The 57,521-nt window shown below is 58.1% G+C and carries 50 protein-coding genes and 3 pseudogenes (2 of these 53 cut by a window edge); 33 read left to right on the top strand and 20 right to left on the bottom strand.

Going from position 1 to position 57,521, the window contains the following annotated elements; translation table 11 throughout:
- Together ACI3K0_RS13695 and ACI3K0_RS13690 are read right to left on the bottom strand one after the other, a co-directional pair.
- A protein-coding gene (locus ACI3K0_RS13695) for a 3-methyl-2-oxobutanoate dehydrogenase (2-methylpropanoyl-transferring) subunit alpha (RefSeq protein ID WP_206827873.1) crosses the window boundary here: on the bottom strand, positions 1-477 show its beginning. 756 nt of this gene lie to the left of the window's left edge; only the first 477 of its 1,233 coding nucleotides appear in the window; the start codon lies at positions 475-477; its stop codon lies off the left edge, out of view.
- Between the two features lie 130 nt (positions 478-607).
- Positions 608-1,609, bottom strand: coding sequence for an AraC family transcriptional regulator (locus ACI3K0_RS13690; protein ID WP_404945447.1), 1,002 nt, complete (start codon positions 1,607-1,609; stop codon positions 608-610).
- Positions 1,610-1,738: 129 nt separating this feature from the next.
- Between ACI3K0_RS13690 and ACI3K0_RS13685 the strand changes: the two genes are divergently transcribed.
- Genes ACI3K0_RS13685 through ACI3K0_RS13675 form a run of 3 tightly spaced genes read left to right on the top strand, consistent with a single transcriptional unit; the run spans position 1,739 to position 4,857 of the window.
- Complete coding sequence (locus ACI3K0_RS13685) at positions 1,739-2,506, top strand: SDR family NAD(P)-dependent oxidoreductase (protein ID WP_404945446.1); 768 nt, start codon at positions 1,739-1,741, stop codon at positions 2,504-2,506.
- Between the two features lie 21 nt (positions 2,507-2,527).
- Positions 2,528-3,715 carry an acetyl-CoA C-acyltransferase gene (locus ACI3K0_RS13680; protein WP_206827868.1) on the top strand — a complete coding sequence of 396 codons (1,188 nt, stop codon included), beginning with the start codon at positions 2,528-2,530 and terminating at the stop codon, positions 3,713-3,715.
- A 14-nt stretch (positions 3,716-3,729) separates the two neighbouring features.
- A complete protein-coding gene (locus ACI3K0_RS13675; protein ID WP_404945445.1) occupies positions 3,730-4,857 on the top strand; it encodes an acyl-CoA dehydrogenase family protein in 1,128 nt (375 codons plus the stop codon).
- An 86-nt stretch (positions 4,858-4,943) separates the two neighbouring features.
- On the opposite strand, the gene ACI3K0_RS13670 is transcribed toward ACI3K0_RS13675, so the two are convergent.
- Together ACI3K0_RS13670 and ACI3K0_RS13665 are read right to left on the bottom strand one after the other, a co-directional pair.
- Positions 4,944-5,780 (bottom strand): fumarylacetoacetate hydrolase family protein, encoded by an 837-nt coding sequence (locus ACI3K0_RS13670; protein ID WP_404945444.1) that lies wholly within the window; start codon positions 5,778-5,780, stop codon positions 4,944-4,946.
- 306 nt (positions 5,781-6,086) lie between these two features.
- Positions 6,087-6,233: pseudogene (locus tag ACI3K0_RS13665) on the bottom strand (SDR family oxidoreductase); the annotation flags it as partial.
- Between the two features lie 84 nt (positions 6,234-6,317).
- Between ACI3K0_RS13665 and ACI3K0_RS13660 the strand changes: the two are divergent.
- Positions 6,318-6,638: pseudogene (locus ACI3K0_RS13660) on the top strand (winged helix-turn-helix transcriptional regulator); the annotation flags it as partial.
- 134 nt (positions 6,639-6,772) lie between these two features.
- On the opposite strand, the gene ACI3K0_RS13655 reads toward ACI3K0_RS13660, so the two are convergent.
- Positions 6,773-7,156 carry a glycine zipper domain-containing protein gene (locus ACI3K0_RS13655; protein ID WP_206827863.1) on the bottom strand — a complete coding sequence of 128 codons (384 nt, stop codon included), beginning with the start codon at positions 7,154-7,156 and terminating at the stop codon, positions 6,773-6,775.
- A 245-nt stretch (positions 7,157-7,401) separates the two neighbouring features.
- Here ACI3K0_RS13655 and ACI3K0_RS13650 point away from each other — a divergent pair, with 245 nt between their 5' ends.
- From ACI3K0_RS13650 to ACI3K0_RS13625, 6 genes are all read left to right on the top strand, one after another.
- Entirely contained in the window at positions 7,402-7,851 is a 450-nt protein-coding gene (locus tag ACI3K0_RS13650; protein WP_206827861.1) for a DUF892 family protein, read from the top strand.
- 150 nt (positions 7,852-8,001) lie between these two features.
- Positions 8,002-8,604, top strand: a complete 603-nt coding sequence (locus tag ACI3K0_RS13645) for an alpha/beta hydrolase (protein ID WP_404945443.1) — start codon at positions 8,002-8,004, stop codon at positions 8,602-8,604.
- Between the two features lie 145 nt (positions 8,605-8,749).
- Positions 8,750-9,259, top strand: a complete 510-nt coding sequence (locus tag ACI3K0_RS13640) for a hypothetical protein (RefSeq protein ID WP_404945442.1) — start codon at positions 8,750-8,752, stop codon at positions 9,257-9,259.
- Between the two features lie 34 nt (positions 9,260-9,293).
- A complete protein-coding gene (locus tag ACI3K0_RS13635) occupies positions 9,294-9,716 on the top strand; it encodes a GNAT family N-acetyltransferase (protein WP_404945441.1) in 423 nt (140 codons plus the stop codon).
- 79 nt (positions 9,717-9,795) lie between these two features.
- Complete coding sequence (locus ACI3K0_RS13630) at positions 9,796-10,008, top strand: DUF2945 domain-containing protein (RefSeq protein WP_404945440.1); 213 nt, start codon at positions 9,796-9,798, stop codon at positions 10,006-10,008.
- Between the two features lie 15 nt (positions 10,009-10,023).
- Positions 10,024-10,434 carry a GFA family protein gene (locus tag ACI3K0_RS13625; protein WP_404945439.1) on the top strand — a complete coding sequence of 137 codons (411 nt, stop codon included), beginning with the start codon at positions 10,024-10,026 and terminating at the stop codon, positions 10,432-10,434.
- Positions 10,435-10,737: 303 nt separating this feature from the next.
- Here ACI3K0_RS13625 and ACI3K0_RS13620 read toward each other — a convergent pair whose 3' ends face one another.
- Complete coding sequence (locus tag ACI3K0_RS13620; RefSeq protein ID WP_404945438.1) at positions 10,738-11,223, bottom strand: GFA family protein; 486 nt, start codon at positions 11,221-11,223, stop codon at positions 10,738-10,740.
- Between the two features lie 242 nt (positions 11,224-11,465).
- On the bottom strand, positions 11,466-12,509 hold the full coding sequence (locus ACI3K0_RS13615; RefSeq protein WP_206827856.1) for a class I SAM-dependent methyltransferase: 1,044 nt from the start codon (positions 12,507-12,509) through the stop codon (positions 11,466-11,468).
- Between the two features lie 254 nt (positions 12,510-12,763).
- On the opposite strand from ACI3K0_RS13615, the gene ACI3K0_RS13610 reads away from it, so the two are divergent.
- Positions 12,764-14,740 (top strand): putative bifunctional diguanylate cyclase/phosphodiesterase, encoded by a 1,977-nt coding sequence (locus ACI3K0_RS13610; protein ID WP_404945437.1) that lies wholly within the window; start codon positions 12,764-12,766, stop codon positions 14,738-14,740.
- A gap of 331 nt (positions 14,741-15,071) precedes the next feature.
- Here the strand turns inward: ACI3K0_RS13610 and ACI3K0_RS13605 are convergent, their stop codons facing one another.
- Both ACI3K0_RS13605 and ACI3K0_RS13600 read right to left on the bottom strand, forming a co-directional pair.
- Positions 15,072-16,265, bottom strand: a complete 1,194-nt coding sequence (locus tag ACI3K0_RS13605) for an enolase C-terminal domain-like protein (RefSeq protein ID WP_404945436.1) — start codon at positions 16,263-16,265, stop codon at positions 15,072-15,074.
- A gap of 3 nt (positions 16,266-16,268) precedes the next feature.
- Positions 16,269-17,579 (bottom strand): MFS transporter, encoded by a 1,311-nt coding sequence (locus tag ACI3K0_RS13600; protein ID WP_206827854.1) that lies wholly within the window; start codon positions 17,577-17,579, stop codon positions 16,269-16,271.
- A gap of 190 nt (positions 17,580-17,769) precedes the next feature.
- Here ACI3K0_RS13600 and ACI3K0_RS13595 point away from each other — a divergent pair, with 190 nt between their 5' ends.
- Positions 17,770-18,807 carry a LacI family DNA-binding transcriptional regulator gene (locus ACI3K0_RS13595; RefSeq protein WP_206827853.1) on the top strand — a complete coding sequence of 346 codons (1,038 nt, stop codon included), beginning with the start codon at positions 17,770-17,772 and terminating at the stop codon, positions 18,805-18,807.
- Between the two features lie 811 nt (positions 18,808-19,618).
- Here the strand turns inward: ACI3K0_RS13595 and ACI3K0_RS13590 are convergent.
- Positions 19,619-19,906 carry a DUF982 domain-containing protein gene (locus tag ACI3K0_RS13590; protein WP_206827852.1) on the bottom strand — a complete coding sequence of 96 codons (288 nt, stop codon included), beginning with the start codon at positions 19,904-19,906 and terminating at the stop codon, positions 19,619-19,621.
- 262 nt (positions 19,907-20,168) lie between these two features.
- Here ACI3K0_RS13590 and ACI3K0_RS13585 point away from each other — a divergent pair.
- A pseudogene (locus ACI3K0_RS13585) lies at positions 20,169-21,518 on the top strand (IS3 family transposase).
- 519 nt (positions 21,519-22,037) lie between these two features.
- On the opposite strand, the gene ACI3K0_RS13580 reads toward ACI3K0_RS13585, so the two are convergent.
- Complete coding sequence (locus ACI3K0_RS13580; protein WP_404945435.1) at positions 22,038-22,292, bottom strand: hypothetical protein; 255 nt, start codon at positions 22,290-22,292, stop codon at positions 22,038-22,040.
- A gap of 1,489 nt (positions 22,293-23,781) precedes the next feature.
- Between ACI3K0_RS13580 and ACI3K0_RS13575 the strand changes: the two genes are divergently transcribed.
- On the top strand, positions 23,782-25,332 hold the full coding sequence (locus ACI3K0_RS13575; protein ID WP_404945434.1) for a UxaA family hydrolase: 1,551 nt from the start codon (positions 23,782-23,784) through the stop codon (positions 25,330-25,332).
- Between the two features lie 25 nt (positions 25,333-25,357).
- Positions 25,358-26,320, top strand: a complete 963-nt coding sequence (locus tag ACI3K0_RS13570; protein ID WP_404945433.1) for an FCD domain-containing protein — start codon at positions 25,358-25,360, stop codon at positions 26,318-26,320.
- Between the two features lie 49 nt (positions 26,321-26,369).
- Here ACI3K0_RS13570 and putA read toward each other — a convergent pair whose 3' ends face one another.
- A complete protein-coding gene (putA, locus tag ACI3K0_RS13565) occupies positions 26,370-30,056 on the bottom strand; it encodes a trifunctional transcriptional regulator/proline dehydrogenase/L-glutamate gamma-semialdehyde dehydrogenase (protein ID WP_404945432.1) in 3,687 nt (1,228 codons plus the stop codon).
- 145 nt (positions 30,057-30,201) lie between these two features.
- Between putA and ACI3K0_RS13560 the strand changes: the two genes are divergently transcribed.
- The 10 genes from ACI3K0_RS13560 (at position 30,202) to glpK (ending at position 40,797) form a co-directional block, all read left to right on the top strand.
- The gene (locus ACI3K0_RS13560) at positions 30,202-30,678 is read left to right on the top strand and encodes an Lrp/AsnC family transcriptional regulator (RefSeq protein ID WP_148144759.1); all 477 of its coding nucleotides are present in this window, start codon (positions 30,202-30,204) and stop codon (positions 30,676-30,678) included.
- Between the two features lie 104 nt (positions 30,679-30,782).
- The gene (locus ACI3K0_RS13555; protein WP_206827844.1) at positions 30,783-31,544 is read left to right on the top strand and encodes a DeoR/GlpR family DNA-binding transcription regulator; all 762 of its coding nucleotides are present in this window, start codon (positions 30,783-30,785) and stop codon (positions 31,542-31,544) included.
- A 129-nt stretch (positions 31,545-31,673) separates the two neighbouring features.
- Positions 31,674-33,185: a glycerol-3-phosphate dehydrogenase gene (locus ACI3K0_RS13550; RefSeq protein WP_206827843.1), complete on the top strand. Its 1,512-nt coding sequence runs from the start codon at positions 31,674-31,676 to the stop codon at positions 33,183-33,185.
- A 52-nt stretch (positions 33,186-33,237) separates the two neighbouring features.
- Entirely contained in the window at positions 33,238-34,320 is a 1,083-nt protein-coding gene (locus tag ACI3K0_RS13545) for an ABC transporter ATP-binding protein (protein WP_183685362.1), read from the top strand.
- Between the two features lie 10 nt (positions 34,321-34,330).
- Positions 34,331-35,401 (top strand): ABC transporter ATP-binding protein, encoded by a 1,071-nt coding sequence (locus ACI3K0_RS13540; RefSeq protein WP_148144667.1) that lies wholly within the window; start codon positions 34,331-34,333, stop codon positions 35,399-35,401.
- A 2-nt stretch (positions 35,402-35,403) separates the two neighbouring features.
- The gene (locus ACI3K0_RS13535) at positions 35,404-36,273 is read left to right on the top strand and encodes a carbohydrate ABC transporter permease (protein ID WP_148144668.1); all 870 of its coding nucleotides are present in this window, start codon (positions 35,404-35,406) and stop codon (positions 36,271-36,273) included.
- A gap of 13 nt (positions 36,274-36,286) precedes the next feature.
- Positions 36,287-37,105 (top strand): carbohydrate ABC transporter permease, encoded by an 819-nt coding sequence (locus ACI3K0_RS13530; protein ID WP_148144669.1) that lies wholly within the window; start codon positions 36,287-36,289, stop codon positions 37,103-37,105.
- Positions 37,106-37,118: 13 nt separating this feature from the next.
- Positions 37,119-37,400, top strand: coding sequence for a DUF2160 domain-containing protein (locus ACI3K0_RS13525; RefSeq protein WP_206827840.1), 282 nt, complete (start codon positions 37,119-37,121; stop codon positions 37,398-37,400).
- A gap of 83 nt (positions 37,401-37,483) precedes the next feature.
- The gene (locus ACI3K0_RS13520; RefSeq protein WP_404945431.1) at positions 37,484-39,205 is read left to right on the top strand and encodes an ABC transporter substrate-binding protein; all 1,722 of its coding nucleotides are present in this window, start codon (positions 37,484-37,486) and stop codon (positions 39,203-39,205) included.
- Between the two features lie 95 nt (positions 39,206-39,300).
- The gene (gene glpK, locus ACI3K0_RS13515; protein WP_404945430.1) at positions 39,301-40,797 is read left to right on the top strand and encodes a glycerol kinase GlpK; all 1,497 of its coding nucleotides are present in this window, start codon (positions 39,301-39,303) and stop codon (positions 40,795-40,797) included.
- Positions 40,798-40,806: 9 nt separating this feature from the next.
- Here the strand turns inward: glpK and ACI3K0_RS13510 are convergent, their stop codons facing one another.
- Positions 40,807-41,259, bottom strand: a complete 453-nt coding sequence (locus tag ACI3K0_RS13510; protein ID WP_206827837.1) for a MarR family transcriptional regulator — start codon at positions 41,257-41,259, stop codon at positions 40,807-40,809.
- Between the two features lie 318 nt (positions 41,260-41,577).
- On the opposite strand from ACI3K0_RS13510, the gene ACI3K0_RS13505 reads away from it, so the two are divergent.
- The 8 genes from ACI3K0_RS13505 (at position 41,578) to ACI3K0_RS13470 (ending at position 50,601) form a co-directional block, all read left to right on the top strand.
- Positions 41,578-42,123: a sugar dehydrogenase complex small subunit gene (locus ACI3K0_RS13505; protein ID WP_404945429.1), complete on the top strand. Its 546-nt coding sequence runs from the start codon at positions 41,578-41,580 to the stop codon at positions 42,121-42,123.
- Between the two features lie 30 nt (positions 42,124-42,153).
- A complete protein-coding gene (locus tag ACI3K0_RS13500; RefSeq protein WP_404945428.1) occupies positions 42,154-43,788 on the top strand; it encodes a GMC family oxidoreductase in 1,635 nt (544 codons plus the stop codon).
- A 2-nt stretch (positions 43,789-43,790) separates the two neighbouring features.
- Entirely contained in the window at positions 43,791-45,218 is a 1,428-nt protein-coding gene (locus ACI3K0_RS13495; protein ID WP_404945427.1) for a c-type cytochrome, read from the top strand.
- Positions 45,219-45,426: 208 nt separating this feature from the next.
- A complete protein-coding gene (mdoH, locus tag ACI3K0_RS13490) occupies positions 45,427-47,355 on the top strand; it encodes a glucans biosynthesis glucosyltransferase MdoH (RefSeq protein WP_404945426.1) in 1,929 nt (642 codons plus the stop codon).
- The gene (locus ACI3K0_RS13485) at positions 47,352-48,329 is read left to right on the top strand and encodes a zinc-binding alcohol dehydrogenase (protein WP_404945425.1); all 978 of its coding nucleotides are present in this window, start codon (positions 47,352-47,354) and stop codon (positions 48,327-48,329) included. Before mdoH ends, ACI3K0_RS13485 begins: the two co-directional genes overlap by 4 nt.
- Before the next feature lie 21 nt (positions 48,330-48,350).
- Positions 48,351-48,749: a 6-carboxytetrahydropterin synthase gene (locus ACI3K0_RS13480; RefSeq protein ID WP_183824914.1), complete on the top strand. Its 399-nt coding sequence runs from the start codon at positions 48,351-48,353 to the stop codon at positions 48,747-48,749.
- 5 nt (positions 48,750-48,754) lie between these two features.
- Positions 48,755-49,819, top strand: a complete 1,065-nt coding sequence (locus ACI3K0_RS13475) for a glycosyltransferase family 4 protein (RefSeq protein ID WP_404945524.1) — start codon at positions 48,755-48,757, stop codon at positions 49,817-49,819.
- A complete protein-coding gene (locus tag ACI3K0_RS13470) occupies positions 49,816-50,601 on the top strand; it encodes a methyltransferase type 11 (RefSeq protein ID WP_404945424.1) in 786 nt (261 codons plus the stop codon). The genes ACI3K0_RS13475 and ACI3K0_RS13470 overlap by 4 nt, the downstream gene beginning before the upstream one ends.
- Positions 50,602-50,663: 62 nt before the next feature.
- On the opposite strand, the gene pta is transcribed toward ACI3K0_RS13470, so the two are convergent.
- The 7 genes from pta to ACI3K0_RS13435 form a co-directional block, all read right to left on the bottom strand.
- Entirely contained in the window at positions 50,664-52,775 is a 2,112-nt protein-coding gene (gene pta, locus ACI3K0_RS13465; protein WP_404945423.1) for a phosphate acetyltransferase, read from the bottom strand.
- A 117-nt stretch (positions 52,776-52,892) separates the two neighbouring features.
- A complete protein-coding gene (locus ACI3K0_RS13460) occupies positions 52,893-54,095 on the bottom strand; it encodes an acetate/propionate family kinase (RefSeq protein WP_404945422.1) in 1,203 nt (400 codons plus the stop codon).
- A gap of 212 nt (positions 54,096-54,307) precedes the next feature.
- Positions 54,308-55,480: an acetyl-CoA C-acetyltransferase gene (locus ACI3K0_RS13455; RefSeq protein WP_404945421.1), complete on the bottom strand. Its 1,173-nt coding sequence runs from the start codon at positions 55,478-55,480 to the stop codon at positions 54,308-54,310.
- 171 nt (positions 55,481-55,651) lie between these two features.
- Complete coding sequence (locus tag ACI3K0_RS13450) at positions 55,652-56,308, bottom strand: 3-oxoacid CoA-transferase subunit B (protein WP_404945420.1); 657 nt, start codon at positions 56,306-56,308, stop codon at positions 55,652-55,654.
- Positions 56,305-56,964, bottom strand: coding sequence for a CoA transferase subunit A (locus ACI3K0_RS13445; protein ID WP_404945419.1), 660 nt, complete (start codon positions 56,962-56,964; stop codon positions 56,305-56,307). The genes ACI3K0_RS13450 and ACI3K0_RS13445 overlap by 4 nt, the downstream gene beginning before the upstream one ends.
- A gap of 67 nt (positions 56,965-57,031) precedes the next feature.
- Positions 57,032-57,343: a hypothetical protein gene (locus ACI3K0_RS13440; RefSeq protein WP_404945418.1), complete on the bottom strand. Its 312-nt coding sequence runs from the start codon at positions 57,341-57,343 to the stop codon at positions 57,032-57,034.
- Positions 57,344-57,347: 4 nt separating this feature from the next.
- On the bottom strand, positions 57,348-57,521 hold the final stretch of the coding sequence (locus ACI3K0_RS13435) for an acyclic terpene utilization AtuA family protein (protein ID WP_404945417.1). 1,164 nt of this gene lie beyond the right edge of the window; the window shows 174 of its 1,338 coding nt (coding positions 1,165-1,338); the start codon falls outside the window, past its right edge — the gene reads right to left on this strand; the stop codon is at positions 57,348-57,350.

Below are 57,521 nucleotides of genomic sequence, written 5' to 3'. Positions count from 1 at the left end.
GTCGCTTTCGTTGGAATAGATCTGGTTCATCATCTCGACCATCGGATAGTCGTCGGCGATGAGAAGGCCTGCCTGTCGGTAGGTGGGGAAATTCATGTCGCCCTTGTTCAAGGCTTTGCGAAAGGCACAGCTGACGGCTTCCTCGCCCAGATGCTGCATGTAAAACGACGTCTTGCCTTGCCGCTGCGCCATCAGCATGCGGGCATCGAAGGCCCGGAGCGTCATCATGTGGCGCAGGCCGGTTCTCAGGTCGTCATCGGACAAAAGTCCGGCCCAGGGGCCGACTGCCTCGCCATCCCGGTTCAGCACGCGGATGATCGAATAGGCGAGATCGCGAATGTCTTCGGCTGGCGCATCCACGTCCGGGCGCGGCACAGCGCCAGCCCTTGCGATCTTCACGTTGGAAAAATCGGGCTGCCCGCCCGGACGCACTGCAGGCTCCGGAACGTGCAGGCTCAGATGACCTGTATCAACCATATTTCCTCCCGATCGACCTGCTTCTCCTCAAAAGCGTGTCGATTGGAAAAGAATGGTATTCGCAGCGCCAATGGCAAGCCATGACAGAACTGCTGTGAATTTTCGGACAGTTTTGCCACAGATGAGCCGGCTACAGGCTCGTCTGGCTCTTTCGGAAGGCTTCTGGGCTTTGCCCCATCCATTTCTTGAATGCCCGATAGAAGGCGCTCGGTTCGGAATAGCCGAGACGGGTGGCGATCTCGCTGACGGTTTCGCCCGTATTGGTCAGCATACCGCAGGCGAGGTCGCGGCGGATCTCGTCCTTTATGCCGGCATAACTTTGGCCCTCGTCATGCAGGCGGTGGCGAAGCGTCGAAGACGACATGCGCATGTCGTTGGCGAGTGTCGCGAAGCTTGCCCAGTCGGCAGGTTCCCTCTGGGTAAGGCGACGCCTGACCGCCGCAGCCGTTCCGGCGTCATAGCGATAGCGCAACAGGATGTTTGCAGGTGCGCCGCGCAGGAACTGCCGCAATTGCTGCTCGTTGCGCGAGATCGGCAGGGTCAGCATGGCGGCGTCAAAGCCCAGCCGGCTGACGGATTGCGAAAAACGGATTGGCGCGCCGAAAAAGAGCCGGTGATCGGCGCTCTGTTCCGGCTCGGCGCAGCGGAAATCGACGAGGCGGATCGGGATGCGGCGGCCGACCAGCCAGCAGATAAGCCCATGCAGGATGATCCAGTAGCTGCGATAGGCAAAGGCGGATCGAGGCTTTCCCTGGTCGCTCAACTGCACCTCCGCAATACCGTCATGAACGATAAGCCGGCCCGTCGGCTCACCGAGAACGAGGTTGAGAAAGCGCAACGCCCGCCGCAATGCCCGCTCCAGCGTCGGGGCATGCAGCACGCAATGGCAGAGAAGGGTAAAGCTGCCGCGCTGCATCGGTCGGGTGCCGAGGCCGAAACATTCGTCGTCGAGTTCGGCGGCAATCGCCAGCCACAATTGCCCGAATGTCTGCGCCGAAACCGGCTCGGTGACGACAGGCGGCAGGCCGAGATCGCGAAGCAACGGCTCGGTCGGACGCCCGCTGCGCCTCAGGCTGTCGAGCGCTTCCCCGACAAAGCTCGGGGCGATCATATGTCGTTCGGTCTCAGCCATCACTTCAGCCCATATGGCAAAACTGGCCGAAATTATGGATCACTTCCGTCATCGCTTGCAACAGTGAAAGCTTATAAAGTGCCATCTGCCATGCGGGTTGAGGAGCCTGCCGGCGAGGGAGGGTTACGTATGCTGATCCGTGATGCCGGTTTCATCGTCTCCGGCGGCTGTTCCGGCCTCGGCGCCGCGACGGTGCGCATGCTGGCCGAGGCTGGTGGGCGCGTGATGATCGCCGACCTCGACCGTGACAAGGGTGAGGCCTTCGCCCAGGAATTCGCGGGGCGCGTGCATTTCGTCCGAACCGACGTCACCAGCGCCATGGATGGCGAAGCGGCTGTCGCTGCGGCAATGGAAGCCTTTGGTAATCTACGCGGGCTGATCAATTGTGCCGGCATCGCGCCCGCGCAGAAGGTGATCGGCCGCGACGGGCCGCATGAACTCGAAAATTTTGCCCGGACGATCAATGTCAATCTGGTCGGCTCCTTCAACCTGCTCAGGCTTGCGGCCAATGCGATAAGGGATAGCGAACCCGATGCCGAGAGCGAGCGCGGCGTGATCGTCAATACGGCCTCGATCGCGGCATTCGACGGGCAGGTCGGACAGGCGGCCTATGCGGCCTCCAAAGGCGGGATTGCGGCGATGACGCTGCCGATCGCCCGTGAACTGGCGCGTTACGGCATTCGTGTCATGACCATAGCGCCCGGCGTTTTCGAAACGCCGATGATGGCGGCCATGCCTGAGGAAGTGCGCCATGCGCTCGGTAGCAGTGTGCCATTTCCTCCACGGCTCGGGAGGCCATCCGAGTTTGCGGCGCTGGTTCGCCAAATCCTGGAAAACACCATGCTGAACGGCGAAGTCATTCGCCTCGACGGCGCAATCCGGATGGGAGCGCGCTGATTGGCGCACAGAGGAGGCAAGATGCAATTGCAGGATCCCGTCGTCATCGTTGGTTCGGCCCGCACGCCGATCGGCGGCTTTCAGGGCGAATTGAAGGACGTGACCGCAGCAGATCTCGGTGCGGTATCCATTCGCGCCGCTCTTGAGAGAAGCGGCGTGCAAGCGGATGGGGTTGACGAAGTCGTCGTCGGCTGCGTGCTTCCGGCCGGACAGGGGCAGGCGCCGGCAAGGCAGGCGGCGATCCATGCCGGGCTTCCTTTCGCCGCGGGTGCGACGACGGTCAACAAGATGTGCGGTTCCGGCATGAAGGCCGTTATGATGAGCCATGACCTGATTGCCGCCGGTAGTGCTGCAATTGCTGTTGCCGGCGGCATGGAGAGCATGACCAATGCGCCATATCTTCTGGATCGGGCGCGGGGCGGTTACAGGCTGGGGCATGGCCGCGTCCTCGACCACATGTTTCTCGACGGGCTCGAAGACGCCTATGACAAGGGGCGGTTGATGGGCACATTCGCCGAAGATTGCGCCGAGGCCTATCAGTTTACCCGTGAGGCGCAGGACGAATATGCCGTAACTTCCCTCATGCGGGCGCAGAAGGCGATCGCGGAAGGCTGGTTCGACAGCGAGATCGTTCCGGTCACGGTCAAATCTGGCAGAACCGAGCAGGTGGCGCATCGGGATGAACAGCCCGGCAAGGCCAAACCCGAAAAGATCGCGACCCTGAAACCCGCTTTTCGTGAGGGTGGTACGGTGACGGCTGCCAATTCCAGCTCGATCTCGGATGGCGCGGCGGCACTGGTGCTGATGCGGCGTTCGCAAGCCGAACGCAGGGGGCTTACGCCGCTCGCTACGATCATCGGCCATGCCACGCATTCGCAGGAGCCGGCGCTCTTTGCCACGGCACCGATCGGTGCCTTGCAAAAGCTCTCCGACCGGACGGGCCTGTCGCTTTCCGATGTCGACCTGTTCGAGATCAACGAGGCCTTCGCGGTCGTCGCCATGGCGGCGATGCGGGATCTCGACCTGCCGCATGACAAGGTCAATGTGCATGGCGGTGCCTGTGCGCTCGGTCATCCGATCGGCGCATCCGGCGCGCGTATTCTGGTGACGCTGATTGCAGCACTTGAACGCTACGACCTGAAACGCGGCATGGCGGCACTTTGCATCGGCGGTGGCGAAGCGACGGGCATTGCCATCGAACGATCCTGACGGGAGGAAGACCGATGATCCTTTCGGAAACCCAGCAGCAGATCCGCGAAATGGCCCGCAGCTTTGCCCGCGAGCGCCTGGCGTCGGGTGCTGCAAAACGGGACAGGGAACACCTTTTCCCGAGTGAAGAGTTGCAGGAAATGGGTGCGCTCGGGCTGCTCGGCATGCTGGTGCCGGAAGCTTATGGCGGATCGGATACCGGTGTGCTCGCCTATGCGGCGGCCGTCGAAGAGATCGCGGCCGGCGATGGGCCTTGCTCGACGATCATGAGTGTCCACAGTTCTGTCGGCTGCGTGCCGATCCTCAAATTCGGGACGGAGGAACAGAAGGAGCGCCTTTTGCCGCGTCTTGCGTCCGGCGAGTGGATCGGAGGTTTTGCGCTGACCGAACCGCAAGCGGGTTCTGACGCCTCGAACCTCAAGACGCGCGCCCGGCGCGATGGCGATCATTACGTGATCGACGGCGCAAAACAGTTCATCACCTCGGGCAAGAACGGCCAGATGATCATAGTTTTCGCCGTCACTGATCCCGACGCGGGCAAGAGGGGCATAACGGCCTTCATCGTTCCGACCGATACGCCCGGTTATGAGGTGATCCGCGTCGAGGAGAAACTCGGCCTTCATGCATCCGACACCTGCCAGATCGCGTTTAATGAGATGCGGATTCCAGCGGACTTGAGGCTTGGCGAAGAGGGAGAGGGTTACCGGATCGCGCTTGCCAATCTGGAGGGCGGCAGGATCGGCATTGCGGCGCAATCGGTCGGCATGGCGCAGGCGGCCTTCGAGGCGGCGCGCGATTACGCCCGCGAGAGAAAGGCTTTCGGCAAGGCAATCTTCGATCACCAGGCCGTTGCCTTCCGGCTGGCCGACATGGCAACACAGATTGAAGCGGCCCGACAACTCGTCTGGCATGCGGCTGCATTGCGGGAGGCCGAGATGCCCTGTCTTTCGGAGGCTTCGATGGCGAAGCTCTTTGCATCGGAAATCGTCGAACGCGTCTGCTCCGACGCGATCCAGATCCATGGTGGTTATGGTTATATGAGCGATTATCCGGTGGAGCGTATCTATCGGGACGCGCGCATTTGCCAGATCTATGAAGGCACGAGCGACATTCAGCGGCTGGTCATTGCGCGGAATTTGTGAATGCCCGCCTCTGAAATAGACGCGGGCAAAATCGGAATCGCATCTACGGATGTAATTCGCTGTGCTTGGCTCGATGCCTGTATGGGCTACCTGACAGTTTGGCGCTGATCTCCCAAACCGTCGATCCCAAGCGTCATCACATCGCCTCGTTTGAGATAGGTCGGCGGCTTCATGCCCATTCCGACACCGGGCGGTGTGCCTGTCGTGATGATATCACCAGGTTCCAGCCGCATGAAACGCGACAGGTAGGAGACGATATGGGCAAGCGAGAAGATCATCGAGCTTGTCGAACCGGTCTGTCGGCGCTCGCCGTTGACATCGAGCCAGAGACCGAGGTTCTGGACATCGGCAATTTCGTCACGGGTAACGAGCCCGGGGCCGATAGGACCATAGGTCGGCAGGCTCTTGCCCTTGATCCACTGGCCGCCGCACTCGATCTGATAGGAGCGTTCCAACACGTCGTTGCAGATGCAGAAACCCGCCACGTGGTCGAGAGCATCAGCCTCGGAGACGTTGAAGGCGGCAGTGCCGATCACCATCGCGATCTCCACTTCCCAATTCGATCTCTCCGATCCTTCCGGCATAACCACGTCGTCGGTTGGGCCGGAAATGGAGGAGGGCGCCTTGCTGAAGGCGACGGGCTCGCTCGGGATGGGCATGTTGGATTCATGCGCGTGATCGACATAGTTCAGGCCGATCGCGATGAAATGTCCGGGTTTTGCCACGCAGGGGCCGAGCCGCGCGCTATTTTCGGCGATCGGCAAGGTAGCTAGGTCGGCATTGCGGATCCGTTGAAGGCTTGCCGGCGACACCGCCTCGCCTGCGAAATCCGCAACAAGGCTGCTCACCTCGCGAATGCGGCCTTCGCCATCCAAAATGCCAAGGCGCTCTGCGCCCGGCCCGCCAAATCGAACCAGTTTCATAATCTCTCCTGAGATGTAGGGGATTGGGAGCAGGCCGAAGCGGCACCCGGCGTTTCGGGAGAGACTACAGCTTCGACATCCACTACGGCCACAGCCCTAACAGTGCAGTTCCTGCAAATGGCGCTGACACAGCGATGGTTGAAGCTGGGCCGGATCGCACGGATCGTGTTGAACGTTACGCGCGAGCAGGTACAGGACGCGCCGGAGTCTGAAGGTGTCGCGGCTGCTCAACAGTAAAGTCCTCAAGTGGTGCGCTCGTTTGGAATGCAAGCGCACCACATCTACGATAGCTTCATTTCCATAGGCTCAGATCTGCCGCATTCCTCCATCGACGCAAAGTTCGACACCTGCGATGTAGCTTGCCTCGTCGCTCAGCAGGAAAAGCGTAGCCGCCGCGACTTCCTCTGGACGTGCCATCCGCTTCATAGGTATAGGCGCATTCAAAGACTCGCGGACATCATCTCCTTTCACTTGACGGTCTCGAAATGATATACGCTGTAAATCTGATATCCATTACGCACCCTGAGTAGCCTAGATATGGACCAGTATATCGACTCGGAATCTCTATCCTGTCGCGCCCTTAACGAGATGACGGTCGTGCGTCCCGTGCTGGATAAGATTGCAGATAAGTGGACGATACTTATATTGACCGTGATTTGTCCGAAGCCGTCACGGGTTAACGAGATCAAGCGACGTCTCGACGCGATTACGCACAAAGCGCTTGCAGAGGCGCTGAAGAGGCTGGAACGAAATGGTTTGGTGACGAGGACTGTCTTGCCAACGCAGCCGATTGGTGTCGAATACGCAATTACCCCTTTGGGGCATTCTCTAAGACAACCATTTGAAGCGCTCTGCGCCTAGTCGCTAGAAAATGGCCCTCAGATCGAGGCGGCCGCCGCTCGCTTTGATAAGGCAGGTAAATAAGCTAGGTACTGTAAGCAAATCGGCCACCCACGTCGGCAATGGGAGGCCTTGTTGATGTTCATGTCCAGTTATCGCGTAATTCCGACGATAAAGCCGACTACGGCAGCAAGGCCGATCGCCTGCCAAGGATTTCGTTGGATCCTATTCCTCACGTTGTCGGTCGCTCGATACTGCAGGCTCTCGGCCTCGTCCCTGAGAGCAGCGAGCTGCTCGCGCGGCTCAACGTACGGGTCATTTCGATGTTCAAGGATCGATTCGAGAGCTTGGTCGACACGTGGCGCATCGGATGCTGCCCGTCGCCCAGTTCCTGAGGGTATAGAGGTCGTGGTGGCCGAAACTTGATCAGACGCCGGGAACGTTTCCTCCAAACCCTCATCTAGAAGACTGGTCGATCTTTGCCGAACCTGTTCGGCTTCGAATGCTTCAACCGCAGCTGATTTTTCATTCGCCATTTCCACCTCCTTAAAATCTTTAGCACAACTCATGATCTGTGTTTGTATCGCCGCGAGCCCCGGCTATGCATGTGCGCCACTGGAGGAATCCAGTCGATCGAGACGCGGCGGCGCTTATAGAACCCTTCTGATTGCCTTGAGTTGCTGAGACGAGCCGATCGTACGGTTCCGTACCGTCGTCCTTACGAATGGAACGTGCTCAACTGTCATGTCTTTCCCCTGCCTCATTGGAAAGGGAGAAAACAATGGTTACTATGGTTGGGAATGAGAGCGACTTTGGAAAGCTCGTGAAGGATCTGATCTACCTCGAGCACGATGCGATTGCAGCTTACGAGTCTACGATCGAGCGTCTCGATGACAAAACGCTTAGCGCAAAGGTCGACGAGTTTCGTCAAGATCATCTCCAGCATCTCTCCACCCTTAACGAAATCGCTGCAGAAGCCGGCATCGATGCTCCTGAGAAGGGTGACATGAAGCAGATGCTGACAACGGGTAGAATCGCGCTCGCCGACATTTTCGGCGACAAGACAATCCTAAAGGCAATGAAGACGAACGAAGACGACACAGTCTCTGCCTATGAGCGTGCCTCGCAGCACGAAGAGGCTCGACCGGAAACGAAAGCGTTCTTTATGAAGGCCCATCAGGACGAAGTCCGTCATCGTACTTGGTTCGAGACGACTGCTGACCGGTTCTGATCTCACAATCGAGTCAATCGTCTCGAGCTTGGCCCCGTAACTGATGACGCCGCGATGACCCTCGCGTTGCCTCGTTCCGGGTCGAAGAGGGCGTTCTCCGTAAGGGTTGAGCGCCCTCTGTTTTTGATCTCACACTGAAAGTCAGCGAGCTTGGCACTGACGACCGGACTTATCATTCTTTTCCATTGCATCGGAGCGTCAGGTGCGCAGATGATGCCACTCGCCTCGTCCTGGAAGACAAGCCTACCTGCAGCACGGTTCGCCACGCCCGACGCGCCATTTCGCAAAGTGGCTGGACCTGGTCATCTCTGGTTTCAAGTCGACGGTAATCAACTTCGGCCTGACCGCCTTGCCGAAATCCGCGACGCATTCGATCGCACGATCGATCAGATCATCAAGCGCGAGCGGTTTGAGGAAGCACTCGATCGGGTCGCCTTTGTCGGTGTGTCACAGGGCGCGATTGTTGCTCTTGACGCTGCTGCGTCTGGCAGATGGAACGTCGGCGCTCTGATTGGCTATTCCGGCCTTCTCCCGCCCGTCCCGGTTTCTTCCGCCAGCAGTGGCACACCGGTTCTTCTCATTCACGGGCAGAATGATCGGACAATCCCGCCATTCGCCTCTACCCTCGCCGCCACGCAGCTCCAGGCGGCTGGCTTCAAGGTAGATCTGAAGATCGAGTCAGGTGTTGGTCATGCAATCTCAATGACGGGCGCACGGCTCGGCCTGGAATTTCTCCGCACACACTTAGCCTGATTTTCAGAGACAGGAACTTCGAATGCTAGACTTACTACAAGCGAACGCTCCGATCGTCTCCGCTGCGGCCAGTCTTGGGACCCTTTGCATCTGGACTGTCTACCTTCAAATCTTCGTCGGAGGACATCGAAGACAGGTCAAACCTATGCTCATCATCAACCACGGCGAGGGGCGGGCACTTAACGCTCATTGTCTAGTTACAAACATGAGCAGGGAGCCCGTGCACATTCAAAGCGTCGTCGCAAAGATTATAACTAAGAACCACACCTACACCGCCTACATCACAGATGCAGAGGACATCCGCCAATCAGGCATCGATACTGGCTGGCAAAGAATGACGCGCCAGGGCCCGTTGCAGCCCGGGACAATGGCAGACATGGTGACTTTCGACTGCATCATCGAGTATGCTGAGGCCAGCGAGATCGAAGCAGGCGAACATTTCACCGGCAAACTCGATGCAGTTGCAGAAAACATCGAGATTACGATACTGGGCATTTACGGCTCGGAGGACCTACTGATCGGAGCGACGCGAAAATTTGACCTCCCGAAGTCCGACAGCGGATCGGCAGTCCGAGCATCCGAAGCGCTCACGCGCCAGATCACTCGCAGGCGGGAACGCAAGAAGTTGCTCAAGGAATTACATGAGCAGCTATAAGAGGTACCCCTAGCGTGCACATGGGAAGAAACATATGGCCAGCACAGATAAGCACTATTCTGTCGAGGAGAGAACGCCCGACTACGACGATTACATGCGTCTCCGCCAAAACGCTGGTTTAACGCCATTTTCGAGGGCAGCGGCTGAAATCGGGCTAGCGGGAACTGTCTTTGCCGTGGTCGTAGTGGTCGATGGTCAGGTGATTGGAATGGGTCGGCTGATTGGTGATGGCGGCTGCTTTTTCCAGATAACCGATATTGCAGTACAGCCAGATCACCAGGGTCGCGGGCTCGGTAAGGCGATCATGACGGCAATCATGGAATATGTGAACACGATGCTACCGAAGACAGCTTATGTGAGCTTGATTGCCGACGTACCCGCCAACAAGCTTTATGAACAATTTGGATTTAGGGAAACCGCCCCAAGATCTGTAGGTATGTCCTACATAGTGAAATAGCTTACCCAGGCGACGACAGCTTCAACGGAACCATATGATCCTCTCAGATGTTTGCTGCCGATATCATGGAGGACGCCGTATGGCAGACGATCTGAAGAAGGGCGACACTGTGGCGTGGAAAACGAGCCAAGGTGAGACGACAGGTAAGGTGATCAGCAAGCAAACCAGCCCGACGAAAATCAAGGGGCACGAGGTAAAGGCTTCCAGGGCGGATCCAGAAATCATCGTCGAGAGCTCTAAATCTGGAGCCAAGGCGGCACAAAAGCCGAGCGCCCTCAAGAAGACGTCTTAAGGCCTCTTTTCGCTAATGAGGTCCAGCATGTCACTCCGGGTAGCAAAGTGTAGGTGCGGTCAGCTACGGGCCAATTGCCATGGCGAGCCTCAAAGGGTTTCGGTCTGTCATTGCCTGGAATGCCAGCTACGAACCGGAAGTGCCTTTGCAGTCCAGGCCCGATACGCGAAGACGGATGTGGAAATCGAAGGAAATTCTCGGCTGTACGAAAGGATTGGAGATAGCGGTATGTGGGCACGCTACCATTTCTGTCCGGATTGCGGATCAACTGTCTATTACGAAAACGAGGATACGCCCGGAGTCTATGCGATTCCTGTAGGCGCATTTGCCGATCCTGCTTTTCCGGCACCCCAGTGCTCGATATATGAAATCCGCATTCATCCCTGGACTGATGTCAAAGGAGACGTGATCCATCGAGAGCGTTGACCCTGCAACTTCAATTAAACACGTACTGTAACTGGTGCGCCACTTCACACCGCGATTTAGCGGTGCTTCATATACGCAGCCGTGTTTTGGGAGGGTGTGCGTGTATTACGAGCGGAATGCGAGGAAAGCTCGCAATCTGATCGATGAGGACGACAGGGGGAATGACGTCCGTTCCCAGACCGCCGGGAACTCAGGCCACGACGCTCCTGTTGTCGGAATATCAACGGGCAAAGAAGGCACATCGAGCGTGGTCCGAGGCACGGAAGGCCCTTAGGGGCTTTCGCCTATAACGAGGTTCCGGAGTTATTGGCGGGTTTCGCACAGCGTCGTCAATCGCGTGGGCGAGGGACTGTGTTGGCGGTCATTCGAGGAAGGCCATCGTCCATATGTAGATACGGCAACTGCGATCCTTGCATACCCGTGGGCTAACGGTGGGTACTGCTCTGGATGATCCATAGCGCCAATCATGAAAAATATCTGGTCATCAATGCGTCCGTCGCAATAAGCGATTGGGGATCCGCATGTCGGGCAGAACGTTCGTTGAATAGGGTCTTTGCCGTAAGATGACCCTTCCAAGCCACTAAAAATAATGTCTTTGCAAAAGAAGCCGACAAAAGCTGCGACCGGCGCTCCGCTAGCTCTCCGGCAATCATCGCAATGATAATAGCCCGAATAGAACGGCTCGGACTTTGCTTCAAATTTGATCGCTCCGCAGCGACAGCCGCCAGTGTGTCTCACCGTTGATCTCCGAGAACAAGAAGCCTCTGATCGAGACCGACACAGGAACATGGCTCGAGAATATCATCAAGTCCGATGACAGGGGAGGCGAGCAGATGAGGCCCAAGCGGTATCCAAGGGTCGCCTTCCACGTGCCGAAGTGCCGCCTGAGGCAGAAGCTGGAGGCGGCCACGCGTTATAAACGGCCGCTGAGATCGTCGAGATCTCGAAGCGGCCGCATGATACGTCGAAACTCCGAAACAACCGGAGCCATGTTAATTTGCGGCAGAGGAAGATTATTTAGATTTGTCGGCCTAAGGTTTTCTTCGGAGGGTGCTGTAGATGATGTTCCGATTGGTACCATACCAGACTGCGGTCCCCAGAGTATCGGTCGTAGCGCTCGCGTTGGCGATCCGCCACATATCGCTTTCAGACCTCTGCAAGAGCTCCCAATTCATGTAAGATTCCATGTAGCCATCGTCAGCCATTTCGTCGGAAAAATTCGCGAACAAAAATGTACCGCCAGGCTTCAACATTTCCATGCAAACCTGTGTCAGTCGGATCGCTACCTTGTCGGTGAGATAGTCATACAGACCGGCAGCGTAGATCAAATCGAATGAGCCGACCTGGTGCTTCCTTGCAAGAAGGCCGCGTACCGACCCATCGATAGGCTCGACACGAGTTCCGCTGAATTGGGTTGCAATGGAACCGATGCTGAGAGGATCTTGATCAAGAGCAAGCCAGCGCTTGAGGCGGTTCTCATGCAATGCCTTAGATGTCTCCGCCTCACGTAGGTGACCGGCAGCAATTGCAAGGATTTCCGTATCAGGGCCGACGCGGGCCGCGGTATCATCAACGAATTTCGTCAGAATATCGCGTCGTTCTCTCACAGCGACCGGACCTGGAGCATTGATGGTGTATCCGAAGATGTCTCGGCCGAGTGGAGTGGTTTTTGCTACTTCTTCGGCTATCGCAGGATGCTGATAGATAAAGTCGATAAGGGTGGCATCTCCGGAGTAACCCCGTGGCTTCTCGAAAGACCAGCTGGTAAAAGCGCACTGGCGCAGGATCTCAGCGGAAGAATGAGACCTGATGATCGGTGCCAGCTTTTTCCACACGGCTAGCCCATATTTCAAGCGAACATCGTGAAGTCGAGCAATAAGCCACTTCACGGCATTCGCGCGGTTCTGCGTGGACGATAGCCGCTGCATCGCAACGTTGATGATTATTTCGAACTCAGCCGCTGCGGTCTGCACCAGGTCGGCTAGTTGCGCCTCGGTTTGCGGATTGAGGTGGTCGCTGACGGACTGCGGAGTGATCAAGCTTTGGCCGTCGAATGAAAATGCGGGCTTTGCCACGTGCGCCTCTTAAGTAAATGAATATCAAAAGAAATCGCTAAAATCTTCAGCATGTGTGCCGATGACAAGCACCCAAGGATCGCATGCCTTCATTAAAGCTCGTCTAACGTTCAGAGAATGTTAGCGAAGTTGGAACAATTCCGTGCGGTTTTTGCAAAGCTCCGCTGTCATTAATTGATGTGAAGTGCACGCAAGGTTATCCAACCTTAGCTAGCGGTCCGGTGTCGAGGCTGCACCATGGTGGGTAACAGGGCATGATGCACGTGTTGGCCGAAACTGCAGCTGCGAGACCCAGTTCGAGTTTGTCGACGAGGGAGCTGCGTGGCCTATTTGATCTGCAGAGTGAGATTGAACGAAAGAGTGCCACGCGAAGAGGGCTCTGGATCGCTGTAGGTGCCTATCTCGCGTATTCGTTGACAGATTGCCTCTTTATCGCCGACGTTGCCCAGACCACTATCATTGGGCGCTTCATTGTCGGTATCAGTGCGCTGTGCATTCTAGAACTTTTGCTTAACCGCAAAGCCACAGCGAACACGATCGACGTAGTCTCAGCTATCTCGGTCTCTACGGGCTATCTCGTGTGGCTCATTACAGCGCAGATGACTGCGGATCGGGTCGCATTCTCATACTACATGGTTTTTGGCGCAATCTTTATGATGAGCGTCAACCTGTTCTTCCGTTTTAGGTCAAACGTAGCGATAGCCTCGTCTACGGCCAATATGGTCATTTTCTTAGCCGCTCTTTCCGTTTTCGCACCAATGCCTCTTACTCATAAGTTGATAATGGGGGCATTCTGTATCTCTTGTTTCATTTTCACCGCATACGTAAATCTTCAGCTCAATAGAGAACGTTACAAAGTCTTTCTAAACGCTCTTGAGGCAAGCCTACAGCAAGCTGCCGCCCACGAGAGAGGCAAGGCCCTCTTGCATCTCTCAAACACTGACCCCCTGACCGGGCTCGAAAATCGTAGAGCTATCGATCAACGACTACGTGACCACTGGCAGCGCTGGCTCGACGATGGCGCTTCTTTTGCAGTCCTGCTCATCGATGTTGACTACTTCAAACATTACAATGATTGCTACGGGCATCAGCAAGGCGACCAATGCCTTGTGTCAATATCCGAACATCTCCAACAGACGGCATCGTCTCATGGAGCAGTGATTGGACGCTACGGGGGCGAGGAATTCATCGTCATCAAAACGGCAACAATTTCGAACGACGTGACGGCGCTTGCAGAAGCGATACGTCAAGGCATTGTGGAGTTGGCTCTGCCGCACCAGCATCGGCGAGATGGAACTCCGATAATCACCGTGAGCGTCGGCGTCTCCTATACCCGTGAGGAAATCAAGCAGGTCGACAAGGTTGTTCACGAGGCTGATCGGGCGCTTTATGCCGCCAAAGCAAGAGGACGCAACGTCGTTGCTCTCTTCGACGCCATGGATCCAAGGTATAGTGTTGACCGTGAAGATGTCGCAGCGACCCTCAAAATTGCACTCGATCAGAAATTAGTCTCGCTGGTTTATCAGCCGATCCGCAATATGCAGACAGGCATGCTCGACGGGGCAGAGGCACTGATGCGCTTGAGAATGCTTGATGGGACCCCAGTCGGGCCAGATGTCTTCATTCCCATCGCAGAGAGGACGGGAGCGATCATTGGCCTCGGACGTTGGGCAATACGTACTGCTTGTATCGATCTATTGGTGACGGATTTGGTTCGTGTCGCCAGCGTCAATGTGTCCCCCACTGAACTAAAAATGCCTGGTTTCGCAGACTACGTCGCAGCGACCTTGGCGGAATGCGAAATAGATGGCGCGAGGCTCGCCTTCGAGATTACCGAAGGTGTGGAACTCGAAATCGATCAAGACCTTGTACGTTGCATCAGCGACCTACGGAAGCTGGGTGTCCAAGTCTGGCTCGACGACTTCGGGACAGGCTTCGCAGGGTTGTCATGGCTCCGCCTGATAGATTTCGACATAGTGAAAATCGATCGCTCCTTCCTGCACGACTCTCGTACGGAGAGAGGCCGGAGAATGCTCCTCGATATCATCAACCTGCTGAGAAATCGTGGAGTGAGGATCTTAGTTGAAGGTGTGGAGACAATCGAACATCAGCGACTGATGCTACAGTATGGCATCCACCATCTCCAAGGGTATTACATCGCGCGACCTGCGCCAGCGGATCAGCTTCGACCGATAACGTTTTTCCGTTCAAACCAGCCAGAAACAGCGTAGGTTGAACATTATGCCTTGGCGTTCTCCGTGATAGCGAACCAGATCAAGGATCGGCCTTTCGATAGGCCTCTATTACGCTATCGTTCTCAGTTTTCGACCTGCGATCTTGGTGAAGGCGGACCGCATTTCGCCTGATGGCGGTATCAGGATCCGATGCGTCTAATACGGACGGCGATAGCCAGTATCGCTGTTTTAATTGCATGATGAAGATCCTTCCAAAACCAATTGAACGGGCATTGTTGATCCTCCCGTCGACCTGCAGTTTGAAACGGCTCCGCGGGTATCTCCTGAGGAGCCGAAGTAATGAGCAAAAACCGGTTTGCCTCGAGCTTCAAGCAGGTAAAACGATAGCCTCTTGTTCAATTTTGGTTTCATCGATTTTCATCGCCAAGCCCGGACGCTCCGGCACTTCGATGAAGCCGTCAACCACATCGAGTGGATCCACGAGAAAGTGCTGATGAACCGCGTTCCATTTGACCAGATACTCCTGATAGGGAGTGTGGATTGGAGACTGGGTGGCTGAGAAGTGGGCCGTCGCGAATGTCGAATGGCCATGGGGAATGGTGATTACATCATTCGCCGTTGCATATGCCGCGATTTTCAACGTTTCGCTCAGCCCCCCGCACCAATAGATGTCGGGCTGGATCACATCGAGGGCCCCCGTGTCCAGGAAACGCTTGAAGCCCCAACGAGTGTATTCATGCTCCGCGCCGGAAAGCGGAATGCGGATCCTGTCGCGTAACTTCGTGTAGCTGTCGATGCGATCCGGCATGACGCATTCTTCAAGCCACCGAGGTTTGAACTCCTGGATCCTGTCGGCGAGCTCGACGACATAGCCAACATCCATGGCCTGCCAGCAATCGAACATAAGATCGTAGTCCTCGCCGACCGCCTCACGCAGGGTCCGGACGAGTTCGACATTCTTTTTCAGTCCCTCGTAACCACTCATCGGGCCATGCCGGAAGAACCACTTCTGCGCGCGATAGCCCTTTTCCTTGTATTCAATGGCTCGATCGCGAACTTTGCCAGCGTCTAGCACCGCAAATCCCAACATCGAAGCGTATGCTGGGATCTTCGTTTGGGTCGGACCGCCGATCAAGCGATAGACTGGCTGCTGCATCCATTTTCCACGCAGATCCCATAACGCGCAGTCGATCGCGCTGATCGCGAGCATCGCGTCGCCTTGCCTTCCGTGAACCATGCCGCGGTGCATTTGGTCCCAGAGTTTCTCCCCGGCAATGGGGTCTTGGCCGACCAGGAAACGTCGCAGCTGCTTAGCAATGATGAATGCCACGCCTTCCGGTATCGGGCCCGCTAGACCAGAGACGCCGTCATCTGTGTGGATCTCGACAAAGTAGGTGACGATCTTGAACCCGTCGGGTGTCTGGACGCCTCCTTCGTGGTCGTTACGATCCCGATACTCGGGGTAGACGTCGATGGGGCGTACGAGGCGTTCCTCCCAAAGGTCACCTTTAGTTGGCAGGGTGCCGTGGAGTTGACGTAGTCGGACTTCTGTGATCTGCATGATTTATGTCCTTGAGGCGTTGCTGGCAGCAGCAGTCCGCCCAAATGTGAGTGTTATGACTGTGAGGACGACGATCGACATTGTCGCCATCAGTGCGAGCCAATAGAAGCCGCCATTGAAGTTGCCCGTCTGGTCGCGAATGATCCCGATCACCCATGGATTGATGACGCTCGACAGATTGCCAAGTGAGTTGATCAACGCGATACCGCCGGCGGCAACAACCCCGCTCAGGACGGCCGTTGGCAATCCCCAGAACACTGGCATTGCGCCGAAGACGCCGATTGCGGCAAAGCATAGCGAAATCAGCTTGAGCGTCGGGTCGTTGATCCACGCGGTAACGAGAAGGCCGACGATCGAGATCCCCAGCGCGAGATAGTTGGTTGCCACCCGCTTGCCGGGCTTGTCAGCTAAACGCCCAAGGAGAAGCATTCCGACTGCGCCGAACGCATAGGGAATTGCTGCGACGAAGCCGGATTGCAGTTGTCCGAAGCCGAACTCCTTCAGGATCAGGGGCAAGAACGTGCTGACCGCGCCATTGAGGTTCGTGAGACCGTAGTACATGAGGCAAAACAGAAGGACTTGCGGACTTAGCAGCGCCTTCATTAATTGCTTGCTATGGCCGCCCTGACTGTTGGCCGAACGCTCGGCACGCTCTGTTTCCAGCCGCGAAACCAACCAGTTTTTCTCTTGGTCAGACAGAAACTTGGCTTCCCGGGGAGTGCTCGGGAGAAGGAACGGGATAAACACCGCCAGGACGACGGCCGGAATCCCTTCGATGATATACATCCACTGCCACCCGTGAAGGCCGAGCAGCCCATCCAGTTCCAGGAGTACGGTTGACAGAGGAGTGCCCAAAACGAGCGCGATCGGAATACCCGTCATGAACATGCTCATGATGCGGCCACGGTAGGCCGCCGGAAACCAAAGCGTCAGATAGAAAACTACGCCCGGGAAGAAGCCAGCCTCGGCAGCACCGAGAAGTGCTCGAAGAACATACAGGCTTTCGGCGCTCCATACAAATGCGTGGGCAGCGGAGATAAGTCCCCATGTAAGCATGATGCGGGCAATCCACCACCGCGCGCCGAAACGTTCGAGAGCAAGATTGGACGGCAGCTCGAGCAGGACGTAAGGGACAAAAAACACGCCCGCGGCGAAACCGAACGCAGCCGTGGATAGTCCGAGGTCCTGGTTCATCGTTAGGGCAGCTACCCCAACATTCGCGCGATCCAGGATCGCGATGAAGTAGCTAAATATTAGAACAGGTAACAGTCGCCGCGTGATTTTGCGGACAACATCTTTCTCCAGGTCTGCCATAATTCCTCCAAAAGCAGATTGTCGGAAACGTTTGCGGTGCGTCAGACATCATGAAGCGTGATATTTGGCAGAAATGCAGCCCAATAACGCAGAAAAATCCGACGCGATCCTCTTCTACGGAAACGTTTCCGGGAAGTTGCCACCGCGTCCTACTCCATGTCAATAGTGTTGAGAGACAAAAAGGGTAAGCATGAAAAAGCGGTCAGGCATCGGAATTCGCGATCTCGCGTCCCATCTCAAGATGTCCATTAGCACTGTGTCGCGCGCGATGAACGGCAGCCCGGAGGTCAGCAAGGAAACGCAGGACAAGATTAGGGCGGAAGCAGAGAGACTTGGATATAGACCCAACCAGTCGGGGCGCAGCCTTAGGAGTGGAAGTACGAACACGGTCGCCTTGACGATGCGAACCGACATAGGACGCACCGTCGCCGGAGAGACATTTTTCATGGCGCTCAGCGAAGGGCTTCAGGCGTCGCTGTCGTCAGCAGGCCTCGACTTATTGATTCTTCCTTGTTCGTCGGATCAGGATCAGAACGAGTTCCTTTACAGGGCCGTCGACAGGCATCTCGCGGATGCTTTTGTCATCTCAAACGTCCAGCGGTATGACCCACGCATCGATTACCTGCGGCGAGGAGACGTGCCGTTCGTCGCTTTGGGAAGCAGTGAGACAAAAGGGGACTACGCAGCGCTTGATCTTGATTTTGCGGGAGTGGCAAGGGCCGCAGTTGATCGCTTGACGGCCGCTGGACACAGACGCATCCTTCTCGGCCTAACGTCTCAGGACACGAACAGTAACTTCGCCTTTCTGCACGGCTATCAAAAAGGTCTATCCGATGCAGGGCTTCCATTTGACGAGGAACTTGTCCTGCGACCCTACGATCGAATTGCGGGCGGTGCCGAAATTGCGAGCGCTTTACTGGATATGAAAGTAAGACCTACCGCAGTCCTTCTGATCCAGGAGACGATGGCGATGGGCCTTTACCAGAAACTCAATCAGGCGGGAATTTGTCCAGGGAAGGACGTGGCGGTCATAGGATTTCGCGAAAATCCCGTCTGTCGATATCTCGCGCCAACACTCACATCATTCAGGGTGGACCTGAGGGCGTATGGGTACCGGCTCGGAGAGGTGATGATCAGGGAGCTTAGTTTGTCGCGAAAGCCAGAGGCAAATTCAGCACCCCGTTTGGAATTGTTTCCCATGGTGCTCGTGGACGCTGAAAGCGGATAAAATATGCAAACCGCTTGAGTGGAGTGAGCCGCGCGCTTTAGCGGACGTCTCGTAGTTGGAGACGGTTCCTTTCATCGAAGTTCAGACCCGGTATTCGAGGACGCAGGCCGCCACTTCCAGGAGGTGCGGGCGACAGAGGTTGATAAGCTAAATAATCTGATCTGTCGAGTTTTTGCTTTCAGCTGGACGTCAATGGAATCTTGTTCGTCAGTCTCAATGTCGAAGCTGCAAACTATCCATGCAGCGGGAGCAAAGTTGGTGTAGCAGGATGCAGGGGTGAGACCTTCGTGCAATGATGGCTCGGTCAGCGCGAGCAAAAAGAGCTTTTCGGCCTTAGGCGCTGGAGCGTTGCGCCTGCTCAACAACGCTGCGGATCAAATGAGCCCGGCTTTATGGGGCGAGGGCCCCTGTAGGTCTGGCGACTACTGGGTTGGGCCCAGAGGGGGTCGTTTCTGCTATTCTACTGGCGGAGCGAAGAGCTATCTCAGAAAATAGGGTGTATGGCCATAATGGCCAGGCAGCAGGAATTGAGGCCGCCTGCTGTTCAGGCGATGGAGTCCAGGACCCGTCCATACCACTTGCTGATTTTTTTCAACGCATCGAATATCCGTAGGTCAGTACGGTATCGGGCAGCGGTCTCAGCTTGCTATCCAATCAATCTCTTGCTCATATTCGATCAGCGCTCTTGCCAAAGGCGATTGAGTGCAGAGACCGTCATGTCAGGCTGGTCGTGTGCGGGAGGGTTCGGTTGAGAGGCTGAACCTTCCCTCTCCACCCTCGCGATTCGCTTCGAGACCCTACCGCCGTGTCGTCAAACAGCTTGAAAGCTACAAGTGCCGGAAAATGCCCCTTTGATCGACATTCCGGCCTCCTCGGCAGCTTGAACGAATGCCGTACGGGCCAAATCAGGATCTGCGTCCGACGTGATACAGTCGAGGCATGCCTTCACCGCTTCATAATAGCGGTCGCCATCCTCGATTGGCCATTCCGATAGAAGTTCCTCGGCAGCTTCCTCGACCGAACTGATGGTTAAGTCTGGATTTGCGTCCCCGAGAGAGATTATGACTGGATTGAAAATATGCAAATTGTCCCGTTCCAAAACACAAACTCCTCCTGCGCTTCATCAAACGTTTACCGAGCAATAACCGTGCCACAGATGGAAAATTGCTAGGGTTGTCACCACGGTCATTGGAAGAGGAGGCTGTAAGTAAAGCGACCCCGATCCAGCGCTGCCAGGCTTGATCAGCTTATGCAGGTGGGGCTGCAACACTGTGTCCGACATCAGCGCCCATGAGACAGAATTGGCTTAATTGAGAAGAGAGGATTTTCGGCTCATCGTAGCTCTATCAAAGGAAGCGAAGATGAGACAGAAAACCGGGCCGCAGACATCGGCGGCCGAAAAGACGATCAAGGACATCCGCCGCGCCACGCGCAAGCACCATTCAGCCGAGGACAAAATCCGCATCGTGCTTGAAGGGCTGCGAGGCGAAGACAGCATTGCTGCGATCTGCCGCCGTGAGGGGATTGCCGAGAGCCTGTATTATAGCTGGTCAAAGGAATTCCTCGAAGCGGGCAAGAAACGACTTGCGGGTGACACCGCCCGTTCGGCCACCAGCGACGAGGTGAAAGCGCTGCGCCGTGAAAGCCGCGACCTGAAAGAGGCGCTGGCCGACCTCACCTTGGAAAACCGCCTGCTCAAAAAAAGCATGATCGCGGATGGGGGCGACGACGAATGAGATACCCCGCCACCGAGAAACTGGAAATCATTCGGTTTGTCGAACAGTCGCATCTGTCGGCCAGGCAAACCCTCGACAAGCTCGGCATTCCAAGGCCGACCTTCTATCGCTGGTATGATCGCTTCCTGACCCATGGCGTTGAAGGGCTAGAAGACCGGACGTCCGCGCCATCACGGGTGTGGAACCGCATCCCCGAGGATATCCGGGATCGCATCATCTCACTCGCACTCGATCACGCCGACCTCTCGCCGCGCGAGCTGGCGGTAAAGTTCACCGACACGGAAGGCTATTTCGTGTCAGAGGCTTCGGGCTACCGCCTGCTCAAGGCCCATGACCTAATTACGTCACCAGCCTATATCGTCATCAAGGCCAACGACGAGTTCAAGGACAAGACCACGCGGCCGAACGAGATGTGGCAAACCGACTTCACCTACCTGGAGGTCATCGGCTGGGGATGGTTTTACCTGTCGACCATCCTCGACGATTATTCTCGTTACATCATCGCCTGGAAGCTGTGCACCAGCATGAAGGTGGAAGATGTCACCGACACGCTCGATCTGGCACTGGCCGCCTAAGGCTGCGACAAGGTCAAGGTCGACACCGACCGCGACTGCTGTCGGACAATGGCCGTGTTACGTCGCCTCCGATCTCGGCGAATGGCTGGAGAAGTACAAGATCGACCAGGTCCATGGCGCTCCCGGTCATCCGCAAACGCAGGGCAAGATCGAACGCTGGCACCAAACGCTGAAGAACCGCATCCTCTTGGAAAACTACTTCTTCCAGGAAGACCTCGAAGCCCAGATCGCGGCCTTCGTCGAGCATTAGAATCATCGACGATACCACGAGAGCCTCGACAATCTCACTCCGGCCGACGTCTACTTCGGATGCGGCCAGACTATCCTGCTCGAACGCGAAAGGATCAAACAAGATACGATCAAACAGCGCCGCTTGAACCACCAAGCCAAAGCGGCTTAAATCAACCCGCAGACCGAGCCGGAAACTCCATTCTTCCAGAGCCCCAAAAGTCTCAAATCATTTGATGACGGACAATCATCGTCAATTTCGATGGGCACAATAGCGAACGGCTGTATCATTCGGAGCGAGCGTCTATCTCCGCCTCCAAGTCGGTCCAAAAACAATAGCGTATTGCCGCAGCCATGCGGCGAAAAAAGGGAGGCCAACACCTGGAACAAAAAGAGCCCCGGAACGAGCGCCTAGTTGAGGTTTGGGGATCTCCGAAGCCGGGCGGGCAGGCCCGATCTGAGGGGGACCGAACCTGCACTTGGGGACTTCTGGAGGTGGATCAGGATGCCTGAGGCCCGTTCACGTCCGCCGAACCACACGCTCGCCTATTAGTTCCCGCTAAGGTTTCTCATTATGCGATTTGTGATTGTTGATGCGCTTTGTCAGACCAGCGAGGGGCCGAACACTCATTTCGGATAGACGAGCCTTCAGTTTGCTAAACCCGCCGAAAACGATAGTGACGCACTAATGTCAATGAACTACCGTCGGTACGTCTTCAAATGCGGCCATACCCTCCTCTTCCACAGTGGAGAGGAATTCCGCGTAAGCTTCCTCGTCTGTCTCGAATGGATCGTCCCAAACGGTCGATGTGTTGTGCTCGTTCACAACTTCTAAATTCCATCCAGTTTCGAGCTCAAGTCGGAAAATGTTAACTTCAACCACCCGGCCATCCTTGGCAAACTTCGTGCAGCGGGAAGAGTATGTGATCTTGGGGTCAGCTTCCATGCGTCATTCCTGTCAGCGTTGAACCAATAGCGACTAGAACAGGCACACTAATGGCTAGAATTGGGTCGAATCAACCCTCCTGCGGCTGCGGATCAAGCTGACGGGGATCGGGGAGGTGAGAAAGTCGTCTTCATGAGGCCACTAGACGAAAAGTTCGAGAGCGAATTGCAAAAGCAGACGACCGCTGAAACGAGTGGCGAGGGTGCCGCCGTTTCTCATTGTTCCGTTCGGTTAGCACCAGGTCCATACACTTTCATTATATCGTCGATGTCCTCTCCAGAATAACCGCGTCTCGAAACCCAAGCGAATAGCCGAGAAGTCGAGCGCGCGTGGGTATCCATCAAGATCATATTGGATATCTTCATGCGCTGGAATGCGCGCCGTGGCTCTTTGAGCCGAACAGATGGCTCTCATCTACTAGATCTCCAATCTCGAGTTCGCCGTTCCAAATGGATCTGCTTGTTAGGATTCTAAAAACCTAAGCCTGCCGGGGACAATGGATCGTCCTTGTGTCCAGATCCGTTGCAAAGGATCGGCAGCGACCCGGCGTCATCCTCGATCGCCAGTCTTTCAAGCAGCCGCCTTGCAGTTTCATCGAAAGGTTTTCCGCTCTCCATTAACGTTCGAGCGGTAACTTTTAGTTGGGGATAGCTGAACGCTGTTGGATGAAGACCTAATACCGACCAAACATATCGCCCCTCGAAACTAGCAATGAGCACGATCTTCGAAAACACCGCGCCTCTAAGGGCGCAGTAAAGCTGTTGGGTAAAACGCCTGCATAGGCCGCGACGACGATGAGAGATCGTTACATCGAAATGGCTGATATCGACCAGACCACTCTTGGTGTTGAATCATAGAACAGCTGTCACCCTGCCTTTAACTTTGCCCACGAACCTACCGTCCGAGCTTTCGTTACCCTTAGGCGATGATGCCCCAAGCCCGACGCTGCTGCGGCAAGAAGGCGAGCCACATGAAGCAAGTCCTCGAAAGCGGAAGGGGCTTGCGGTACCGGATTTGGAACCTTGGGTGACGGCGAACTCCTTAGCGCAAGCGCCCGCTTCAAGATAGCAATGGATTAATCAATGTCGGACCCATGAAAAGGATGAGTGGCCCATATCCATCCGATCGCATCTGCTTGCAATCGCTGCCTGCATCGCACGATGCGCTACACAGCGCGAGGGGTTCAAGCGTAGCGCAGGGGCGTCAAAAGCGCAGCAATCCGGTTCTTCGGAAGACGCAATTAAGGATGAAGCATCCCACGTCATGCGGCATCTTCAACTTTCAGCCTAAATGCAAGTCGGACGCCGCCAAGAGATGCGATTTCAGGAGCTTAGACCTGGTGGACAGCTACCGGATCTTTTGTACGTGATCACGCGGGTTGTGGACAGATCAACGGGGCAAAATCACCGATTATTTTCCTTGACAGTTCGATAGACTCAGTGAAACGACTTTTGTCGACAAAGTCAATTTCTTTCTTTGGGAGGATAAGATGAAAATTGATGTCCAGGCCGGCTCGAATATTCCAGCCGCCATTCTCTTGAATTCACAGGATAATGTTGCCGTAGCCCGACGTGAGATCGCGATTGGCGAAGCGTCCGGCGTCGACGGAATTGTGGCTGAAGCAGTCATTCCACGCGGTCACAAGATCGCGATCCGCGCAATCGCCAAGGGTGAGGCCGCGACGAAATACGGCCAGACGATCGGCATCGCCAGCTGCGATATCGCTCCCGGCGACCATGTCCATCTGCAGAACATCGCCATGCAGCACAGCGACGTGACTCACCATTTCTCGTCGCACGTGCCGGTGATCGATTTTGTGCCGGACGCCGAACGCCGGACCTTCGAAGGCTATCTGCGGCCGGACGGCCAGGTCGGCACCCGAAACTATATCGGCATCATCTCGTCGGTGAACTGTTCCGCCACCGTGTCCCATGCGATTGCCGATCATTTCAACCGCGGCGGCGGCCTGAAGGGGTACGACAACATCGACGGCGTGGTTGCGCTGACGCACGGGCAGGGCTGTGCGATCGGTACCGGTACCGAAGGTTACGAATATCTGATCCGGACACTGAGCGGTTATGCGCGCAACCCGAACTTTGCCGGTATCCTGATGATCGGCCTCGGCTGCGAGGTGAACCAGATCTCGCTGATCCAGGAGAAATACGGGCTGGAGGAAAGCCAGTTCCTTAGAACCATGACGATCCAGCAGCTCGGCGGCACCCGCAAGACGGTCGAGGTCGCATCTGCAATCATCGTCGAAATGCTCGATGCACTTAAAGGGCTGGAGCGGACGACCCAGCCGCTTTCCAAGCTGAAGCTGGCGCTGCAATGCGGCGGCTCGGACGGTTATTCCGGCATTTCCGCCAATCCCGCTCTCGGCCATGTATCCGATCTTCTGGTCAAGCACGGCGGCACGGCTGTCCTGAGCGAGACGCCGGAAATCTATGGCGCCGAACATCTTTTGACCATGCGTGCGGTAAAGCCGGAAGTTGCGCAGAAGCTGATAGACCGGATCGAATGGTGGGGCGACTACACGTCGCGCCACGGTGCCGAACTCAACAACAACCCGTCGCATGGCAACAAGGCGGGTGGCCTGACGACGATCCTGGAGAAATCGCTGGGAGCGGTCGCCAAGGGCGGCTCAATGCCGATGCAGGCGGTCTATGAGTATGCGGAGATCATTGACGAAACCGGCTTCGTCTTCATGGATACACCCGGTTACGATCCGGTCGCGGTGACCGGCCAGATCGCCGGTGGCTGCAATATGCTGATCTTCACCACCGGCCGTGGTTCCGTTTCCGGTTTCAAGCCGGTGCCGACGATCAAGGTTGCAACCAATACGGAAATGTTCGAACACATGAGTGAGGACATGGACGTCAATTGCGGTGATATCGTAAACGGGCGCGAAAGCATCGAAGAAGCCGGCGAGCGGATTTTCGAGACGCTGATCGCGGTCGCTTCGGGCCAGCGGACGCTCAGCGAAATCTATGACTACGGCAATAACGAATTCGTACCTTGGCAGCTTGGTGCGATCACCTGATGTCAGACTGCAATCGGAGCGAGACTTGGAGCGACAGCCGGCCTATCGGCGCATAGCCGAACATCTCGATGGGGCAATCCGTGACGAGCGGATCGTTACCGGCGCGATCATCAAGATAGCAGAAGTCGCCAAGATCTTCGGGTCGAGCCGCTCTCCGGTGAAACAGGCTTTCGAAATCCTGGAGGCGCAGGGCAGCGTGCGCCCTCATGACGGGCAGGGGTTCGTAGTTGGAAACGATAGCGAACCTTTCCGTTTTACGCTGACTGCTGATCATCTGACGCTGGGCGACGGCGAGATCGATGCAAACCAGAGCGCTCTTGACGAACTGTATTTCAGGATCGAGCGCGAACTGATCCTGCACTCGATGTCCGGGCATCTGCGTGTAAACGAACTGGCGCTTGCCCGGCATTTCGGCATCGGCCGGACGGTGGCGCGCGATCTCATCTTCCGGGCCAACAAGCTCGGGATCGTTGCGCGGGGAAACGGCGGACACTGGCAGATCGTCGGCCTTGATGTCGAACGTTGCCGAAATCTCTATGACCTGCGGCGAATCCTGGAGCCGATCGCGCTGGAGGCCGCAGCATCGCTGATACCGCGCAGCGAACTTAAAGACATGCGAGGTCGTCTTGGCGAAGCGATTGCCGTCTCGCCTGCTCTGGATATCGTCGATCTTGATAGGCTGGAAAACGATCTTCATCAGCGATGCCTCGGATATTGTCCCAATCCGGAAATCATCGAGGCGCTTTCCCGCACTGCACCGACCTATATCTGCGGAAAATATCTGCAGGTCACCTTATCCGACAACCCGACTATCGAAACCTTCATGCATGATCACAACGAGATCATCACCCTTATACTGGACGGCAGGAGTACGGACGCAGGTGAGCGCCTCCGTGAACATCTTGTGTTGTCCTGCGGGCAGATCGTGGAGCGGCTGACGGAATATCTTGAAACGAAGACCACGCCGGATGTCGAATATATTTGGTGAGGTCACACCCGGTTTTCACACCGGGTGCGTTGACTTTCCAGATGACCTATCAGCCGATCGCCATAAGGCTGGCGTTGCCGCCTGCAGCGGTCGTGTTGATTGACGTGGAGATTTCCTCAAGCAGCCAGTTCAGGCAGTAGGCCTCAGAATCCATCGCAAGTTCTGCCGAGGGTGAGGCTTGAACGAGAACGAGTGGCCCTGGCAGCGCGGCGATCCTCTTCGTGATTTCGACGAGACGCTCGCCTTCGCCCTCGATCAGTGCACCGGCAAAGGGGGCATCCTTGGCCCAATCCTCGCTCCAGGTGATCCGCGCAGCGACGTTTGCCGGCAGATCGCCGAGCGAAGCCTTGAGGCCTGAAGCAGCATCGATTGCGACCTCGTTCCCCGTAGCAAGCGCTGCGGTGAGTTGGCGATAGAGGCCGATTTCCGTCTGTGGGACAAGCAGGACGCGGCCACGCGGGTGAAGCGCGTAGATATTGCGTTCACCGACCGGGCCGGCGAGATCGGTTTGCAGGCCAAGTGCGGAAACGGCGCCCGTCTCGCGGGCATCCTGTGCCAGCTTGTTGCGTCCGCGCTGGCCGAGCCAGCGGGCGAAATCCGTGAGTGCGGGATCGGTATGGACCGAGCTGTGGCGTGGCGGAACCGGGGCCTTGTCGACCAGACGGCCGAGATAAAGCGGACCTCCTGCCTTCGGGCCTGTCCCGGACAGGCCGCGTCCGCCAAACGGCTGAACGCCGACGACAGCGCCGATGACGTTTCGGTTCACATAGATATTGCCGACCCGGATGAGGCCGGTCACCTGCGCGATCGTCTCGTCGAGGCGCGTATGCAGGCCGAAAGTCAGGCCGTAGCCGGTACCGTTGATATCCTCGATCAACCGTTCCAGATCATCGCGCTTGTAGCGTACGACATGCAGGACCGGACCGAAGACTTCGCGCTGAAGATCCTTCAGCGAGCCGATCTCGATGATCGTCGGGGCAACGAAGGTTCCGTTTGCTGTTTCAGGGCCGAGCGGCAACTGCTCAACCTTGCGGCCAAGCGTGCGCATGGCTTCGATATGCTTTTCGATATTGCCCTTGGCTTCTTCAGTGATGACGGGGCCGATATCGACATTCAGCGTGTCGGTGCGACCGATCGAAAGCTCCTTCAGTGCGCCCTTGAGCATGGAAAGGATGCGGTCTGCGACGTCTTCCTGCAGGCAGAGAACACGCAGTGCCGAGCAACGCTGGCCGGCGCTGTCGAAGGCTGACGCGATGACATCGAAAACGACCTGCTCGGCGAGCGCCGAGGAATCGACGATCATCGCATTCTGGCCACCGGTTTCGGCGATCAGCGGGATCGGCTTGCCGTTTGGCAGCAGACGGCGGGCCAGTTCGGCCTGGATGAGACGCGCCACTTCAGTGGAGCCGGTGAACATGACGCCGCAGGTCTGCGGTGCTGCAACGAGTGCCGCACCGATGCGACCATCACCCGGAAGCAGCTGAAGAGCATTGGCGGGAATGCCGGCCTCGTGCAGAATGCGGATGCCCTGCGCGGCGATGAGCGGAGTTTCTTCCGCGGGCTTAGCCAGAACCGGATTGCCGGCGACCAGCGCTGCGGCAATCTGGCCGGTGAAGATCGCCAACGGGAAGTTCCATGGGCTGATGCAGACGACAGGGCCGAGTGGACGATGTCCCGGGCCGAGCGTGCGGCGCGCCTGTTCGGCATAATAACGAAGGAAATCGATTGCCTCGCGTACTTCCGCAATCGCGTTGGGCATGGACTTGCCGGCTTCGCGCATGATGAGGCCGAGCAGATCCGGCATTTGAGCCTGCATGATATCGGCTGCGCGCTCCAGGCAGGCAGCACGGTCTGTGGGAGCCGTGGCGGCCCAGCCCGCGGCTGCACTCGTGGCGATTGTCATGGCCTTGCCGGCGCCGGCTTCCGTGATCTCGGTGACCGTGCCGACAACATCGCGCCGGTCGCCAGGGTTGAGCACCGGACGGCTGGCTCCAGCATTTTCCAAACTTGAAGCGGAAGTCCATTCACGGGTGGACGAGTTTTTCAGCGATGTGGAGAGTTCCGCAAGCGTCGTTTCGTTTGAGAGATCCAGCCCGGTGGAATTTAACCGGGCACCATAAAGATCGCGGGGGAGAGCGATCTGATCGTGACGGGCGCCGATCTCAGCCATGCCACGAACCACATCGACTGGGTCGATCACCAGTTCATCTACCGAAACGTTCTTGTCGCCGATGCGGTTGACGAAGGAGGAGTTGGCGCCGTTTTCCAAGAGGCGTCGAACCAGATAGGCAAGCAATGTTTCATGGGTGCCGACGGGAGCGTAGACACGTGCGGGGCGGCCAAGTTTGCTTGTGCCGACAACCTCGTCATAGAGCGGCTCCCCCATTCCATGCAGGCACTGGAATTCGTATTTGCCGCTTTGGAATTCCGGCCCGGCGATATTATAGATCGTCGCCAAAGTCTGCGCATTATGGGTCGCAAATTGCGGGAATACAGCGTCGGTCGCCGCCAGCAGTTTGCGGGCACAGGCAATGTAGGAAACATCGGTATGGACCTTACGCGTGAAGACTGGAAAATCTTCCAGTCCGTCCACCTGGGCGCGCTTGATCTCCGCATCCCAATAAGCGCCCTTGACGAGGCGCACCATGATGCGGCGATTGTTGCGGCGGGCAAGATCGATGATGAAGTCGAGCACGGCCGGGCAACGCTTGCCATAGGCCTGCACGACGAAGCCCATGCCCTCCCAGCCGGCGAGATCAGGATCTTCGCAAAGGCTCTGCAGAAGATCGAGCGACAGTTCGAGACGGTCAGCCTCCTCGGCATCGATGTTGAGGCCGATATTGTATTTTTTCGCCAGGCTAGCGAGAGCCTTCACCTTCGGCAGGAGTTCGCCCATGACGCGTTCGGCCTGTGCGCGGACATAACGTGGGTGCAGTGCCGAGAGCTTGATGGAAATGCCAGGACCGTCATAGATGCCGCGACCGGCAGACGAGAGGCCGATGGCGTTGATCGCCTTTTCATAATCCTTGTAGTAGCGCTCGGCATCTGCCGCGGTCGTCGCAGCCTCGCCCAGCATGTCATAGGAGTAGCGGAACCCGCGTTCCTCCAGCGGCTTTGCACGCTTCAACGCCTCGGCAATCGTTTCACCGGTGACGAATTGCTCGCCCATCATGCGCATTGCCATGTCGACGCCGCGGCGGATGACTGGTTCGCCACAACGGGCGATCAGCCGGGTGAGCGCGGCAGAAAGGCTGCGGCCATCGACCGTGTTGGTAAGCTTGCCGGTGACGACGAGGCCCCAGGTGGCGGCATTGACGAAAAGCGAACGGCCGCCGCCGACATGGGACTTCCAGTCGCCGTCTGAAATCTTGTCGCGGATCAGCGCATCGCGGGTTGCCGTATCGGGAATACGCAACAGTGCTTCGGCAAGACACATGAGGGCGACACCCTCCTGGCTCGACAGAGAATATTCATGCACCAACCCTTCAACGCCCGTGCCTTTGTGCTTTGCGCGGAGTGCCTTGATCAGCTGGCTCGCCGTCTTGCGAATGTCGCGGCGCGTCTCTTCCGGCAATGTTGCCTCCACCAGAAGCGCAGCAACGCTTTCGCCCTCCGGCTTGCGGTAGGCAGCGGTGATGGCGCGGCGCAATTCGCTCTGCTGGCGCAGGGCGGGCGCAAAATTTTCAAATGCCGGGAATGCGTCGGTATTCTTGTCGAAGGAGCGAGGGTTCGTCATGGCGGTTCCCGGTTGTCGTAGGAGTTCAACAAGTCGCGGAAGATAACATAGCCGGAATTTTCACGTTGCCCAGTTTTCAAGCTTAATCTATTTGTTTGGACTAAATACACGGGCAAATAGCGGCGAAAAGTTGGAATATGGCGTCATGGCTAGCGAATTAGACCAGTTCGACAAGAAGATCATGCAGGAGCTTTCAGCAGATGGACGTCTGTCGATCACAGAACTTGCCAGCCGCATCGGTCTTTCCAAAACACCCTGCCAATTGCGCCTGCGTCGATTGATCGAAGAAGGTTATATCGAAGGGTTCAGAGCGATCCTCAGTTCGCAAAAACTCGGTCTCGATCACATTGCCTTCGTTGAAGTCAAACTCAGCGACACACGGGAGGAGGCATTGAAGAGCTTCAACGATGCAGCTCGCAAAATCAGAGAGATCGAAGGCTGCCACATGATCGCCGGTCGCTTCGACTATCTTCTGAAGGTCCGCACCAGAGATATCAGGCGATATAGGATCGTACTGGGTGAGAAAATTTCAACCCTTCCCTTCGTGGCAAACACATCCACAAACGTGGTGATGCAAACGGTCAAAGAAGACAGCCCGCAGCTCATGGCATCGCCGGAATAGCGAACTGGTAACGTCAAGTCACACCCTCCAGCCCATATTGTTCACGGTTTCGTTTTGTCCTAATGTGATGGCAAAACGAAAATCGAGGGAGCCGTGGAAACACCATGCATCTAACCAGCCGGCAGGAAGAGATTCTCGCGATCGCCAAGGAGCAGGGTAAGGTGCTGGTGGAGGATCTGGCTGCGCATTTCCAGGTCACCCCACAGACGATCCGCAAGGACCTGAACGATCTCTGCGATGATAAGGTGTTGAACCGCGTCCATGGTGGGGCAGTGTTCCCGAGCGGCAACGAGAATGTCAAATACGAAGCGCGCCGTTCGATGGCCGCAGTCGAAAAACAGGCGATCGGCAAGGCTGCCGCCGAGATCATTCCCGACAATTCATCGCTCTTTATCAATATAGGCACCACGACGGAGGCCGTCGGCGATGCGCTTGTTGATCATCGCGAATTGATGGTTATTACCAATAATATCAATGTAGCCAACCGGTTGCGCGTGTTTCCCTCGATCGAGGTCATTATTGCCGGTGGCGTCGTACGGGGTTCGGATGGTGGTGTCGTGGGAGAGGCGGCTGTCGATTTCATCCGCCAGTTCAAGGTGGATTATGCCGTAATCGGTGTCTCGGCCATCGACGCAGATGGGGCGCTGCTCGATTTCGACTTTCGCGAGGTAAAGGTAGCGCAGGCGATCATTGCCAATGCGCGGCATGTCATTCTCGTGTCCGACGCCACAAAGTTCGAACGAACCGCGCCCGTTCGCATGGGCCATATCTCGCAGGTGCACACATTCATTACCGACTGTTGTCCATCGCCCGAGATTCGGAAAATCTGCGCCGAAAGCGACGTTCGACTGATAGAGACGCATTAATCCGGTCTCATTTTTGCGTTCCGTCAATCTTCATTTGACATTCGTTTTTCTTTCATTTTAGACTGTATTCAGTTTCGTAAAAAGCATAATTTTGTGCAATGCGAAAGTGAGCGGGGCCATCGGTAGGCAATGTCAGGCGATACGGTTTTCGATCTCTTCGTGATTGGCGGTGGCATCAACGGATGCGGCATCGCGCGCGATGCTGCGGGTAGAGGGTATTCCGTCGCGCTTGCCGAAATGAACGATTTCGCCTCCGGCACTTCCTCCGGCGCTACCAAGCTGATCCATGGCGGCTTGCGCTATCTCGAGCATTACGAATTCCGTTTGGTACGTGAAGCATTGATGGAGCGTGAAGTGCTGTGGGCCATGGCCCCGCATGTCATCTGGCCGCTCCGTTTCGTGCTCCCCTACCAGAAGGGTGGCGTGCGTCCGGCCTGGCTGATCCGGCTCGGTCTTTTTCTCTACGACAATCTCGGTGGTCGAAAACTTCTGCCGGCGACCAAGACTTTGAACCTGAAGACCGATCCAGCCGGCAAGCCGCTGAAACCGGTCTTCGGAAAGGCTTTCGAATATTCGGACGGCTGGGTGGACGATGCCCGTATGGTGGTGCTTAATGCCCGCGATGCCGCATCGAAGGGCGCGATGATCATGAGCCGCGCTAAGGTCGTTTCGGCCCGTCGCGAAGGCGGCTTATGGCAGATCGAGGTTCGCGACGAAGCGTCAGGCACGACGGCCAGCCACAAGGCTCGGATGCTGGTCAATGCCGGTGGTCCGTGGGTGGATCAAGTTCTGTCGAACGCGGTTGGTCGCAACAATGTCCACAATGTCCGGCTCGTGCAGGGCAGCCACATCATCGTGCGCAAGAAGTTCGAAGACAGAAGAGCCTATTTCTTCCAGAACCCGGACAATCGCATCTTCTTCGCCATTCCCTACGAGACCGATTATACCCTGATCGGCACCACCGATCGTGATTTTCCAGGCGATCCGAAAGATGTCAGGATTAGTCCGGAAGAAATAGACTATCTCTGCAGTGCAGCGAGCGAGTATTTTTCGGAACCTGTAACCTCGGACGACATCGTCTGGACCTATTCGGCCGTTCGCCCGCTTTATGATGATGGCGCGTCGAAGGCGCAGGAAGCGACCCGCGATTATGTGCTGAAGGTAGACGAGGCAGATGGCGCGCCACTGCTCAACGTCTTCGGCGGCAAGCTGACAACCTATCGGCGCCTTTCCGAACACGCGCTGGAAAAGATCGGCGAGACGATCGGCGAAAAGGGCGGCCCCTGGACGGCCAGGAGCCATCTTCCTGGTGGGGATTTTCCAGTCGCGGGGGCTATAGAAGAAGAGCGAAAATTGATGGCGGCCTATCCGTTCATCAGTCAGCGACAAGCCTCGCGGCTCATCAAGTGCTACGGCACCGATGCCAAAGCGATATTGGGAGAGGCCAGATCCATCGAGGGGCTTGGCCGGCATTTTGGCGGCACGCTTTACGAAGCGGAAGTTCGCTGGTCTATCGAAAAGGAATGGGCGCGCACGGCTGAAGACGTGCTGTGGCGCCGTACCAAGCAGGGATTGTTCCTGACGGCAGAGGAAGCCCAGGGACTGGAGGAATACATGGCGGGCGTTCGCCGGGCCGCGTGAGGCTTGGGAGATAACTGCCTGTTGCCAGAGGGTTGGGAGGCCCGAGGTATATATGCTGGAATTGCGCAATGTGTCGAAGACGGTGGCGGGCGAATATCACATTCGCCCGACCGACCTGACATTAAAGCGGGGAACGCTGAACGTCCTGCTCGGGCCGACGCTTGCCGGCAAGACGTCGCTGATGCGGCTGATGGCGGGGCTCGACAAGCCAACGGAAGGCTCAATCCATTTCGATGGGGCTGACGTCACCGGCATGCCGGTGCAGAAGCGCAATGTCGCGATGGTCTACCAGCAGTTCATCAACTATCCGGCGCTGACCGTGTATGAAAACATCGCCTCACCGATGCGTATCGCCGGCAAGGATGCTGCCACCATCGATCGTGAAGTGAAGAAGGCCGCCGAGCTTCTGAAGCTTTCGCCCTATCTCGACCGAACCCCGCTTAATCTCTCCGGTGGTCAACAGCAGCGCACAGCGCTGGCGCGGGCGATCGTCAAGAACGCCAATCTCGTGCTCCTCGACGAGCCGCTCGCCAATCTCGATTACAAGCTGCGCGAGGAATTGCGCGAGGAACTACCAAAAATCTTTGCCGCTTCCGGCGCGATCTTCGTTTATGCCACGACGGAACCTTCGGAAGCGCTGCTGCTCGGCGGCAATACTGCGACTTTGCATGAGGGAGCCGTGACGCAGTTCGGCAGGACAGTGGACGTTTATCGTCGGCCTGCCGATCTCGTTACCGCTGAAATCTTTGCCGATCCGCCGCTGAATACGATTGCACTGACGCGTTCCGGCAACGCTTTCCTGTTCGACGGCGAGCCGGTCATTCCGGTGCCGCCGCATCTGTCATCTATCGCGGACGGGCCGGTGACGCTGGCTTTCCAGCCTCATCACCTGTTTCTGCATCCCGCCAACGGCCACACGACGCCGCTCAAGGCTCGCACGCTGGTCTCGGAGATCGCCGGATCTGAAAGCTTCATCCATCTCGATTTTGCCGGTCGCCGCTGGGTGATGCTTGCGCATGGCATTCACGATATCGAGCAGGATCAGGTCCTCGAGGTACATCTCGACAGTCGCCACCTGATGGCTTTCGATCAATCGACCGGCAAGGCGCTCATCGCCGCGCCACTGGCAGCGTGAGGAGGACGAGATGGCACGCATCACGCTCGAACATATCCGCCACGCCTATAGCGAAAAGGCCAAGGCCGCCGGCGACTATGCGCTGAAGGAAGTCCATCACGAATGGGAGGATGGCGGGGCTTACGCTTTGCTTGGTCCATCCGGCTGCGGAAAGACAACGCTGCTCAACATCATTTCCGGTCTGCTGACACCGTCCGACGGGCGAATTCTGTTCGACGGCAAGGATGTCACACAGCTCTCGACCGAGGAGCGGAACATTGCCCAAGTCTTTCAGTTCCCGGTCGTCTACGACACGATGACGGTGTTCGACAATCTCGCTTTCCCCTTGCGCAACCGCAAGGTGCCGGAGGCGGAAGTCGAAAAACGCGTCAACGAAATCCTCGAAATGACCGATCTTGCCGGCATGGCCAAGCGCCGGGCGCAAAGGCTGACGGCCGACCAGAAACAGAAAATTTCGCTCGGCCGCGGATTGGTGCGGGCCAATGTCAACGCCATCCTGTTCGATGAGCCGCTGACGGTGATCGACCCGCATATGAAATGGGTGCTGCGCTCGCAGCTGAAGCGCCTGCACCGGCAGTCGCGCTTCACCATGGTCTATGTCACCCACGACCAGACCGAAGCACTGACTTTTGCCGACAAGGTCGTCGTCATGCATGACGGCCAGATCGTACAGATCGGTACGCCGGCGGAACTGTTCGAGCGACCGAGTCACACCTTCGTCGGCTATTTCATCGGCTCGCCGGGCATGAACATCATGTCCGCAGCCATCGATGGCGCGACCGCGCGCATCGGCGACCAGAATATCGCCCTTTCCGCCGCCCCTGCGCTGAAGGCCCAGGGGCGTATCGAACTCGGCATCCGCCCGGAGTTCATAAAGCTCGGCCGCGAAGGCATGCCGATCACCATCAACAAGGTGGAGGATATCGGCCGCCAGAAGATCGTCCGCGCCTCTTTCTGCGGCCAGCCGATCTCGATCGTTGTGCCCGAGGATGACGAAATTCCGGCCGACGCGAAGGTGACATTCGAAAAGCAGGCGATTGGCATTTTTGCCGATAGCTGGCGTGTAGGACAGGAGGGCTGACCATGGACAAGACCTGGAACAACAAAGCCTGGTTTCTGGTTCTGCCGGTCCTGCTGCTGGTCGCGTTTTCCGCCGTCATTCCGCTAATGACCGTGGTCAATTATTCGGTTCAGGATACGTTCGGAAACAATCAGTTCTTCTGGGCAGGCACCGACTGGTTTGTCGAAATCCTGACATCACCTCGCTTCTGGGATGCGCTTTGGCGCAACCTGATCTTCTCGGCTGTCATCCTCGCGATCGAAGTGCCACTCGGCATCCTGATCGCGCTCAACATGCCGAAACATGGGTTGGGCGTTCCCGTCTGCCTCGTGCTTATGGCGCTACCGCTGCTCATTCCATGGAACGTTGTCGGCACGATCTGGCAGGTGTTTGGCCGCGTCGATATCGGGCTTCTGGGGTATTTTCTAAACTCGCTCGGCATCTCCTACAACTATACCCAGAACCCGACGCATGCCTGGGCGACTGTGATCGTCATGGATGTCTGGCACTGGACGAGCCTCGTCGTGCTGCTCTGCTACGCCGGCCTTGTCTCCATCCCCGATGCCTATTATCAGGCGGCTCGCATCGATGGCGCATCGCGCTGGTCTGTCTTCCGTTACATCCAGTTGCCGAAGATGAAGCGGGTACTGCTGATCGCCGTGCTTTTGCGCTTCATGGACAGTTTCATGATCTATACCGAACCCTTCGTCGTTACCGGCGGCGGGCCGGGCAATTCAACGACATTTCTGTCGATCGATCTCGTGAAAATGGCGATCGGCCAGTTCGATCTCGGACCGGCGGCAGCCATGTCGATAATCTACTTCCTGATCATCCTTCTGCTGTCATGGGTGTTCTACACCGTGATGACGCAGAGCGATGCAGAGCAGAAGTGAGGGGGAGAACGCCATGACCAACAACAGCAGCGGCGCCCGTTTCGGCTTCCTGATACCGGTGATCTACATCATCTTTTTACTTCTGCCGATCTACTGGCTCGTCAACATGAGCTTCAAGACCAATAGCGAGATTTTGGGCCAACTGACGCTCTGGCCGACAAATCCGACGCTTAGAAACTACACCGTCATCTTCACCGATCCGGCCTGGTATAACGGCTATATCAACTCGATCATCTATGTGGTGATGAACACGGTTATCTCCGTCCTCGTGGCGCTGCCGGCAGCCTATGCCTTCTCGCGCTACCGGTTTTTGGGCGACAAGCACCTGTTCTTCTGGCTTTTGACCAACCGAATGGCGCCGCCTGCCGTTTTCGCGCTGCCATTCTTCCAGCTCTATTCGGCCTTCGGCCTGATCGACACCCATATCGCGGTTGCCATCGCGCATTGCCTGTTCAACGTGCCGCTGGCGGTCTGGATCCTCGAAGGTTTCATGTCCGGCGTGCCGAAGGAGATCGACGAGACCGCCTATATCGACGGTTATTCCTTCCCGCGCTTCTTCGTGAAGATTTTCATGCCGCTGATTGCGTCCGGCATCGGCGTCGCCGCCTTCTTCTGCTTCATGTTCTCGTGGGTCGAGCTGCTGATAGCCCGCACGCTGACGACGACCGACGCGAAGCCGATCGCCGCGACGATGACCCGCACCGTTTCTGCCTCCGGCATGGACTGGGGCGTGCTGGCGGCGGCCGGTGTGCTGACCATCATTCCGGGTGCGCTCGTCATCTATTTCGTCCGCAACTACATCGCCAAGGGCTTTGCCCTCGGCCGCGTCTGAGAAGGAGAGACCGATGAGCTTCTCATGGATGGCCTGGACATTGCCGACAGCGATCTTCTTCATCACCATTTTCGCGCTCATCGCAGCGATGGGCGCGTGGGAATATTTCTCGCCGGGCGGCGGCCCGCGCGTCGGCATCCTGCGCTTCGAGACGACGCGGGGCGACCGCCTGTTCGTTTCGCTGCTCGGCTCCGCTTTCATTCATCTCGCATGGCTGGGTCTTGGAGGCCCCAGCCTGTGGTGGGCTCTGGCCTTGTCGGTGGTTTACGCGATCGGCGTATTCCGTTTCGTTTAGGGCCAAGACAATAGGGCGGCGGGAGGAGGTCCAGCCGCCAGGACTAAAGTGAACTGCAATCGCATCAACCGGGAGGACTAGATATGCGACGGCATCTTATGACGACGACGGCAGTCATGCTGCTGGCAATGACAGGTGCGGCCCATGCCGATATGGCGGCCGCCAAGAAATTCCTTGATGCGGAAATCGGCGAACAGTCTTCGCTTTCCCGCGCCGAGCAGGAAAAGGAAATGCAGTGGTTTATCGATGCGGCAAAGCCTTTTGCCGGCATGGACATCAAGGTGGTTTCGGAAACCATCACCACGCACGAATATGAATCCAAGGTTCTCGCCAAGGCATTCAGTGACATCACCGGCATCAAGATCACCCATGACCTGATCGGCGAAGGCGACGTGGTCGAAAAACTGCAGACGCAGATGCAGTCGGGTGAAAACGTCTATGACGCGTATGTCAACGACTCGGACCTGATCGGTACCCATTGGCGTTACCAGCAGGCCCGTTCGCTGACCAAGTGGATAGCGAATGAAGGCAAGGACGTGACCAATCCCGGCCTCGATCTTCAGGATTTTATCGGTCTGAAATTCACCACCGCACCGGATGGCGATCTCTACCAGCTACCCGACCAGCAGTTCGCCAACCTGTACTGGTTCCGCTACGACTGGTTCAACGACGAGAAGAACAAGGCCGATTTCAAGGCTAAATACGGCTACGACCTCGGCGTGCCGGTCAATTGGTCTGCTTATGAAGACATTGCCGAATTCTTCACTGGTCGCGAGGTGAATGGGAAGAAGGTCTATGGCCATATGGACTATGGCAAGAAGGACCCATCGCTTGGCTGGCGCTTCACCGATGCATGGCTTTCCATGGCCGGCAACGGCGACAAGGGCCTGCCGAACGGTCTTCCGGTCGATGAATGGGGCATCAAGGTCAACGAGAAATCACAGCCGGTCGGCTCCTGCGTTGCCCGTGGCGGCGACACCAACGGCCCGGCCGCAGTCTATTCCATCCAGAAATATCTGGACTGGATGAAGGCCTATGCGCCGGCTGCCGCAAACGGCATGACCTTCTCCGAATCCGGTCCGGTGCCGGGCCAAGGTGAGGTTGCCCAGCAGATGTTCACCTACACGGCCTTCACGGCGGATTTCGTCAAGAAGGGCCTGCCGGTGGTCAATGACGACGGAACGCCGAAATGGCGTTTCGCCCCATCGCCGCATGGCGTCTATTGGAAGGATGGGATGAAGCTCGGTTATCAGGACGTCGGCTCTTGGACGCTTCTGAAATCCACGCCGGACGATCGCGCCAAAGCGGCGTGGCTTTATGCACAGTTCGTCGTATCGAAGACCGTGGATGTGAAGAAGAGCCATGTCGGCCTGACACTCATCCGCGACTCGTCGATCAACCACAAGTCCTTCACCGATCGTGCGCCAAAACTCGGCGGCCTGATCGAGTTCTACCGCTCGCCCGCCCGCGTCCAGTGGTCGCCAACCGGTACGAACATCCCGGACTATCCGAAGCTCGCACAGCTCTGGTGGCAGGCGATCGGTGACGCATCTTCGGGTGCCAAGACTGCACAGGCGTCAATGGATTCGTTGTGCGCCGAGCAGGAAAAGGTGCTGCAGCGCCTGGAACGCGCCGGCGTTCAGGGCGAGATGGGGCCAAAGCTCGCCGAGGAACACGATCTCGAATATTGGAACAAGGATGCGGTCTCCAAGGGCAACCTTGCGCCGCAGCTGAAGATCGCCAACGAGAAGGAAAAGCCGATCACCGTCAACTACGACGAACTGGTGAAAAGCTGGCAGAAATAGCCGCCTAAAGGCCTATATGAGAAATGCCGGGGCGTGATATCGCGCCCCGGTTTTTATGGCCGATTCTTATGGAATATCTGGAGGAGTTTGGATTTATGGGTGGGTATATTCTTGCCATCGACCAGGGCACGACATCCAGCCGGGCGATCGTTTTCGATGGCGACATGGCGATCAAGGGGTTTGGCCAGCAGGAATTCACCCAGTTCTTTCCGGCCTCCGGGTGGGTCGAGCACGACCCTGAGGAAATCTGGCAAAGCGTTCTTGCCACAGCCCGCACGGCGATTGAGAAGGCCGAAATCTCGGCCGCTGATATCGCGGCGATCGGCATCACCAACCAGCGTGAAACCGTAGTCGTCTGGGACCGCAATACCGGCAAGCCATTGCATCCGGCGATCGTCTGGCAGGACCGCCGCACATCCGGACTTTGCGAGGAATTGAAGGGTAGGGCGCTTGAGGCCGCCTTCACTGAAAAGACCGGTCTTCTGCTCGATCCCTATTTCTCCGGGACAAAACTTTCCTGGCTGCTCTCCAATGTCGAGGGTCTGCGTGCCCGCGCCGAAGGTGGCGACGTGTGCTTCGGCACGGTCGACAGCTGGTTGATCTACAAGCTCACCGGCGGGAAGGCGCATGTCACCGACGCCACAAATGCCTCGCGTACGCTGATCTATAATATAGGCGATAATGACTGGGATGACGAGTTGCTCGGCATTCTCGATATCCCGCGCGCCATGCTTCCAGAGGTCAAGGATTGTGCGGCGGATTTTGGGGTGGCGGACAGGTCGATATTCGGCGCTGAAATCCCGATCCTCGGCGTTGCTGGCGATCAGCAGGCGGCCGTCATCGGTAATGCCTGCTTCGAACCCGGCATGCTGAAATCCACTTATGGCACCGGCTGCTTTGCACTGTTGAACACCGGCACGGATCGCGTCACATCCTCCAACCGTCTTCTGACAACCATCGCCTACCGTCTCGACGGCGTCACGACCTATGCGCTGGAAGGCTCGATCTTCATTGCCGGTGCCGCCGTGCAATGGCTGCGCGATGAACTCGGTTTCATCAAGGTTGCGTCGGAAGTCGGTGCGCTGGCGCGGCAGGCGGATCCGAAACAGCGGCTTTACATGGTGCCGGCCTTCACCGGGCTGGGTGCGCCCTATTGGGATGCGGAGGCCCGTGGCGCGATCTTCGGGCTCACCCGCAGCAGCGGCCCGGCGGAATTCGCCCATGCGGCGCTCGAAAGCGTCGCCTTCCAGACTCACGATCTTCTCGAAGCGATGAAGAAGGACTGGCAGGGCCACGGCGCGACGACCGTGCTGCGCGTCGATGGCGGCATGGTTGCCTCCAACTGGACAATGCAGCGCCTGTCAGACATTCTGGCAGCGCCGGTCGACCGGCCGGAGCTTCTGGAGACGACGGCGCTCGGTGCCGCCTGGCTTGCCGGCTCCCGTGCCGGGGTCTGGCCGGATGCGAAAGGGTTTTCTGCCCACTGGAAACGCGACAAGCGTTTTGAACCGGAAATGGCGGATGACGAGAGGAAGACGGCAATCGCCGGCTGGCAGGATAGCGTCTCGCGCTGCCTTACCCGCCGGGCGTGATCCTATCCGCTACTTTCCCTCTTCTGGCTCTTCCAGCACGCGGCTGAACGCGCTCAGCTGATCCATGAGGTGGCCGAACTCAGCCTCGCCGAGGGCGGCGTGGAATCGTTTGCGTGCACGTCGTGCGGCGGCGGCGACCTGCTGCAGCATCTCCTCGCCTTCCGGGGTGATGTATATCAGGCGGGCACGTTTATCGCTCGGATCGACTTCCCGGCGAACGAAACCCTGGCTTTCGAGACCTTCCAGGCACTTGGTAACGGATGAGCGATCGAGTGCGATCCGTTCCCCCATCGTATTCTGGTGAATGCCGGGTTCGATATGGGCAAAGGCCAGCGCACTGTATTGCGTGGGAGAAAAGCCGAGATCGCCTGCCTCCTGCGTGAACATGGCGAGCGCCACCTGCTGGCAGCGTCGCAGCAGAATACCGTGCGAATGCAGGATTTCATGAGCAGTAACGATCACGCCGGTGTGCCTCCTTTTGCCGGATTGACAATTATCAATTGGTGGCGTAGCTGATAATCAGCTATCCAACTAATTCGGTGCGGCGGAGGACCGCGCTGTCTAGCGACAGCGTCATTGTGTTCACTCGCGCCTTTTTTGTTGTTGCATGTCCGCGATTCATTGTCCCGCTTCCGCCCTCAATATCCCCACCTCTGACACGATGGGGAGCAGGGTTGCGACGAAACTTGCCCGACATTTCGCGCACACGCAACGCGCCTTAACGGCCGCAGCTTTCACCCCGGAGGCATCAGCCTCTTTTTCCCCATGGTCAGGAAAACGATGACTAGACAGTCGAAAGACCTCAACGGAACGTTGACGATGTCGCGCCGTGGCATTCTGCTCGGCGGTGCGACGCTGTTTGCCGGCAGCATTGCCGCAACGCTCTGTCCCACCCTCTCGCTGGCGGCCGTCGATGCCGGCACGCAGGGACAGTTCATGAAACTGTCCAACCTGCTGATTCAGCACCAGCTCAGCCCGGCTGTCGGCGCGCGTATCGTTGATACGGCAAGCGGTGAATACAAGAACCTTCCGCAGATGCTCGATGCGATCATCGCCATCGCCGAGAAGAAAAATGCGGCGCAGGTCGAAGATTTCTTCGGCGATATTCCCGATGGCGAGCTGAAGGATTTTGCCCATTGGGTGATTTCTGCCTGGTATAGCGGCTGTTCCTCCGAGAAGCGCAATGCAACCGTCTTTACCTATGAAGAAGCGCTGACCTTCAAGACGACCAGCGATATTCTGACCATCCCCTCCTACGGCATTTCCGGTCCCAACCTGTGGACCCGGCCCAACTTGCCGCTTTCGGCGCCGATGCCGCGCTTCTGACGAAATCCAGCGAAGAAAAGTCTTTTCCCCATGGTTACCAAGAATAGTGCCGACGTCGTCATCGTCGGAACGGGCGTCGTCGGCGTCGTGATTGCCGAACAGCTGCTCGATGCAGGTCATTCCGTGCTGATGATCGAGGCCGGTCCGCGCGTCACGCGCGCCGAAGTGGTCGAAAACTGGCGCAACGCTCCTCTTGGCGTGAAGGGCGATACATCGGTCGCCTATCCGTCGCGGCCCTGGGCGCCGCATCCGATGGGCGGAGAGAAGCCGGAAGATGCCTATCTGCAGTTTACCGGGCCTGACGCCTATGACCAGACCTTCATTCGTTACGCGGGCGGCTCGACCTGGCACTGGGCCGGCACCTCCTGGCGCCTGACGCCAGAGGACATGCGCCTGAATTCGCTTTACGGCGTTGGTCGCGACTGGGCGTTCGACTACGACACGCTGGAACCCTATTACGTCCGCACTGAGCACAAGCTCGGCATCTGCGGCCCGTCCGACCGCTCGCAGCAATGGCCGCAGACAGGCGACCGCTCGGCACCCTATCCGATGCCGGCATTGCCGTTTTCACCCGGCGAAGTGAAATTCACCGAAGTCGTCAAGACGCTGGGCTACAATAACATTCCCGTCTCGCAGGCCCGCAACAGCGGCATGCCCTATGATGGCCGTCCTGCCTGCTGCGCCAACAACAACTGCGTTCCCGTCTGTCCCGTCGCCGCCAAGTATGATGCGGAAACCGCATTGCATCGCCTCGAAAAGAAGGGCGCGACGCTGCTGGTCGACTCGGTCGTCTATAAGGTCGAGACGAATGCCCAGAACAAGATCGAGGCGGTTCACTTCTACGACCAGCACAAGGAAAGCCACCGCATTACCGGCAAGCTCTTCGTGCTCGCCTGCAACGGTCTGGAAAACCCGAAACTGCTTCTGATGTCGCAGGACGACCGCAACCCGAACGGGGTTGCCAATTCCTCCGATCAGGTCGGCCGCAACATGATGGACCATCCGGCCCGCACGTTCACGGTCACCACCAAGGAGCCTTTCTGGTCTGGCATCGGCCCGGTCGTCAATTCGGGCATCATGGAAACCTCGCAAGGCGCGTTCCGCTCCGAACATGCCGGCGCGTATTTCCGCTACAACAACTTCGCCCGCAACCGGTTCGTCACATTCGCGGCGCTGAAGAAGGGCTTGGTCGGCAAGGCGCTGGACGAAGAAATCCGGCGCATGGCGGCCTGCACCGCCGATATCGTCGCGGCTCACGAAATTCTGCCGGACCCGAATAATCGCCTGACGTTGTCGGACAAGAAAGACTGGCTCGGCCTTCCGAAACCGTCGATCAATTATGATGTCGGCGACTATGTCCGCAAATGCTGGGAAGTCTACTCTCAGCCGATCGGCAAGCAGATTGCCGAGGCCATGGGTGCGATCGATATCAAGATCAGCCCGAAATACAACAACAGCAAGCACATTATGGGCGGCACCATAATGGGCAAGGATGCGTCCAACTCGGTTGTCGATGTCGATTGCCGCGCCCATGACCACGAAAACCTGTTCATCCCCGGTGGCGGCGCAATGGCAGCCGGTGCTTGCGGCAACAGCACCATCACCATGACCGCGCTTGCCCTCAAGGCTGGCGACGCCATTGTCGAACAGATGCGGGGCGCCTGATCATGAAGACCGTAAAATCCTTAGCCCTCGCGGCACCGCTTGCCCTTGTTGCGCTGGCACCGGCGGCAGCACAGGAATTCTCCAAGGAACTGATCGAGAAGGGCCGCTATCTGGCGACCGCTTCCGATTGCGTTGCCTGTCATACCAACCATGACGGCGGCAAGCCGATGGCCGGCGGCCTATCCATGGTGTCCCCGGTCGGCACGATCATGTCGACCAACATCACCCCCTCCAGGCAGTTCGGCATCGGCAACTATTCGCAAGCCCAGTTTGCCGACGCAGTTCGCAAGGGTGTTCGCGGAGATGGCGCAAACCTCTACCCGGCCATGCCCTATGTGTCCTATTCCAACATGACGGACGAGGACATCAATGCGCTCTATGCCTATTTCATGCAGGGCGTCGAGCCGGTGGACGAAAAGGCTCCGGAAACGAGCCTGCCATTTCCGATGAACATCCGCGCCTCGATGATGGGCTGGAACCTGCTGTTCCGTCCGAACGAGGTACATAAGGATGATCCGAGCCAGTCGGACGAATGGAACCGCGGCAAATATCTGGCTGAGGGTGCCGCGCACTGCAGCACCTGCCACACGCCGCGCGGCGTCTTCATGCAGGAACAGAAGAGCCTCAACCTGACCGGCGGTCAGGTCGGCGCTTGGTATGCGCCGGATATCACCAATGACAAGGTGCATGGTATTGGCTCCTGGAGCCAGGAGGATCTCGTCACCTACCTGAAGACCGGCAAGCTGGAAAACAGGGCGCAGGCGGCGGGCAGCATGGCTGAAGCCATCAGCTACTCCTTCCAGCACCTGACCGATGCGGACCTGAACGCGATCGCCACCTATGTGCGCAGCGTTCCCTCCGCCAATGCCGGGCAGGCATCGGGCATCACCCGCTTCGACAAGGGTTCAGCAGGCAATGACATGGCCGCTTTCCGGGGCAAGAACTATGCCGACGGACTGAAGGGTGATCACGCCGGCGCGCAAATCTTTGCCGCCAACTGCGCCTCCTGCCATGGCTACTATGCCCAGGGCACTAAGGATGGTTACTATCCGAGCCTGTTCCACAATGCCGCGACGGCAGGTGACAACTCGATCAATGTCATCTCCGCCATCCTCAACGGCGTTGACCGCCATACTGAAGCCGGCCATGTCTTCATGCCGCCTTTCGGCGATCAGGCGAATGCCGTCGTGCAGCTGAACAATGTCGAGGTTGCCTCGCTTTCGAACTATCTTCTGGCTCAATACGGCAATGATAAGCTGACCGTGACGCCGGAAGAGGTTCAGGTGCTTCGCGAGGGCGGACCGAAGTCGAATATCGTTCAGCTGGCAAGGATCGGCATGGGGGCGGGCGCGGTTGCCGCATTGCTGCTTGTCGTCGGTTTTGTCTGGTTTAGGGCGCGACGCAAAGCAAGGCCTGCTCACGCAGCATGACAGATTGAGCCTTCGCCAGCCGATATGCTGACGGGGCTTTTTTGTCTTTCGAGGGTATGAAGCCTTCGCTGACCGAGCATTTGTTCGGTGCCATGCCGGATCACCCGTTCGTGACGGTAGGGGCAGATCGTTTGAACGCGTGCGTGCTTGTTGAAACGTAATCGGCTCCTACTTTTAGCTTTCGGACACCCACCGAAAGCATGCCTCAATGGATCTGCATACCAGTCGGCCGAAAACCGCCGAAACTGTCCCTGGCGACGGTCTCGAGAGTGGCCATAAGCCTCGCGGCGAAACTACGCCGGAAATCACCTTTCGATATGCGGGGCTCCCGATCGGCACGCGACGGATGATTGTGCTGGTGCTCAATCTCGCAACGATTGCAGCGCTGGGATATGGGCTGTTCCGCCTCCTTTCACCGGGCGGGATCGATCTGTTCGAGGCCGTCATGTTGCTCGGTTTTCTGCTGGCCATGCCCTGGACCGTGCTTGGCTTCTGGAATGCGATCATCGGACTGATGCTTCAGCATGGGCCGGGTAATCCTGCCCGCAGTATCTATCCGTTTTATCCGCAGGGTGAGCGCGGTCGCCCCAATAGCCTTTCGTCGCGAACCGCACTGACATTGTTTCTGCGAAACGAGGATCCGCTGCCGGCTCTGGCACGGTTGGAGGCGATGTCCGACAGCCTGAAGGCGACGGGCCTCGCGCAGCATTTCCGGTTCTTCGTCTTGAGCGACACATCCGACCAGGCTATTGCGAAAGCCGAGGCCATGGGCTTCGAATGCTTCGTTGGCGCGGTCGCTTTTCCCGCTGAAAACCGCCCGGTCTACCGGCGGCGTGAAGTCAATACCGGCTACAAGGCCGGCAACATTCACGACTTTCTCGATGAATACGGCGAGGATTACGACTTCTTCCTGCCGCTCGATTCAGACAGCGTCATGTCCGGCGATGCGATCATCCGCCTTGTCGCGGCGATGGAGGCCCGGCCCGAGATCGGCATTCTTCAGTCGCTTGTGGTCGGCATGCCGGCGACCAGCGGGTTCGCGCGGATGTTCCAGTTCGGCATGCGCCATGGCATGCGCGCTTTCACCATGGGCGCGGCGTGGTGGAATGCCGATTGCGGCCCATATTGGGGCCATAACGCTCTGATCCGCACGACAGCGTTCAGAGCCCACTGCCATCTGCCCGTCCTGCCGGGCGCACCGCCGCTCGGCGGGCATGTGCTGAGCCATGACCAGTTGGAAGCCGCCTATATGCGTCGCGGTGGTTACGAAGTTCGGGTGCTGCCGGTCGAGACGCAGAGCTTCGAGGCCAACCCGCCGACATTTCCCGATTTCGCCAAGAGAGATCTGCGCTGGTGCCAGGGAAACATGCAATATTGGCGTTTCCTGTTCGAGCCCGGGCTGAAGACGCTCAGCCGGTTCCAGGTTCTCCAGGCTATATTGATGTATGTCGCGCCGCCGGCCTGGATCGTCGCAACCTTTGCCGCCGCGTGGAAAGCCATCTCTGGGGAGTTCGATCCCGCCTATCTGCAGTTGGGCCTTAGTCTCTTTGCCGTCATCTTCTTCATGTCGGTAGCCCCAAAACTCGCCGGCATGCTCGATGTGTGTCTGACCAAAGGCGCGGTGCGGCGTTATGGCGGACCGCTGCGGTTCGGCTTGTCGGCAATAATCGAAATTCTCGCCTCGATGCTGATGGCGCCGATCATCGCGGTCTACGTGTCAGTCTTTCTGCTCGGCCTGCCGTTCGGACGCTGTGTCACATGGAGCGGTCAGAACCGCGACAGGCTTGGGGTCTCCTTTCTTTCGGCCTTGAAGACAATGGGACTTCAAACGGTCATCGGTTTTATGCTCGCAACCGCTCTCCTTGCAGGAGCAGGAGTAACGGCTCTTCTGTGGACATTGCCTATGGTTGTCGGTCTCTGTCTGGCAATCCCGTTCACAATGCTGACCGCCTCGAAGAGTTTCGGCCGCTGGACGACGCGCTTCGGCCTGTTCGCCGTTCCCGAGGAAGTGCGCATGCCGCGGATCTTGAGCCCGCTCGTGCCGCATGCCGCCCGTCGCTGGAGACGCCGCGCGACTGCACCTTTCCATCGGGATACGACGGTTCAATCCCAAGCTTTGGTGGATAGCCATACATGACGACATCGCGCGCCTTGTGGCTGACGGGTAAAATGAAGGCAGAACTGAAACCGACAATGATCGGAACGCTCACCGAGGGCGAGCTGCTTGTCGAAAGCCGCTTTGGCGCCATCAGCAGAGGCACGGAGGCTCTGGTGGCCGAAGGATCGGTGCCGGAGAGTGAACACGACTGCATGCGCGCCCCGTTGCAGGATGGTGAATTCCCGTTTCCGGTGAAATATGGTTACGCTGTCGTCGGCACGGTCAAGGCGGGCGCAGAGGCGCCTGCCGGTCAAACCGTCTTCTGTCTCCATCCGCATCAGGACCTGTTCCATGTGCCGGCAGATATGGCTGTAGCCGTTCCGCCCGATGTGCCGGCATCACGTGCCGTTCTTGCCGCGAATATGGAAACGGCTCTCAACGGCATCTGGGACGCGAACATTCTTGCCGGCGACAGGGTAACCATTGTCGGTGGCGGACTTGTTGGGCTTCTCGCCGCATATCTTTCGGCAAGAATACCGGGGACGGATGTCACCTTGATCGATGTGAACTCCGAGCGAGAGGCGCTTGCCACCGCTTTCGGTTGCCATTTCGCCCTGCCCGGCGAAGCTGAGGGGTCTGCTTGCAACAGCGACGTGGTCATACATGCTTCGGCGACATCCGAAGGCCTTGCGACCGCCATTTCTGTCGCCGGCTTCGAGGCGAGGATCGTCGAAATGTCCTGGTTTGGTGAAGGCATGGTCAATATACCGCTCGGCGGACGGTTTCACAGCCATCGCCTGTCGATTGTCGGCTCGCAGGTTGGCCATGTCCCGGCTGCAAGGCGAGCCCGTTGGCCACTTTCGCGGCGGCTTGAAACAGCGCTCGCTCTCTTGGCGGACGACCGGCTTGATGCTCTCATTTCCGGTGAGACCGCTTTCGATGATCTCGCCGCAAGCTATATCCGGATCCTCGCCGATCCGAATACGTTGTGTCACCGCATCCGCTATTCCTGACAACCGGAGAATCCAAGAACGATGTTTGCCGTCGAAGTGCGCGACCACATGATGATTGCCCATAGCCTGCCGCGCGAGGTTTTCGGTCCCGCCCAGGCCATGCACGGCGCGACTTTCGTTGTCGACGCCGCCTTCATGACGGAGGATCTCGATGACAACGGCCTTGGCGTCGATATCGGGCTGGCGACAGTCGTGCTCAAAGACGCCTTGGCACCGCTCAACTACAAGAACCTCGATGAACTGGATATCTTTCGCGGCAAGGTGACCACCACCGAAGTGCTGGCCAAGCATATCTTCGACGATCTGCGTCGACGCATTGAGGCGGGCGAGCTTGGGCCGGGCGGCAAGCGGATTTGTCGCTTGAAGATCATGCTGCACGAAAGCCATGTGGCGCGCGCATGGTATGAGGCCGCGATTTGAACGGTGTGGATGAGGAAGCCGGAGCACCGCATCTCGTGTTTGCCATTCCCGGAGACATCGAGACCCGCAGTGGCGGTTACAGTTATGATCGGCGAATGATCGCGGAATTGCGCAAGCTTGGCTGGCAAGTCGACCATATGAGACTGCCGGACGGATTTCCGGCTCCAGGCCGCGACGAACTTGAGACGGCGGCACGGCACTTTGCCGGTCTTGCGAAAAATAGCCTCGTGCTTGTCGATGGGTTGGCCTTCGGCACCATGCCCGATATTGCAAGGCGGGAGGCGGAGCGGCTGAAGCTCGTCGCGCTCGTACACCATCCGCTGGCGATGGAAACCGGGCTTTCACAACAGCGAGCGGAAGAACTCAGGCAAAGCGAAGTTGATGCGCTGGCTCATGTGCGCGGGGTGGTTGTTACAAGTCCCGAGACGGCCCGCATTTTGGCTTGCAATTTCGGCGTTCGACAGGGTTCGATCTGTATCGCCATACCGGGGACGGCACCTTCCGAGCAGGCGCATGGCAGCATCGACGGCGCACCGCCGATGATCCTTTCCATCGGCTCGCTGACGCCACGTAAGGATCATCAGACGCTTGTCGCGGCACTGGCGAAACTTCGAGATCGTTCATGGCAATGCCGTATCGTCGGTAGCGACAGGATGGATCTCCAATCCGCCTCCGCCCTGCGCCGGCAGATTGCAGAACTTGGCCTAAACGACAGGATTGCCGTGACGGGTGCCCTTGATGACGTTGATGCCGAATATGCGGCGGCCGACATTTTTGCGCTCGCGAGCCGCTACGAGGGGTTCGGCATGGTGTTTGCCGAAGCCATGGCGCGAGGCCTGCCGATCGTCGGCTGCCATGGCGGTGCGGTACCTGATTTAGTCCCCGATCGCGCTGGCATTCTGGTAGAACCTGGTGATGCCACTGGGTTTGCAGAGGCGTTGGCGACGATGTTGGATGAACCTCAGAAACGGCGGGACTACGCTGCCGGTTCGCTTGCCGTGGGCCTGAATTTGCCGGATTGGCCGGCGAGCGCCAGAATTCTTTCCGATTTTTTGGAAGGTATAGGATGAGCGGCTTCGACAAGACTTGGCTTGACCTGCGGGAAGCTGCCGATCATGCGGCGCGGGATCACGGCCTCCAAAAGCAGGTGATCGATCATCTGGCTGCGGTGCATGGAGAAACGCTGGTTGTCGATCTGGGGGCCGGGACAGGGTCGACCTTCAGGGCTTTTCTGCCTAAGGCTCTTCATTGGCGCTGGCGGCTGGTCGATAATGATCCACTGTTGCTAATCGAGGCAAAACGCCGGCATGCAGGGTCCGCACGGATTGAATGTATGGAGGCACATCTGGATGCCCCGGCTGACAGCCTGTTTTTCGAAGCGCGACTTGTGACGGCCTCCGCTCTTTTCGATCTTGTTTCGGAGAGCTTTCTGGCCCGGCTGGTTTCAGAACTCGCCCAGACAAATATCGGCCTTTATGCCGCACTGAATTATGACGGTGTCTGTCGCTGGGACGAACATCATCCGTTGGATGATGAGGTGGTTGCGGCGTTCAATGTCCATCAAAGGCGAGATAAGGGTTTCGGTCCGGCACTCGGCCCAGACGCTACGCCGGTTCTGCGCAGGTTGCTGGAGGAGCAGGGGTTTCAGGTCGCCTTGGCACCCAGCCCGTGGCGGCTTGATAAGGCACATGCGGAGCTGCAGCGGCAATTCATTTTCGGCATTGCGAGTGCCGCTGCTGAAACAGGGCTTGTTGAGGAAGCTGATGTGAACGACTGGCGACTGGCACGGCTGCAGCAGGCGGAAAGCTCGGACTGCCTAGTCGGGCATTGGGATCTGTTTGCATTTCGTTGAGGCTGCGCTCATCACGCCGGCATGTGAAACCGGCGTGATGTTCTTTTTCTGTGCCCTACGCCTTATTTCGCGCCACCCGTCTGCTGGTCAGCCTGGATTGCGGTGAGAGCGATGGTGAAGACGATATCGTCGACGAACGCGCCGCGCGACAGGTCGTTGACCGGCTTGCGCAGGCCCTGCAGCATCGGGCCGACGGAAACGACGTCGGCAGAGCGTTGCACTGCCTTGTAGGTGGTGTTTCCGGTGTTGAGATCCGGGAAGACGAAGACATTGGCGCGGCCTGCGACCGGGCTGTCGGGCGCCTTCGAGCGGCCGACGCTTTCGACGCTTGCCGCATCATACTGGATCGGTCCGTCGATCAGCAGGTCCGGCTTGCGCTGTTTTGCAAGTTCGGTTGCTTCGCGCACCTTGTCGACATCGCCACCGGTGCCGGACGTGCCGGTCGAATAGGAGATCATCGCCACCCGCGGATCGATGCCGAAGGCTTTTGCCGTGTCGGAAGACTGGACGGCGATTTCCGCCAGCTGGTCTGCCGTCGGGTTGGGGTTGATGGCGCAGTCGCCATAGACCAGAACCTGATCGGGCATCAGCATGAAAAAGACCGACGAGACGATGCTCTGGCCCGGCTCCGTCTTGATCAGCTGCAGGGCAGGGCGTACCGTGCTTGCCGTGGTATGGACCGCACCGGAGACCAGACCGTCGACTTCACCGACGGCGAGCATCATCGTGCCGAGAACGACCGTGTCTTCCAGCTGGGCCATTGCCTGGGGAGGCGTCATGCCCTTGGACTTGCGCAGCTCGACCATGGCATCGACATAGTTGGCGCGCACGGCGGCCGGGTCGAGGATTTCGAGATCGGCGGGCAGTTCGATGTCCTTGGCCCTGGCGATCATCTGGATGGCATCGGGGCGGCCGAGCAGGACGCAGCGGGCAATGCCCTTCTGGTGGCAGATGACGGCAGCCTGCAGCGTGCGGGGTTCTTCACCCTCGGGCAGCACGATGCGCTTGTTGGCGCGGCGTGCACCCTCGATCAGGTGGTTGCGGAAGCGCGGCGGCGAAAGCCGGGCTTCGGTCGAGGTGCCGATCCGGTCACGCAGCGATGTCGTGTCGATATGTTCGGCGACGAAATCGATGACCTTTTCCATGTGCTGGCTGTCATCCTGGCTAACATGGTAGCTCAGATGCGCCAGGCGGGAGGCGGTGGCATAGGTATCGTCGGGGGTGGACAGGATCGGCAGGATGTTGGAGCCGACCGAGGCCATCAGGTCTGCGACCGGGGTTGCCAGCGGTGCGCCGCAGGTGAGAAGCAGGCCGGCAAGCGGCACGCCACGGCTATGGGCGAGCGCCGAGGCAAGCGCGATATCGCTGCGGTCACCGGGCATGACGACCAGGGTTTCCGGACGCAGGCGGTCGATCATCTTCTCGACCGAACGGGCGCCGACGACGATCTCGCGGACACGCACGGCATCGAGCTTGGAACCCTGCACGACGCTCAGATCGAGCGACGAGACGAGGTCGGACAGGCGTGGCGTGTTGAGATTCGGCTCGTACGGGATCGCGCCGAGGATGGTGCTGGTTTCCATTCCGGCTTTGGCAAATGCAGCCGTCAGAGCCTCACGCCGGCTTTTCTCAGGCAGCTTGTTGACGAGCAGGCCGGCAAAATGCCCCTCGGCGTCGCGCATATACTGACGCTCGGCGAGCGCAACCGTATCGGTCAGCCGCTTGTCATCATCGACACCGCTGACGACCGGAACCACTTCGGCGTCGAGGCTGCGAGCAATCTCGACATTGAGCCTGGGAACGATCTGCAGATCGGTAAACGGGATCAGGCCTTCGACGACAACCACGTCATGATCGGCGCGCAGGGCTTCCGTCATCGTTGCGACTTCTTCCAGCAACAGATCGAGTTCGCCCTTGCGCAAAAGATCTTCCGCATGGGTAAATGCGATCGGCTCGGGGGCCTCCGTCAGGCACAGGCTGCGGGCAAAATAGGTGGAGACTTCGGTCGTCTTCAGCGGCGAGCCGGGATGTTCACTGGCCGTCGGCTGAGCGATCGGCTTGACGAAGCCGACCTTCAGACCGTCACGCTGCAGGGCTCGCACGAAACCGAGCGCTACGGCGCTCAGGTCGACGTGTTGCGCCAGCGGTGCGAGAAAAATGAGATGTGCCGACATGAAACTATCGCCTTTCGATTTGTCATGACCGTTCCGGCCATGCCGGGAAAAATCTATTTTGAGGCGCCCGGCAACCCTTCGTATGGACCGGACGCCTCGGAATTTGATCGGACCGCCTCAACTTGCCTTACCTATATAGGGCCGGGCCTCGTTTGCTATGGCCCATTCCTCGTTGGTGGCGATGACGGCCGCAGCCGTCCTGCTGCCGGAAGCGCTGATCACGCCGCAACGTCCGCCGAACATCTGGCCATTGGCTTCGTCATCCAGCGCAATGCCGAGCACCTTGAGCCGGGCGATCGTCTTGCGGCGTACGAAGGCTGAGTTTTCGCCGATGCCACCGGTAAACACGACTGCGTCGAGACGGGGCAGGGACGTGGCAAGACCGCCGATATAACGGGCGAGGCGATGGACCATTGCATCGAGTGCAAGAATCGCACCCTCATGACCTCCAGCCGCAGCACTTTCCAGCGTCCGGCAATCGTTGGAGAGGCCGGAAAGGCCAAGCAGGCCGCTCTCGCGGTTGAGCAGCGTGTCGAGTTCGTCGATAGAGAGCTTATCCTGCTGGGCAAGGTGGAAAATGGCGCCGGGATCGATGTCGCCGGAACGTGTGCCCATGACGAGGCCTTCAAGCGGGGTGAGACCCATAGACGTATCGACGCTTTCGCCGTTCACGACTGCGGTTGCCGAAGAACCATTTCCGAGATGGGCAATCACGAGGCCATGATCCCTGGGGTCGAGGCCCAGCAGTTCCACGGCTTCCTTCGCCACAAATCCGTGGCTGGTGCCGTGGAAGCCGTAACGGCGGACGCCGGCATCACGATAGGTCTGCGGAATGGCATAGGCATGCGCGGGTTGCGGGATGGTCATGTGGAAGGACGTGTCGAACACCGCCACATGCGGTACCCAGCCGAGCACTTCCATGGCGACACGCACGCCAAGCACGTTTGCCGGATTATGCAGCGGAGCGAGATAGGAGAGGGTCTCGATCTCGTCGAGAACTTTGGTATCGAGGCGGATTGCCTTGGTAAAACGCTCGCCGCCATGCACGATCCGGTGTCCGACAGCACCGATCGCGTCCAGCAGATCGCGTTCCTTCAGGCTGTCCATCAGTCGGCGCAGCGCTGCGTCATGGCTGCCTCCATCAAGGGCGATCGTCACTTTCGCATCGTTTTCCTTGAGGATCAGTGAGCTTTCCGGCTGTCCGAGATTTTCGGCAAGGCCTGAAACGGCTGCCGTACGGCCTTCACCGGCAAACAGGCTGAACTTCAGCGACGAGCTGCCGCAATTGATGATGAGAACGTGTGACTGATCTTTGGCCATTCATGTAATCCCCTGGCGGGGCGTGCCGTATAGGCACGGTTCCTCGTCGCAACGGCCGTCGCCGCTCGCGCCTGTCCTGTTGATATCGATTTCAATATTGCTGCGGGTTGCGTGACCAGCTTTGGCTACAGCCCGTTCCCCCAAAATTGTCGAGGCGTGGGCACCCACCAGATGCCCACGCCTTTGCGAAGCCGAAGCTTCACAGGGGTGTCTCAGAACGCTTCGACGCAAAGCGCGATGCCCATGCCGCCGCCGATGCACAGCGTTGCGAGACCCTTCTTGGCGTTGCGGGCTTTGAGTGCATGCAGCAGCGTGACGAGGACGCGTGCACCGGAAGCGCCGATCGGATGGCCGATGGCGATTGCGCCGCCATTGACATTGACCTTGGCCGGATCCCAGCCTAGATCGCGGTTGACCGATAGCGCCTGTGCCGCAAACGCCTCATTGGCCTCGATCAGATCGAGATCGTTGATTGTCCAGCCGGCCCGTTCCAGCGCCTTGCGCGAGGCGGGGATAGGACCGGTGCCCATGATGGCCGCATCGACACCCATCGTTGCAAACGAGGCGATCCGGGCAAGCGGGGTGAGACCACGGCGAGCAGCTTCCTCTTCGCGCATCAGCACCACGGCGGCAGCACCGTCGTTGAGGCCAGAGGCAGTGCCCGCCGTCACCGTGCCGTCCTTCTTGAAGGCGGGCTTGAGCCCGGCCAGAACGTCGAGCGTCGTGGCGCGCGGGTTCTCGTCGGTATCGACAATGATGTCACCCCTGCGGCCCTTGATCGTCACCGGCACGATCTCTGACTTGAACCGGCCTTCGGCGATTGCGGCTGCAGCCTTGGTCTGCGAGGCAAGTGCAAAGGCATCCTGTGCTTCACGGGTCAATGCATATTTGGCTGCTACGTTTTCGGCGGTGATGCCCATGTGGTAGTCGTTGAACGCATCCCACAATCCATCGCGGATCATCGTGTCGACGAACTCGGCCGGGCCCATCTTGATGCCGGTGCGCAACACGGCGGCATGCGGGGCAAGGCTCATGTTTTCCTGGCCACCGGCCACCACCACATCGGCATCCCCGGCAAGGATCGACTGGGCGCCGAGTGCGACCGCACGCAGGCCCGAACCGCAGACCTGGTTGATGGTGAGTGCCGTGGCGCTCATCGGAATGCCTGCGGCAACGGCTGCCTGGCGGGCGGTGTTCTGGCCCTGACCGGCGCTCAGCACATGGCCGAGCACGACATCGGAAACGGCGGAGGCTTCAAGCTTGGCCCGTTCGAGAGCTTCGCGGATGACGATCGAGCCAAGCTGGCTTGCGGGAAGGGTGGAAAGCCCACCCATGAACTTGCCGATCGCAGTGCGGGCGGCAGAAACAATTACGATGTTGGTCATGGTTTTTCCAATCCTGCCGCATGAATTCGTGACCTTCCGGCCTTCATCTGCAGCGAAAGAGAGAAGATGGCGCAGGAGATCCGCGCCTCGACATTACGGTGGCTCGATGAGAGCCGGAATGACGCGGGAGGGACGACGGAGGAGGATACGCCCCTCCCGCAAACCGATAGTTCAGGCCGCGATGCCCATCACGCCTGGAACCTTCGGTATTAACAGTGTGGCTTCCGACGCTGCGACAACCTGATCGACTGTCACGCCGGGAGCAGTTTCCAGAAGCACAAGCCCTTCCTCGGTCGGCTGGATCACGGCCATTTCCGTGACGACCAGATCGACACGGCGAACGGAGGTGAGGGGCAGCGTGCACTTCTTGATGATCTTCGGAGCGCCCTTGGCCGTGTGGGTCATGGCAACGATCACACGCTTGGCACCCGAAACGAGGTCCATCGCGCCGCCCATGCCCGGCACCATTTTGCCCGGCACCATCCAGTTGGCGAGCTGGCCTTCTTCATCCACCTGCAATCCGCCGAGAACCGTCACATCGAGATGGCCGCCGCGGATCAGTGCGAACGACAAGGCGCTGTCGAAGGCGCAGGCCCCGGGTAGGGCACCGATCGGAGAGCCGCCGGCATCGGTGAGGTCAGCTCCGGCAAGACCCGGATCAGGCAGGGCGCTCATGCCGATAATGCCGTTTTCCGACTGGAAGGAGATGCCAGCATCGGAGGGCAGGTAGTTTGCAACCATGGTCGGCAGGCCGATCCCGAGATTGACAAGATCGCCGCGCTTCAGTTCCAGCGCGACGCGCCGGGCGATGATTTCTTTCTCGTTCATTTCTCGGCTCCCTTCGCGACGATCACGTCGACAAGCACATGCGGGGTAACAACGGCATCGGGCTCGATGCAGCCGATGGGGACGATCTCGTTCGGTTCGGCAATCACCAGCTCAGCGGCCAGCGCCATCAGCGGGTTGAAGTTACGCGATGTCAGCGAATAACGCAGGTTGCCGGAATAGTCGGCGCTACGGGCGGAGATCAGCGCGATATCGGCCTTGATGGCCTCCTCCACCAGATAGGTCGTGCCGTTCAGTTCGACGGTCTTTTTGCCCTCGCCTGCCGTTGTGCCGACACCCGTTGGCGTCAACACGCCGCCAAGTCCGGAACCGCCGGCACGCACGCGCTCGGCCAGCGTCCCTTGCGGAACGAGATCGACCTCGAGTTCGCCCGCGATCATCAGTTTCTGGGTCTGCGGGTTGGTGCCGATATGGCTGGCAATCACCTTCTTCACCAGACCGGCATCGATCAGCTTGCCGATGCCGACACCGGGGCGGGCCGTATCATTGGCGATCACGGTCAGGTTCTTTTTGCCCTGGCGGACCAGTTCGTCGATCAGCAGTGGCGGGGTGCCCGCGCCCATGAAACCGCCGATCATCAATACCGCGCCATCCGGGATCTGCTCGACTGCAGCTGCGACGCTACTTACTTTTGACATGGATCTTTCCTCTTCGGGGGAGGCGGGGCAGCCCGCAAGAGTTCAGGCTGCCCGCACCTTTGGCGCCTTAGTTCTTGGCCGGAATGTCCATCGCGAGAAGCGCGGAGGCCAGGCATTTACCGTGTGCATCAAGGGCAAGCGAGCGAGTTACGCCGCCGCCGAGAGCATCCTGCATGACGAAGTTGAGTGCGCCGAGCGTCGGGATTTCGTAACGAACGACGTCGCCGTTGACGATGCCCTTGAAATGCGCCCTGACCCGTTCGGGCGTGACGTATTCGCGGACCCGTTCGTAGTCCTTCTGGTCATAGACGATGACGGAGATGTTGGAGATGTTGCCCTTGTCGCCGGTGCGGGAATGGGCGATGTCGAAGAGTTCCATAGCCTTAAGCCTCCAGATATTCGATGACGGGAACGACCTTGTCGCGCGGGAAAAGCGCGGAAAGCATCGCAACCACCTGCTTGGCCGATTTCGTGGCGCCACCACCGCTGGCAGGGCCATTGGTGTAGAGTGTCTCGACTTCATTGCCGATGCGCACGGCTTCCTTCATGCTGTCGCA

The organism is Rhizobium sp. ZW T2_16 (genome assembly GCF_044987325.1).
Lineage (GTDB): Bacteria > Pseudomonadota > Alphaproteobacteria > Rhizobiales > Rhizobiaceae > Neorhizobium > Neorhizobium cellulosilyticum.
This window is presented reverse-complemented; position numbering and strand designations above follow the sequence as displayed.

Excerpts from the sequence above, each read along its gene's own strand:
- ACI3K0_RS13690 (WP_404945447.1), bottom strand. The coding sequence starts at position 1,609 with ATGGCTGAGACCGAACGACATATGATCGCCCCGAGCTTTGTCGGGGAA.
- ACI3K0_RS13685 (WP_404945446.1), top strand. The coding sequence starts at position 1,739 with ATGCTGATCCGTGATGCCGGTTTCATCGTCTCCGGCGGCTGTTCCGGC.
- ACI3K0_RS13680 (WP_206827868.1), top strand. The coding sequence starts at position 2,528 with ATGCAATTGCAGGATCCCGTCGTCATCGTTGGTTCGGCCCGCACGCCG.
- ACI3K0_RS13675 (WP_404945445.1), top strand. The coding sequence starts at position 3,730 with ATGATCCTTTCGGAAACCCAGCAGCAGATCCGCGAAATGGCCCGCAGC.
- ACI3K0_RS13670 (WP_404945444.1), bottom strand. The coding sequence starts at position 5,780 with ATGAAACTGGTTCGATTTGGCGGGCCGGGCGCAGAGCGCCTTGGCATT.
- ACI3K0_RS13655 (WP_206827863.1), bottom strand. The coding sequence starts at position 7,156 with ATGGCGAATGAAAAATCAGCTGCGGTTGAAGCATTCGAAGCCGAACAG.
- ACI3K0_RS13650 (WP_206827861.1), top strand. The coding sequence starts at position 7,402 with ATGGTTACTATGGTTGGGAATGAGAGCGACTTTGGAAAGCTCGTGAAG.
- ACI3K0_RS13640 (WP_404945442.1), top strand. The coding sequence starts at position 8,750 with ATGCTCATCATCAACCACGGCGAGGGGCGGGCACTTAACGCTCATTGT.
- ACI3K0_RS13635 (WP_404945441.1), top strand. The coding sequence starts at position 9,294 with ATGGCCAGCACAGATAAGCACTATTCTGTCGAGGAGAGAACGCCCGAC.
- ACI3K0_RS13630 (WP_404945440.1), top strand. The coding sequence starts at position 9,796 with ATGGCAGACGATCTGAAGAAGGGCGACACTGTGGCGTGGAAAACGAGC.
- ACI3K0_RS13625 (WP_404945439.1), top strand. The coding sequence starts at position 10,024 with ATGAGGTCCAGCATGTCACTCCGGGTAGCAAAGTGTAGGTGCGGTCAG.
- ACI3K0_RS13620 (WP_404945438.1), bottom strand. The coding sequence starts at position 11,223 with ATGTTCCTGTGTCGGTCTCGATCAGAGGCTTCTTGTTCTCGGAGATCA.
- ACI3K0_RS13610 (WP_404945437.1), top strand. The coding sequence starts at position 12,764 with ATGATGCACGTGTTGGCCGAAACTGCAGCTGCGAGACCCAGTTCGAGT.
- ACI3K0_RS13605 (WP_404945436.1), bottom strand. The coding sequence starts at position 16,265 with ATGCAGATCACAGAAGTCCGACTACGTCAACTCCACGGCACCCTGCCA.
- ACI3K0_RS13600 (WP_206827854.1), bottom strand. The coding sequence starts at position 17,579 with ATGGCAGACCTGGAGAAAGATGTTGTCCGCAAAATCACGCGGCGACTG.
- ACI3K0_RS13595 (WP_206827853.1), top strand. The coding sequence starts at position 17,770 with ATGAAAAAGCGGTCAGGCATCGGAATTCGCGATCTCGCGTCCCATCTC.
- ACI3K0_RS13580 (WP_404945435.1), bottom strand. The coding sequence starts at position 22,292 with ATGGAAGCTGACCCCAAGATCACATACTCTTCCCGCTGCACGAAGTTT.
- ACI3K0_RS13575 (WP_404945434.1), top strand. The coding sequence starts at position 23,782 with ATGAAAATTGATGTCCAGGCCGGCTCGAATATTCCAGCCGCCATTCTC.
- putA (WP_404945432.1), bottom strand. The coding sequence starts at position 30,056 with ATGACGAACCCTCGCTCCTTCGACAAGAATACCGACGCATTCCCGGCA.
- ACI3K0_RS13560 (WP_148144759.1), top strand. The coding sequence starts at position 30,202 with ATGGCTAGCGAATTAGACCAGTTCGACAAGAAGATCATGCAGGAGCTT.
- ACI3K0_RS13555 (WP_206827844.1), top strand. The coding sequence starts at position 30,783 with ATGCATCTAACCAGCCGGCAGGAAGAGATTCTCGCGATCGCCAAGGAG.
- ACI3K0_RS13550 (WP_206827843.1), top strand. The coding sequence starts at position 31,674 with ATGTCAGGCGATACGGTTTTCGATCTCTTCGTGATTGGCGGTGGCATC.
- ACI3K0_RS13545 (WP_183685362.1), top strand. The coding sequence starts at position 33,238 with ATGCTGGAATTGCGCAATGTGTCGAAGACGGTGGCGGGCGAATATCAC.
- ACI3K0_RS13540 (WP_148144667.1), top strand. The coding sequence starts at position 34,331 with ATGGCACGCATCACGCTCGAACATATCCGCCACGCCTATAGCGAAAAG.
- ACI3K0_RS13535 (WP_148144668.1), top strand. The coding sequence starts at position 35,404 with ATGGACAAGACCTGGAACAACAAAGCCTGGTTTCTGGTTCTGCCGGTC.
- ACI3K0_RS13530 (WP_148144669.1), top strand. The coding sequence starts at position 36,287 with ATGACCAACAACAGCAGCGGCGCCCGTTTCGGCTTCCTGATACCGGTG.
- ACI3K0_RS13525 (WP_206827840.1), top strand. The coding sequence starts at position 37,119 with ATGAGCTTCTCATGGATGGCCTGGACATTGCCGACAGCGATCTTCTTC.
- ACI3K0_RS13520 (WP_404945431.1), top strand. The coding sequence starts at position 37,484 with ATGCGACGGCATCTTATGACGACGACGGCAGTCATGCTGCTGGCAATG.
- glpK (WP_404945430.1), top strand. The coding sequence starts at position 39,301 with ATGGGTGGGTATATTCTTGCCATCGACCAGGGCACGACATCCAGCCGG.
- ACI3K0_RS13505 (WP_404945429.1), top strand. The coding sequence starts at position 41,578 with ATGACTAGACAGTCGAAAGACCTCAACGGAACGTTGACGATGTCGCGC.
- ACI3K0_RS13500 (WP_404945428.1), top strand. The coding sequence starts at position 42,154 with ATGGTTACCAAGAATAGTGCCGACGTCGTCATCGTCGGAACGGGCGTC.
- ACI3K0_RS13495 (WP_404945427.1), top strand. The coding sequence starts at position 43,791 with ATGAAGACCGTAAAATCCTTAGCCCTCGCGGCACCGCTTGCCCTTGTT.
- mdoH (WP_404945426.1), top strand. The coding sequence starts at position 45,427 with ATGGATCTGCATACCAGTCGGCCGAAAACCGCCGAAACTGTCCCTGGC.
- ACI3K0_RS13485 (WP_404945425.1), top strand. The coding sequence starts at position 47,352 with ATGACGACATCGCGCGCCTTGTGGCTGACGGGTAAAATGAAGGCAGAA.
- ACI3K0_RS13480 (WP_183824914.1), top strand. The coding sequence starts at position 48,351 with ATGTTTGCCGTCGAAGTGCGCGACCACATGATGATTGCCCATAGCCTG.
- ACI3K0_RS13470 (WP_404945424.1), top strand. The coding sequence starts at position 49,816 with ATGAGCGGCTTCGACAAGACTTGGCTTGACCTGCGGGAAGCTGCCGAT.
- pta (WP_404945423.1), bottom strand. The coding sequence starts at position 52,775 with ATGTCGGCACATCTCATTTTTCTCGCACCGCTGGCGCAACACGTCGAC.
- ACI3K0_RS13460 (WP_404945422.1), bottom strand. The coding sequence starts at position 54,095 with ATGGCCAAAGATCAGTCACACGTTCTCATCATCAATTGCGGCAGCTCG.
- ACI3K0_RS13455 (WP_404945421.1), bottom strand. The coding sequence starts at position 55,480 with ATGACCAACATCGTAATTGTTTCTGCCGCCCGCACTGCGATCGGCAAG.
- ACI3K0_RS13450 (WP_404945420.1), bottom strand. The coding sequence starts at position 56,308 with ATGAACGAGAAAGAAATCATCGCCCGGCGCGTCGCGCTGGAACTGAAG.
- ACI3K0_RS13445 (WP_404945419.1), bottom strand. The coding sequence starts at position 56,964 with ATGTCAAAAGTAAGTAGCGTCGCAGCTGCAGTCGAGCAGATCCCGGAT.
- ACI3K0_RS13440 (WP_404945418.1), bottom strand. The coding sequence starts at position 57,343 with ATGGAACTCTTCGACATCGCCCATTCCCGCACCGGCGACAAGGGCAAC.